41 protein-coding genes, 2 tRNA genes and 8 pseudogenes are annotated in these 46662 nt (G+C 44.0%); 17 read left to right on the top strand and 34 right to left on the bottom strand.

The features are described from left to right. Positions 1-31: 31 nt before the first annotated feature. The 9 genes and pseudogenes from B5F91_RS15440 to B5F91_RS12000 form a co-directional block, all read right to left on the bottom strand. Positions 32-149, bottom strand: a pseudogene (locus B5F91_RS15440) (IS66 family transposase); the annotation flags it as partial. A 22-nt stretch (positions 150-171) separates the two neighbouring features. Then, positions 172-828, bottom strand: a complete 657-nt coding sequence (locus tag B5F91_RS12035; protein ID WP_087429319.1) for a DUF3226 domain-containing protein — start codon at positions 826-828, stop codon at positions 172-174. Next, the gene (locus B5F91_RS12030) at positions 825-1886 is read right to left on the bottom strand and encodes an ATP-binding protein (protein WP_144025113.1); all 1062 of its coding nucleotides are present in this window, start codon (positions 1884-1886) and stop codon (positions 825-827) included. Before B5F91_RS12030 ends, B5F91_RS12035 begins: the two co-directional genes overlap by 4 nt. Before the next feature lie 136 nt (positions 1887-2022). Further along, positions 2023-2502: a hypothetical protein gene (locus B5F91_RS12025; RefSeq protein WP_204244691.1), complete on the bottom strand. Its 480-nt coding sequence runs from the start codon at positions 2500-2502 to the stop codon at positions 2023-2025. A 132-nt stretch (positions 2503-2634) separates the two neighbouring features. Further along, entirely contained in the window at positions 2635-3825 is a 1191-nt protein-coding gene (locus tag B5F91_RS12020) for an AAA family ATPase (RefSeq protein ID WP_087429317.1), read from the bottom strand. A gap of 261 nt (positions 3826-4086) precedes the next feature. Next, positions 4087-5334, bottom strand: coding sequence for a nucleotide sugar dehydrogenase (locus B5F91_RS12015; protein ID WP_087429316.1), 1248 nt, complete (start codon positions 5332-5334; stop codon positions 4087-4089). Between the two features lie 14 nt (positions 5335-5348). Continuing rightward, the gene (locus B5F91_RS12010) at positions 5349-7784 is read right to left on the bottom strand and encodes a tyrosine-protein kinase (RefSeq protein WP_087429315.1); all 2436 of its coding nucleotides are present in this window, start codon (positions 7782-7784) and stop codon (positions 5349-5351) included. 21 nt (positions 7785-7805) lie between these two features. Continuing rightward, positions 7806-8603 (bottom strand): polysaccharide biosynthesis/export family protein, encoded by a 798-nt coding sequence (locus B5F91_RS12005; protein ID WP_087429314.1) that lies wholly within the window; start codon positions 8601-8603, stop codon positions 7806-7808. A gap of 43 nt (positions 8604-8646) precedes the next feature. Beyond that, positions 8647-9081 carry a hypothetical protein gene (locus B5F91_RS12000; protein WP_087429313.1) on the bottom strand — a complete coding sequence of 145 codons (435 nt, stop codon included), beginning with the start codon at positions 9079-9081 and terminating at the stop codon, positions 8647-8649. 298 nt (positions 9082-9379) lie between these two features. On the opposite strand from B5F91_RS12000, the gene B5F91_RS11995 reads away from it, so the two are divergent. Together B5F91_RS11995 and glmM are read left to right on the top strand one after the other, a co-directional pair. Further along, a complete protein-coding gene (locus tag B5F91_RS11995) occupies positions 9380-10075 on the top strand; it encodes a DUF4827 domain-containing protein (protein WP_204244690.1) in 696 nt (231 codons plus the stop codon). 30 nt (positions 10076-10105) lie between these two features. Next, the gene (gene glmM / locus B5F91_RS11990) at positions 10106-11491 is read left to right on the top strand and encodes a phosphoglucosamine mutase (protein ID WP_087429311.1); all 1386 of its coding nucleotides are present in this window, start codon (positions 10106-10108) and stop codon (positions 11489-11491) included. Positions 11492-11591: 100 nt separating this feature from the next. Here glmM and B5F91_RS11985 read toward each other — a convergent pair whose 3' ends face one another. From B5F91_RS11985 to B5F91_RS11965, 5 genes are all read right to left on the bottom strand, one after another. After that, positions 11592-12314, bottom strand: a complete 723-nt coding sequence (locus B5F91_RS11985; RefSeq protein ID WP_087429310.1) for a lysophospholipid acyltransferase family protein — start codon at positions 12312-12314, stop codon at positions 11592-11594. A gap of 37 nt (positions 12315-12351) precedes the next feature. Beyond that, entirely contained in the window at positions 12352-13548 is a 1197-nt protein-coding gene (locus tag B5F91_RS11980; protein WP_087429309.1) for a metallophosphoesterase, read from the bottom strand. An 11-nt stretch (positions 13549-13559) separates the two neighbouring features. Then, complete coding sequence (locus tag B5F91_RS11975; protein ID WP_087429308.1) at positions 13560-14465, bottom strand: vitamin B12 dependent-methionine synthase activation domain-containing protein; 906 nt, start codon at positions 14463-14465, stop codon at positions 13560-13562. Positions 14466-14473: 8 nt separating this feature from the next. Then, on the bottom strand, positions 14474-15811 hold the full coding sequence (locus B5F91_RS11970) for a dihydroorotase (protein WP_087429307.1): 1338 nt from the start codon (positions 15809-15811) through the stop codon (positions 14474-14476). A gap of 80 nt (positions 15812-15891) precedes the next feature. Beyond that, positions 15892-16644, bottom strand: coding sequence for a polyprenol monophosphomannose synthase (locus B5F91_RS11965; RefSeq protein WP_087429306.1), 753 nt, complete (start codon positions 16642-16644; stop codon positions 15892-15894). Positions 16645-16913: 269 nt separating this feature from the next. Between B5F91_RS11965 and B5F91_RS11960 the strand changes: the two genes are divergently transcribed. The 6 genes from B5F91_RS11960 to B5F91_RS11935 all read left to right on the top strand — a co-directional run bounded on the left by B5F91_RS11960 (position 16914) and on the right by B5F91_RS11935 (position 23601). Beyond that, positions 16914-16986: transfer RNA gene (locus B5F91_RS11960), tRNA-Lys, on the top strand. A gap of 46 nt (positions 16987-17032) precedes the next feature. Further along, positions 17033-17108 (top strand) — tRNA-Lys (locus B5F91_RS11955). Between the two features lie 254 nt (positions 17109-17362). Next, a complete protein-coding gene (locus tag B5F91_RS11950) occupies positions 17363-18562 on the top strand; it encodes a hypothetical protein (protein ID WP_087429305.1) in 1200 nt (399 codons plus the stop codon). Further along, positions 18552-19109 (top strand): hypothetical protein, encoded by a 558-nt coding sequence (locus tag B5F91_RS11945; RefSeq protein ID WP_087429304.1) that lies wholly within the window; start codon positions 18552-18554, stop codon positions 19107-19109. Before B5F91_RS11950 ends, B5F91_RS11945 begins: the two co-directional genes overlap by 11 nt. Further along, entirely contained in the window at positions 19093-22743 is a 3651-nt protein-coding gene (locus B5F91_RS11940; RefSeq protein ID WP_087429303.1) for an ATP-binding protein, read from the top strand. Before B5F91_RS11945 ends, B5F91_RS11940 begins: the two co-directional genes overlap by 17 nt. Positions 22744-22755: 12 nt before the next feature. Further along, a complete protein-coding gene (locus B5F91_RS11935; protein WP_087429302.1) occupies positions 22756-23601 on the top strand; it encodes a hypothetical protein in 846 nt (281 codons plus the stop codon). A gap of 302 nt (positions 23602-23903) precedes the next feature. On the opposite strand, the gene B5F91_RS15435 is transcribed toward B5F91_RS11935, so the two are convergent. Next, positions 23904-24077: a hypothetical protein gene (locus B5F91_RS15435; RefSeq protein WP_239416424.1), complete on the bottom strand. Its 174-nt coding sequence runs from the start codon at positions 24075-24077 to the stop codon at positions 23904-23906. Next, complete coding sequence (locus B5F91_RS11930) at positions 24043-24312, bottom strand: DUF262 domain-containing protein (protein WP_239416423.1); 270 nt, start codon at positions 24310-24312, stop codon at positions 24043-24045. The genes B5F91_RS15435 and B5F91_RS11930 overlap by 35 nt, the downstream gene beginning before the upstream one ends. A gap of 187 nt (positions 24313-24499) precedes the next feature. On the opposite strand from B5F91_RS11930, the gene B5F91_RS11925 reads away from it, so the two are divergent. After that, on the top strand, positions 24500-25693 hold the full coding sequence (locus B5F91_RS11925) for an AAA family ATPase (protein WP_087429301.1): 1194 nt from the start codon (positions 24500-24502) through the stop codon (positions 25691-25693). 38 nt (positions 25694-25731) lie between these two features. Then, on the top strand, positions 25732-26832 hold the full coding sequence (locus B5F91_RS11920) for a hypothetical protein (protein ID WP_087429300.1): 1101 nt from the start codon (positions 25732-25734) through the stop codon (positions 26830-26832). A 7-nt stretch (positions 26833-26839) separates the two neighbouring features. Here the strand turns inward: B5F91_RS11920 and B5F91_RS11915 are convergent, their stop codons facing one another. From B5F91_RS11915 to B5F91_RS11905, 3 genes are read right to left on the bottom strand one after another with little or no spacing between them, the layout of a single operon-like run. Then, on the bottom strand, positions 26840-27352 hold the full coding sequence (locus B5F91_RS11915; protein ID WP_087429299.1) for a DUF6155 family protein: 513 nt from the start codon (positions 27350-27352) through the stop codon (positions 26840-26842). Positions 27353-27361: 9 nt separating this feature from the next. Then, complete coding sequence (locus B5F91_RS11910; protein ID WP_087429298.1) at positions 27362-27961, bottom strand: YqiA/YcfP family alpha/beta fold hydrolase; 600 nt, start codon at positions 27959-27961, stop codon at positions 27362-27364. A 26-nt stretch (positions 27962-27987) separates the two neighbouring features. Beyond that, the gene (locus tag B5F91_RS11905; RefSeq protein ID WP_087429297.1) at positions 27988-29901 is read right to left on the bottom strand and encodes a DUF262 domain-containing protein; all 1914 of its coding nucleotides are present in this window, start codon (positions 29899-29901) and stop codon (positions 27988-27990) included. A gap of 431 nt (positions 29902-30332) precedes the next feature. Here B5F91_RS11905 and B5F91_RS11900 point away from each other — a divergent pair, with 431 nt between their 5' ends. Beyond that, positions 30333-30653 carry a helix-turn-helix transcriptional regulator gene (locus tag B5F91_RS11900; RefSeq protein ID WP_087429296.1) on the top strand — a complete coding sequence of 107 codons (321 nt, stop codon included), beginning with the start codon at positions 30333-30335 and terminating at the stop codon, positions 30651-30653. A 3-nt stretch (positions 30654-30656) separates the two neighbouring features. Next, positions 30657-31202: pseudogene (locus B5F91_RS11895) on the top strand (HipA N-terminal domain-containing protein); the annotation flags it as partial. A gap of 33 nt (positions 31203-31235) precedes the next feature. Here the strand turns inward: B5F91_RS11895 and B5F91_RS11890 are convergent. From B5F91_RS11890 to B5F91_RS11870, 5 genes and pseudogenes are all read right to left on the bottom strand, one after another. Further along, positions 31236-31889, bottom strand: a complete 654-nt coding sequence (locus tag B5F91_RS11890) for a flavodoxin family protein (RefSeq protein ID WP_239416422.1) — start codon at positions 31887-31889, stop codon at positions 31236-31238. 12 nt (positions 31890-31901) lie between these two features. After that, positions 31902-32909: an aldo/keto reductase gene (locus tag B5F91_RS11885; RefSeq protein ID WP_087429295.1), complete on the bottom strand. Its 1008-nt coding sequence runs from the start codon at positions 32907-32909 to the stop codon at positions 31902-31904. Positions 32910-32941: 32 nt separating this feature from the next. Further along, a pseudogene (locus B5F91_RS11880) lies at positions 32942-33472 on the bottom strand (flavin reductase family protein); the annotation flags it as partial. A gap of 2 nt (positions 33473-33474) precedes the next feature. Continuing rightward, positions 33475-33687, bottom strand: a complete 213-nt coding sequence (locus B5F91_RS11875; protein ID WP_087429293.1) for a hypothetical protein — start codon at positions 33685-33687, stop codon at positions 33475-33477. Positions 33688-33975: 288 nt separating this feature from the next. After that, positions 33976-34398, bottom strand: coding sequence for a hypothetical protein (locus B5F91_RS11870; protein WP_087429292.1), 423 nt, complete (start codon positions 34396-34398; stop codon positions 33976-33978). 120 nt (positions 34399-34518) lie between these two features. On the opposite strand from B5F91_RS11870, the gene B5F91_RS11865 reads away from it, so the two are divergent. Next, positions 34519-35493 carry a helix-turn-helix domain-containing protein gene (locus B5F91_RS11865; RefSeq protein ID WP_239416421.1) on the top strand — a complete coding sequence of 325 codons (975 nt, stop codon included), beginning with the start codon at positions 34519-34521 and terminating at the stop codon, positions 35491-35493. A 9-nt stretch (positions 35494-35502) separates the two neighbouring features. Here the strand turns inward: B5F91_RS11865 and B5F91_RS11860 are convergent, their stop codons facing one another. The 10 genes and pseudogenes from B5F91_RS11860 to B5F91_RS11820 all read right to left on the bottom strand — a co-directional run bounded on the left by B5F91_RS11860 (position 35503) and on the right by B5F91_RS11820 (position 43109). Further along, positions 35503-36498 carry an amidohydrolase family protein gene (locus tag B5F91_RS11860; protein ID WP_239416425.1) on the bottom strand — a complete coding sequence of 332 codons (996 nt, stop codon included), beginning with the start codon at positions 36496-36498 and terminating at the stop codon, positions 35503-35505. Between the two features lie 26 nt (positions 36499-36524). Further along, positions 36525-36989: pseudogene (locus tag B5F91_RS11855) on the bottom strand (cupin domain-containing protein); the annotation flags it as partial. Positions 36990-37049: 60 nt separating this feature from the next. After that, positions 37050-37406 (bottom strand): annotated as a pseudogene (locus B5F91_RS11850) (antibiotic biosynthesis monooxygenase family protein); the annotation flags it as partial. Positions 37407-37987: 581 nt separating this feature from the next. Next, entirely contained in the window at positions 37988-38554 is a 567-nt protein-coding gene (locus tag B5F91_RS11845) for a YdeI/OmpD-associated family protein (protein WP_087429321.1), read from the bottom strand. 67 nt (positions 38555-38621) lie between these two features. Beyond that, positions 38622-39911: an aldo/keto reductase gene (locus tag B5F91_RS11840; RefSeq protein ID WP_087429288.1), complete on the bottom strand. Its 1290-nt coding sequence runs from the start codon at positions 39909-39911 to the stop codon at positions 38622-38624. After that, complete coding sequence (locus B5F91_RS11835) at positions 39863-40924, bottom strand: DUF6282 family protein (protein WP_087429287.1); 1062 nt, start codon at positions 40922-40924, stop codon at positions 39863-39865. Before B5F91_RS11835 ends, B5F91_RS11840 begins: the two co-directional genes overlap by 49 nt. A 760-nt stretch (positions 40925-41684) precedes the next feature. Then, positions 41685-41792: pseudogene (locus B5F91_RS15430) on the bottom strand (site-specific integrase); the annotation flags it as partial. Beyond that, positions 41792-41920 (bottom strand): annotated as a pseudogene (locus tag B5F91_RS15425) (DNA-binding protein); the annotation flags it as partial. The pseudogenes B5F91_RS15425 and B5F91_RS15430, both read right to left, overlap by 1 nt. Positions 41921-42202: 282 nt before the next feature. Then, a pseudogene (locus tag B5F91_RS11825) lies at positions 42203-42529 on the bottom strand (metallophosphoesterase); the annotation flags it as partial. A 1-nt stretch (position 42530) separates the two neighbouring features. Then, positions 42531-43109, bottom strand: coding sequence for a metallophosphoesterase (locus tag B5F91_RS11820; protein ID WP_087429286.1), 579 nt, complete (start codon positions 43107-43109; stop codon positions 42531-42533). Between the two features lie 513 nt (positions 43110-43622). On the opposite strand from B5F91_RS11820, the gene B5F91_RS11815 reads away from it, so the two are divergent. The 4 genes from B5F91_RS11815 (at position 43623) to B5F91_RS11800 (ending at position 46580) form a co-directional block, all read left to right on the top strand. Beyond that, a complete protein-coding gene (locus B5F91_RS11815; RefSeq protein WP_204244689.1) occupies positions 43623-44969 on the top strand; it encodes an AAA family ATPase in 1347 nt (448 codons plus the stop codon). Positions 44970-45023: 54 nt separating this feature from the next. Continuing rightward, positions 45024-45626: a hypothetical protein gene (locus B5F91_RS11810; RefSeq protein ID WP_087429285.1), complete on the top strand. Its 603-nt coding sequence runs from the start codon at positions 45024-45026 to the stop codon at positions 45624-45626. Positions 45627-45651: 25 nt separating this feature from the next. Beyond that, positions 45652-46266, top strand: coding sequence for a hypothetical protein (locus tag B5F91_RS11805; RefSeq protein ID WP_087429284.1), 615 nt, complete (start codon positions 45652-45654; stop codon positions 46264-46266). A gap of 101 nt (positions 46267-46367) precedes the next feature. Next, the gene (locus tag B5F91_RS11800; RefSeq protein ID WP_289575668.1) at positions 46368-46580 is read left to right on the top strand and encodes a helix-turn-helix transcriptional regulator; all 213 of its coding nucleotides are present in this window, start codon (positions 46368-46370) and stop codon (positions 46578-46580) included. Positions 46581-46662: the final 82 nt, after the last annotated feature.

Genomic DNA, 46662 nt, shown 5'->3' with positions numbered 1-46662 from the left:
ATCGAGTTATGTTAAAAATTAGTTTTGAAAATTAACACTGGCTTGCAGCCAAAGCGATTCTTGCCGGAACCATATTCACATAGTCCCTGCACCCGTTAAAGATTTTTTTTAAAAGTTCCGATGAAATCCCAAGCTGAACTGCCGCGAAGATAAGCATTCTATTTTATAGTCCTAAATTGAATGCTTACAGTTTGTAAGATATTTCTTTAGAAATTCTTTTAACGGTTGCAAATATGCTGAATCTAAATCCCAGTATTTGGGATTTTGAAATGCCCAATATCCCTTGCCGAACTTTTCATTTTCTTTTCTGGTTTTTCTTAAAGATGCAATGTAACTGAATATTTCGCCTTTTCTTCCTGAGGTTTGATAGAGTTTTTTTCCTCGATCTAGCCGTGTGACACTCTTTTCATACTTCCGGTAGCAATCTATAAGACCTCGATGTTCATGTTGGGTTATTTGCAGTAACATTGATTCAAAATCACCATCTGCGTGATTGTTGGGCCATAAGAATAGGTCGAATTCGATGTTGTAGTCTTCTTTTGCTTTGAGAATTTCAGCTTTTCTTTTGGAGAATCCGCCTTTGTTACTCGATGTATCGGCATCAAAAATTACAATATTTGTACCTCCGTCTATTGTGTTTTCAATAAACTTAAGTGCAGTATTTCCTAATTTATCTTTTCCACCAGTACCAATGATTTCAAAATCTTCTAATCTCATCTGAGGGAAATGATATAAGATAAACTTTTCTACGAAATCTTGTTCATTCGTTGTCTCTTTGCCTCTATCTAATGCCTTATTTACTCCGCTTTCTATGAAAATCCGTATCATCTTATTTCAATTTCTTGATTGATTAAGTGATTGAATTGTTTATAAGTGCTCTTAATGGCTTTTAGTGTGTCATCACTTGTTTTGCGTAAAGTGTAGACTCTTATATTTTCTTCCCACAATGAATCTTTTTTTTCTTCCACTACTTTACAGAGGGTCTGTAGAGAGTCAATGTTGTGTGTGGTGGCAAAGAGTTGTACGTTGTATTCTTTGGCGGCTTTGAGGAGGGCACGCCACATGACAGGCATTGATTTGTAATGTATGCCATTGTCTATTTCGTCAACGAGCAGGATGCCGTTGCTGCAATAGTAGATGCTGATAATGAGTGAAAGCAGTTTGCGTATGCCGTCACCTAACACCTGAATGGGAATGCGTTTGTCAAACCCCATGTCTACAAGCAATTCTCCGTCTGCAAGTACAATGTCTTTCAGATTAGGTTCTATTTCTTTTAATATATCTATGACAAACTTTTCTTGTTTGTTTTTCAAGATAACGGAATAAAGTTGGGAATTGTCATGATAGGGATCTGAAGCAGTCTGGTAGATGCAGTGCAATGTTTCTTTGTAGGTTTTAGGCGCATCTTTGACTACTGTATTTTCTGGATGTGAGCTTGACGCCTGGATTGCTGTTTCGTATGTTTCTGTAGATTTATCCGTATGTTCTATTGTGGTCTTCATGCTTAAAGTATAAATTTTGTCATTTCCGGCAGAGACATTATTTCGCGGGACTTGCAGGGTAGGCGAAAGCTCTTCGTGGTATTTAATTGCCACACTGCGTTTGGTTTCGTTGTCATAAATGCCGTTCAGGTGTATAGTGGCGTCCGGATTCAGTTGATAGAAATTTAAAATCATGTTATCCGGACCATTATGCATATATCTCCGTACCCAGTTGATAGTCATTGCGAAGCGGGGATTTGTAGAGCTGGTATAGAGGAACAAAGCATCGAGAACAGACGACTTTCCACAATTATTGTAGCCTAAAAGAAGATTGATTCGTTTTAGGTCATCTATTGTACAGTCTTTGATGCCTCTAAAGTTTTGTATATGAATGTTGTTTATCATATTTTGCTCTTTTTTGTATGTATTTACTTCCCGTCCGGGCACGCTTCGCGGTTACCAGTCCCATTGTGCTTTAGGGAGAGGTAAACCCTTATCTTGGTATTTCCGGTGGCGAAGGTAATGAATTAAATTGAAAATTTCAAAAATTGGAAATTGAAAACGGAATTGAAAGTTGAAAATTAGGGCTGAAAATACATTGTGATTTCATTTTACACATAAAAAGTTCTTTCAATTTCTCTTCTTCTGCATCATATTTATGCGATTTTAGATAAGCTAATACATTACCTAAGGCAATCATTTCTTTTGTATGTTGAAGCTGTTTGAATAGTTTTTTGAATCTGGTGTCATTCTTAGATTCTACTTCTTTTGTTATTCGTGTAAATGATTTTAGGTCGTAGGTTAATCCGTATTCTTCTAATTGGATGTTTGCTTCTTTTACGCAGGATAGTATAAAGGTATCCATAGCTGGGGATATACGAAGAAAATAGTGATTATCTTTACCGTGTTTGAGCAAGGTGATATGTTCGGTTCGGGCGATGACGGCGCATGCTTCTACATACGAAGGTTGTCGTTTGTCAGCATCTACTATGCCTAAAGCAAATTCATTTTTTAGGGTCATTCATGGTTTTAACTACCGTGTTGCATCCCTTTTGATGGTTGACTCCTTCTGTGTAACAACCTTTTGTGTTGAGTATTGTCTCAATCAGGTTGGTGTCTATATAGCATTCCGGGATGATATCTAAATCTTTCATTATTTTGCAAAAGTTTCAAGGTTAAAGAATGCATCCACACCATAATCATAGATTTCTTGCATATCGACTTCTGTTGCGGTTTTAACACTTAATTTCCCTTCTTTTATTCCGGTAAAGAATAGTCCTAAGTCGATATCCTGTTTTTCTAATAACGAGGTAAGGACATAAGGACTATGGGTCGCAATGGATAAATTGCTGGCATGAGGTCCTTCGGTAATTTCAAGTAACCAGTTGATGAGTTGCGTCTGAGTAGGAGGAAAGAGGTTTTCTTCCGGCTCTTCCAGAAAGATGTCGCAGAAATGGTTGCTTGTATAATTAGAGAGTATTTCCTTACACCGATTTGTAGATGCTTGGTTAGCAAATAGAATGCCAACCTGTTCAGAAGAATTGTTTGTTAAATTGAAGTATACTCGTTCCGGGGATTTTCCAGATGCTATAACTTTCTTAGTCTCTTGTTCGAAAAGTTCTTTATATATTATTGTGAGCAAAAGCAGGTTTTCTAATCCACTTTTTACACTTTCGTTTTTTTCTTGTTCATACTGTAACTTATTCAAATAGTTGAGATGTACATATAACGGGATAAGCGATTGCAATCCGCTTGACGTATTGGTAAAATCCAGTTCTTCGCCGTTTTCGATTCTTACTTTATCAGCATGGGATGATTCTTCGTAATGATATGCAATGCCCAAATTAAGTACATCCAATTGGTTTAGGGTAGCCTTGCGTGCTGTTTCCCAATCGGACATAAAATCACGGATGTTGTCATCAGCCAATTTAACATCGAACCAATTGGGGATAACAGCAACCATGTTCCGCTCTGCCGGAATATAAGTTACTTTAGAACGTGTATATTCCCAGCGGGCATCTTTCCAGTTGAATTGGAATTTCTGATTTGAATGATCGTATGAAAAATGCATGTAGTCTGACTCATATTCCACGTATGTGTCGGGTTTGATATAGCCTTTTAGTTTGTGGAAGCGGACCAATTCGTTGATAAATACATTTTCTTTTTGGAAATACTCTGGTTTTTGGGTCAATTCGATACGTTTCTCTACCCATGTGCAATAACATGCCAATTTGAGAACACAGCTTTTTCCCGAACTTTGCGGACCGATAATGACGTTGACTTTTTTCAATTCGATGTCAATTTGGTCTAATGGTCCGATATGCTTGACTATCAGATGTTTCATTTTGTTTCTGCTTTTATTATTTTTCAGAAATGAATTGCGAAAATCATTTTCTAATTGCGAAGGTAATGAATTAAATTGAAAACTTCAAAATTTGAAAATTGAAAGTTGAGAGTTGGAATTATATATGCAACAAAAAACGCATTAGGGTTCGTTGCTTGATGAATCCTAATGCGTGGGCTGATGAAGCAGGCTTCGTCGGGCGATGAAGCCGTATGCATTTTTGTCAGTACTTTACTGACTGATTGACAGGAGGAGTGTGGGTCAGTCTCTGCGGAATATGTCGCGGGTGTAGACTTTTTCTTTTACATCGTCCAAAGATGCATCATACCGGTTGGCTATGATTGCCTGGCTTTGGCGTTTGAATGTGTCTAAATCGTTGACTACCTTGCTTCCGAAGAACGTGCTTCCATCCTCTAAGGTCGGTTCGTAGATGATGACAATGGCGCCTTTTGCCTTGATGCGTTTCATGACACCTTGGATGCTGCTTTGGCGGAAATTGTCGGAGTTTGATTTCATGGTCAGCCGGTACACGCCGATAGTGCATTGGCGTTCTTCGTTGGGATTGTAGTCTCCCCGGTTGTAATAGTCGTAATATCCGGCTTTGTGCAAGACGCGGTCGGCTATGAAATCTTTTCGGGTACGATTGCTTTCCACGATAGCCTGAATCAGGTTTTCGGGGACATCGGCATAGTTGGCAAGAAGCTGTTTCGTGTCTTTAGGCAGGCAGTAGCCTCCATAGCCGAACGAAGGGTTGTTGTAATGCGTTCCGATGCGGGGGTCGAGGCAGACTCCGTTGATAATGGCTTGCGTGTCAAGCCCTTTCATTTCGGCGTATGTGTCCAGTTCGTTGAAATAGCTCACCCGCAAGGCAAGGTAGGTATTGGCAAAAAGCTTTACGGCTTCTGCCTCGGTCAGTCCCATAAACAGGGTGTCGATATTTTCTTTGATAGCTCCTTCCTGAAGGAGAGCTGCAAAGGTATGAGCCGCTTCGTCTAGCCGTTGGTCGCCTTCGGGACGTCCTACGATGATACGGCTGGGGTAGAGGTTATCATACAAAGCCTTGCTTTCGCGAAGGAATTCCGGAGAAAAGATGATGTTGTCGCTTTGCATCTTTTTGCGGATATTTTCGGTATAGCCCACCGGAATTGTGCTTTTGATGACCATAATGGCATTCGGGTTGACCCGCTTAACCAGTTCAATCACCTCTTCTACGTGGCTGGTGTCGAAATAATTCTTTACCGGGTCGTAGTTGGTAGGGGCAGCGATAACGACAAAATCCGCATCGCTGTATGCCTTGGTTCCATCGAGGGTTGCTGTCAGGTTCAGTTCCTTTTCAGCAAGGTATTTTTCGATGTATTCATCCTGAATGGGAGACTTGCGTTGGTTTATCAAGTCTACTTTTTCAGGAATAACGTCAACTGCTGTTACCTGATGGCGTTGGCTCAGCAGGGTGGCGATACTCAAACCGACGTAGCCTGTGCCGGCTACGGCTATCTTTAAGTCTTTCATTTTAGGTGGTTTATTTATCTTTTGTTTTTCTTTTCGTCGCTATATCCATATCCGTAGCCATAGCTTCCGTAGCTGTAATATTTGCTTCCGTATCCGTATTTGGCTCCGTAACCGTAGTAACTGTTCTTACGTTTGTTCATGTCAATGTCGTTGATGACTGTTGCCAGTTTCGGGAATTTCTTTTCGTCGCGCAACAGGTTGATGTAGCGGAATCCGGCTTTTGGAGTCACATCGGCACGGCAAATATATACACACAAATCGGCAATCCGGCTGATAATAGCCGTATCGGTCACCATGCCAATCGGCGCTGTATCCAGGATGATGTAGTCATAACGTTGCTTCAACTGTTCCATGGTGCGGTCGAGAATTTCGCGTGCCACCAGTTCGGTCGGGTTGGGCGGTATGGCTCCACCTACCATGATGTCAAGATTCGGACTGATTCCCGAAGGCTGAATCACATCGGCAAGGTCTACGTGTTCCGGGTCGGAAAGGTAATTGGTGATGCCTTTGGCATGGTGCTGGAGGTTGAACACACGGCTCAACCGGGGCTTGCGGATATCCAGACCGACAATTAGGGTTTTCTTGCCCAAGAAAGCAAGGCTGACTGCGGTATTGGCTGCAACGAAAGATTTTCCTTCACTGGGTTGTGTAGAAGTGAAAAGAATCACTTTCTGATTGTTTTCCAACATGAAAATCAAGTTGGTGCGCAACCGCCGGAACGCTTCTTCCATGATTTCGTTCTTGTTTTCCCGTATCACGATAGAACCGGTTTCCGGCATTTTGCAATGGGGTAGTTCGGCAAGAAGCGGAACCGAGGTAATGCTTTCCACGTCTTCACGGTTCTCGATTTTATATTTTAGCAAACTGCGCAAGTAGATAATGGCAACGGGAATTGCCAAACCGATGACCAGGGCAGCCAGCAGGATGATTTTTTTGTTGGGTGATACCGGAGCACTGTCTGCCAAAGGCTCTTCGACGATGCGTCCGTTGTTTGCTGTGGCTGCAAGCGTAATGGCGTTTTCTTCCCGTTTTTGCAGCAACATTGTATAGAGGGCAGCCTTGATTTCTTGTTGGCGGGCAATGCTTAGGAATTCTTTTTCTTGCAAAGGGGCATTGCTGATACGTCCTTCGTATTTACGGGCTTGACGCTCGATGTCTGTCTTGGCGATGTTCAATCCTTTCAATACGCTGGCTACCGTAGTCTGTACACTGTGGCGCATGGCTTCGATTCCCGTATTCATGTTGATGACAGCGGGGTTGTTTTCAGAAGAAGTGCGCAACAAGCGGTTCCGCTCGATAATCATCGTATTGTATTGGTCGATGGCGGAAGTCAGGTTCTGGTCTTGCAATCCGACATTGGAAGGGATAACTTCATCGTTGTTTTTCGGGTCGAAGATGTAATTGCGCAAAAACTCTACCAACTGGATTTGCGTGGCATTTTCCATGCGTTGTTGTTCGTATCTGGAGCTTTCCGATAGAGCCAATTGGGCGTCGCTGGTTAAGTCAGTCAGTCCCGAACGTTGCTTAAAATCAGCCAGTTCGGTTTCGGCTGTACCCAATTCGCGGTTGATGATGCCGATACGCTCTTCGATGAACTCGGCAGTTTTCTGTGCCACTTCGTTTTTTTCGTCGTTGGCATCGCGGTTATAGAAAGCCACTAAGCAATTGATGAAATCGACTCCTCGTTGCTTATTGGTATTCTGCACATTGATTTGGGCAATGGTTGTTGTTTTTGAAGTTGCTTCTACAGACGTGCTTCCCATATAGCCTTGTGCGGTAGCTGTAGGCGAACTGATAGAGGCAGTCAGTGTGACGTCTTCTTTCGGCAACCCTTGAATCGAGTCGTTCGGAGTGAAGTTAATGACTCCTACCGGAGTGGGCAAGGCTGCAGGCAGTTTCAAAAACGTCTTGTCTAATTCTTCGATTTCTGTATCTACCATGTATTCAGCGTGGACTGTCAGTTTGCCGGTAGGGGTATAAGTCATTTTCAAAGTAACCGGCATTTTCAGCTTGTCGGCTTGTTCGGGTGTCATAAACACGTCTACCGGAGAATTTTTGTAAAGCGGAATGTCGTATCCGGTTACACGGTTTTCTACAATATTGGTATAAAGGTGCAATTCGTTGACCGCTTTCTTTATTAAGGTACGCGAATGGAGGATTTCCACTTCATTGTCGAAATTGCTGGTCATAGAGAGCATACCCAAATCCTGAATGGCAGCCAGCGGGGAGGCGGCAGAGTTGCCTCCTTTTTGTTCTTCTTCCTTAATTAATACGGCAGCTGTGACGTTGTATACCGGTGCCTGATAGCGTAAATAGAGAAATGCTAATATGACGCATACTATTACACTTACGATAAACCAGGGCCAATAGGCGAGGTATTTGAACAAGATTGCATACAGATTGATGCTTTCTTCGTTGTTCAGTTCGTCGATGTTTTGTTCTTCAATCATACGTTATCTATGTGTTAATTATCATTTTAAAATGGTTACCAACAGACTGGCGAGGGAGACTAAGACCGATGTGGCAGATAAGAGGACTGTCGTCGTATTGCCCACATCCGAGTTTTTCGCTTTGGTCTTATTGGGAGTCACATAAAGCACATCGTTTTGGCGCAGGTAGAAATAAGGAGAGAGCACGATGTCGCTTTTGGTCAGGTCGAGTTCGATAATTTCTTGTTTCCCTTGGGCACTTTCGCGGATTAGCTTGACATTGGTACGGACACCGTAGACCGTCATGTCGCCTGCCATGGCAAGTGCTTCGAGGACATTTACTTTTTCGTTGCTGACGGTGAAAGTTCCGGGGTGTGCCACTTCGCCCAATACGGATATTTTGTAGTTTACCATGCGGACAGTAACAATCGGAGTTTCTTTCAGGTAGGGCTTAAGCCGTTCACGAATCATGTCTTCAGCTTCGTTTTTAGTCATTCCGCCCACGTGCAGACGTCCTAATACCGGAAAATCAATGTCTCCTTCGTTGCTTACCAAGTATTGTTGAAGGGTTGGTTGTGAGGTGACGTAGCTATTGGGTTGTGACAAGTTTATAGCCGTTTGCATCGTTAAATTGAATGGTGCAGCAGCCTGTGGGTCGGATGTATTGACTGTGATGCTCAGCAAGTCTTTCGGCATGATTTGTGCATCGTAAAGCGGAATTTCTTTTCCAAGTTCATTCACCAACTGCGGATATTGCAGATAAGGCACATCTTTATAAGATGTACATCCTGTAAAAAAAGCTGAAACAGCTATAGCGAAAAGGAGTAGTTTTAGTTTCATGTGAAAGTTAAATCTCTATTTATTACAGTTTTACAATTTCGGTCTATTTGAAGAGACTGGCAAAGAATCCTTTTTTCTTTTTGTTGTTTGTCTGTTCCTGTCTCTCGTAGAGGGCAAGCAAATCTGCATAAGTGAGTTGCTTGTTGATCATTTCATAAATAACGCCCCAGTCGGGCAGTCCTCCCAAATTGCGGTCGTCAATAAAGAGGTCAACCTTAAGTTTCCGCGAATAATATCTGTTCTGTTCCTTTTCTTCTTCGGGATATTCCCGGTTGACTGCAAAAAATTCCAATCCTCGTTTCCGGCAAAAGTCTACGGCTTCATCCAGCAGCTTGCCTTCTCTTACGGTCCAAAGTACCAGCTTATGCCGTTCGGCTGCCAGCCTTTTTAATGTTTCGATGGCAAATGGGATTTCCGGTCCAATTGCCGGATACTTGTGTTCGACGATGGTTCCGTCAAAATCAACGGCTATCAGCATAGTTGCAAATTGTTATGTTCATTACTTTATCTAACCTTTCATTTACTTGTGTATTTGCCGTTAGTTGAAAATAAGAACAGCAAACGGCACGTATTGTTCATGAAAGCCACGCAAAAATACAACTATTTCGTGAATGCGCAAAAAATGCGGCTGCTTTCTTTTTCCTTTTTATATTAAGCATTCATTGGCTCTGCTTTCTGTATCTATCTTTTGTAGCAAATACTAAAAAACTCGAAAACTGTTGGTGTATGTGCAGGCATTTTATTATTTTTGCCGTCACAAATTCTTAAAAGCGATTATGAAACGAATAAAAGAAGGAATTGCAGCGTTGTTTTTGGCTGCCTTATTTTTATCAAGCTGTGATGACGGCAAGACGTATGCTGAATACCGGGACGATGAAATAGATGCAATAGAATCATGGATTTATACGCATAATTATCAGATAATCAGTGAAAGTGACTTCTATGCACAAGACACGATGACCGCCGAGAATCAGTTTGTCCTGTTCGAAGAAAGCGGAATCTATATGAATATTATCGAAAAAGGAAAGGGCGAATCTGTTTTGCCGGATGGTTCGTATGCCATTCTTTCGCGTTATTTCGAGATAGCCATGCAGGAACGGGACGAAATGTTTCATTTGGGAGATACGCTGACAGGAAACATGAATTTGCTTAATTATCCGGGTTATATTGTGGATAGTTCTTGGTCATTGCCCATGTATATGTTGCATCCCGAAGAATATAAGGTGACCATCAATGGAACTTCTTATTCGGCAGCTTTTACAAGCAGTTATATAATGTATCCTGTTTATGGAACAACTTCGGTGCCAACGGGCTGGTTGTTGCCTTTGCATTATATAAAACCTTCACGTACAGCTTCTTCGGATGATGTGGCGCGGGTGAGGTTGCTTATTCCTCATGCAGAGGGTACCGCGAATGCTGTGAAGTATGTTTATCCGTGCTATTATGAAATTACGTATAGTTTAGGAAAATAAGATTTCCGTAAATCCACAAACACAAAAGTTATGGCTTTAATAAAATCAATTTCCGGTATTCGGGGAACAATCGGAGGCAAAGCGGGAGAAGGGCTGACTCCGTTGGATATGGTAAAATTCACTTCTGCCTATGCGACACTGATTCGTCGTATTTCTACGGTAAAAAGCAATCGGATTGTAGTAGGGCGTGATGCACGCATGTCGGGCGAAATGGTTCGTCGGGTCGTATGCGGAACGTTAATGGGAATGGGATTTGATGTCATTGATATTGGTTTGGCTTCTACGCCGACTACAGAACTGGCAGTAACAATGGCAGAAGCTTGCGGCGGCATTATTTTGACTGCAAGCCATAACCCGAAGCAATGGAATGCGCTGAAATTATTGAACGAACACGGCGAATTTCTGAATGCAGAAGAAGGACAAGAAGTATTGCGCATTGTTGAAGCCGAGTCTTTTGATTATGCTGATGTTGAGCATATAGGCAGTTATACAGAAGATTTAAGTTACAACGAGAAGCATATCGAACGGGTCCTGGCATTGGATTTAGTTGATGTGGAAGCAATTCGTAAGGCTGATTTTCATGTAGCCATTGATTGCGTCAATTCGGTGGGTGGTGTAATTTTGCCTCAATTGTTGGAGCGTTTGGGCGTGAAGCATGTAGAAAAACTGTATTGCGAACCAACCGGTAATTTCCAGCATAATCCGGAACCTTTGGAAAAGAACTTAGGGGATATCATGAGTCTGATGAAAAAAGGCGGGAATGATGTGGCATTTGTTGTAGACCCAGATGTAGACCGTCTGGCAATGATTTGTGAAGACGGTACGATGTATGGCGAAGAATATACATTGGTCAGTGTGGCTGATTATGTGTTGAAACATACACCGGGCAATACTGTCTCGAATTTAAGTTCGACCCGTGCCCTGCGTGACGTGACCTGTGGTTATGGTATGCATTATTTTGCATCTGCCGTGGGAGAAGTGAATGTTGTGGCTAAAATGAAGGAAGTAAATGCCGTAATTGGCGGTGAAGGCAATGGCGGAGTGATTTATCCGGCTGCTCATTATGGACGTGATGCTTTGGTAGGCATTGCTTTGTTTTTAAGCCATTTGGCACATGAAGGAAAGAAAGTAAGTGAACTTCGGGCTACTTATCCGATGTATTATATGGCAAAGAACCGTATTGATTTGACACCTGAAACTGATGTGGACGCAATATTGGAAAAGGTAAAAGAAGCGTATCATAACGAGGAAGTGAATGATATAGACGGTGTGAAGATTGATTTTGCAAACGGTTGGGTTCATTTGCGCAAAAGCAATACCGAGCCGATTATCCGTATTTATTCGGAAGCAGGCACAGTGGAAGAAGCCAATGGGTTAGCTAAGAAAGTGGCTGGCTTAGTTGAAGGCAGATTGTAATTTACACAATAGAATACAGAAGCACAAAGGCACAGAGAAAATAGTTCTCGTAAGTTTTAGGAACTAATACTCTGTGCCTTTGTGCTTCTGTTTTTGATTCTTATTTTATGAGGTCTTTTTCGATTTCCCGATACGATTCAGTCATCAGCATCTGCAAGTTTTCTTCCCCTTTCTTGCCTAACGGATAAATCGGGGCATGGATAGTCAGTGTTAGCGGATGCCAGGATAAGATTTTTCCGGTGCGTGGCAGAATCTTGAAAGAACCGTTGATAGTCAATGGGACAACCGGCATTTGGAGTTGGTCGGCTATGAAAAATGCTCCTTTCTTAAAAGCATTCATTTGTCCGGTATAAGTGCGTGCCCCTTCGGGGAAAACAACCAGCGAAGTTCCTCCCTGCAATACTTTTTCTGCATCTTTAATGGTCTTGTATATTTTGCGCGGGCTTGTCTTATCGACAAAAATAAAGCCGGCAGATTCACACGCTTTTCCGACGAAAGGGATTTCCCGAAGGCTTTTTTTCATCATCCATTTGAAGTTGCGCCCCAAGAATCCATAAATAAGGAAAATGTCGAAAGCACCTTGGTGATTGGCTACAAATACATAAGAGGTTTGTTGGTCAATCAATTCTTTCCCTTTTACTTTGACAGGCAATAAAAATAAGTAGCAAGTCAGTTGTGACCATAATTTCCCGGGATAATATCCCCAAAAATGTCCGTTTCCCAGCCAGCATCCCAGCATGGTAGTGAGTGCAGTAAGAAGAGTGGCTGCTAGAAAAATGGGCAACCCAATGCAAATTTGATAAATAATGTAGATAAATTTCATATTCAATCCTCAATTTTTTATTTTTAATTCTTCATTTTCAATTCTTTGTTTTCAAAGTGATTACCGTAATTTCGGGCCAGGCTCCTAAACGCATGGGAAACATGACATAGCCTAATCCTATATTGACATAGAGTCCTCTTCCGGCTTCCAGATACATCCCCCGGTGTTCGGGATAAACGAATTTAGAAAAAGAGAAGCCGAATAAGTTGACTTGCATGTCGTGGGTATGTCCTGCTAGCATCAGTTGGATGTCTGTACGGGGCAAAACTTCCCGGCGCCAATGTGTAGGGTCATGGCTTAGTAAAACCTTAAACATGTTTTCTGTTCCTTTTTGTGCCTTAGGCAGATTTCCTCGGTCGGGAAAAGGAGGATTCCCGCTGTTTTCAACTCCGATGATAGCAATGGAATCATTGCCTCGATGCAGAATGCGATGTTCGTTCATCAGCATGTCCCAACCCATTTGTTTTTCACGGGATATTAATGTGTCGATATTGGCAAGCCGCTCAGCTTCGGTATTCCAATGTACGTATGTACCGTAATCGTGGTTGCCCAAAACCGAATAAATTCCGTCTGTAGCCCGTAGCTGTGATAGAATGGGCATAAAAGGCTTTAACTCATCAGCCCGGCTATTGACTAAATCGCCTGTAAATACAATCAAGTCGGGGTGTTGTGCGTTGCAGAGGGATACGGCACGCTGTAAAGCATTTCCTTGGTCGGTCCAACTGCCGGTATGCATATCGGATAATTGCAAAATGCGGTAACCGTCAAATGCCGGGGGCAAATCTGCAGATATGAAAGTCACTTCTTTTACCTGAAAATATTCTTTCCCGAAAATGGCTCCGAATACGATGTAAGCACATGTGGCAAGAGATGCCAATAGCGGAAGACACACTTTAAATAAGGTGTATAAACGGGCTACAGGCAGCGATACAGAGAGCTTGAATATGCTTTGCACCAGTTTTTTACAAAGATAAAGAAAGGTATCGCATATCATGAAAACCATTTTAGGCACTGCAATACAGAGTGCTATAATCAGGTAGATACTAAAAGCGTGTTGTAAGGAATGGGAGGCGGCTAAGAACACAAGGAGTGCCAAAAGCAATCCGATAGTGGGCACCCACCATAAACGGCGTTTCCATTTTTTTGCACTTTGCCGTATATAGAACCGGTAAATATACCAGTCGGGCAGTAGCAGTAATATCAGAAAAAACAAAGAAATGCGTAGTAAAACCATATCTTAACCTGTCAATATTGTAAATTCGTTATTAAATAGTTCCGAAGGTATGCCACATCTTTCCCGCGGCGGGCTGCATAATCGGCGAGTTGGAGCTCGTCGATTTTCCCTACGGAAAAATAATGGGCTTGCGGGTGGGCAAACATGAATCCGCATACAGAAGCGTGAGGCTGCATCATGCCGTTTTCAGTCAAACGGATACCGATGCGTTTCATGTCTATCAGTTCGTCTAACAGAAAGCTGATGGATAAATCGGGCAGGGAAGGGTAGCCTATTGCCGGACGGATGCCTTGGTATTCCTCATTCAGTAATTGTTTCCGGGTGAGGCGTTCGTCCTTGGCATATCCCCAAACCTCTTTCCGAATGGTTTCGTGTAATTTATCAGCAGCTGCTTCTGCCAATCGTTCATTCAATGTCTGAACCAGCAAATGCCGGTAAGGGTCATGTATAAACTCTTTTTCTACACTTTCGTCAGCAGTTGTGGCAAAAGCCCCTACAGTGTCAGCTATGCCTTGTGATAAGGGTCGGACAAAATCGCTCAGACACAGATAGGGGTCATCTGTATGGATATGGGTTTGCTGACGTAATAAAGGAATACGTTTTCCGTTTAAAATTAAGTCATCACCGTCTCCGTAAGCATCCATGAGTCGGTAAACGGCTTTTACTTGGCAAACCTCATCCAGTTGGCGTAGCATACGCATGGCTTCTTTATGCAATTGCATCGCCTCGGAGGCTTTGGGAATATCGGATGCTGGAAAACTTGCCAGCCATTGGGCGCGGCAGGCATCACATCCATGGATATCGGCAATTGACGCAAACCGTGGCTGAAAGTCCCATGCATGGAAAAAATAAATCCAATTGATGTAATCAGCCAAATCGTGGATAGCGTATGTGATAACGTTAATTTCTGTTCTCATATAAAGGCTTATCGGTTGAAAAAGAGTACTTCTCCACGATGGGATGTATTTACCGTGCCGTCTGAATAGACCAAATCGCCATTAACAAATGTTTTTTCCACTTTTGAATGGAATGTCTTGCCTTCGTATGGACTCCAGCCACATTTGCTTAGAATGCAGTCGGGGGTGACAGTCCATTCGCAATTCGGATTGACAAGTACCAGGTCGGCTTTATATCCCGGACGGATATAGCCTCGTTTGTCTATCTGGAATAAATCGGCTGGTGCATGACACATTTTTTGAATGACTTGCTCGATTGTCAATACTCCGTCCCGTACCAATTCCAGCATACAAACCAATGAAAATTGGATGGATGGCATTCCGGATACGGCTTTCAGTGCCCCACCTTGTTTTTCGGAGAGCAGATGTGGAGCATGGTCTGTAGCTATGACGTCAATCGTATCGGAATTTAGCGCACATCGTAAGATTTCCCGGTCTACTGCTGTTTTGATGCTTGGATTGCATTTGACACGGGCACCCAGTGTAGCATAATCTTTGTCGCAGAACACTAAATGCGGAACACAGACTTCTGCCGTGATACGTTTTTCTGCAAGTGGCTTATCTTCGAATAATTCCAATTCGCGGGCTGTACTGATGTGGAGTACATGCAGACGTGCTCCGGTTTCTTTGGCTAGTTGTACGGCTAAAGCGGATGATTGCCAACAGGCTTCTTCACTGCGTATTTTTGAATGAAATGCAATATCCGGGTCATCTCCGTATTTCATTTGAACCAGGTCCGAATTCCATTGGATGATACTCGGCTCTTCACAATGGGCAGCAATTAGCATATCGGCTTTGCTGAATATTTGTCTTAAAGCTTCTGGTTTTTCTACCAACATATTGCCTGTACTGGCACCCATGAATAATTTGATGCCACAAACATGTTTCTTGTCCAGTTGGGAAAACAAGGCTGCATTGTCATTGGTTGCACCGAAATAGAACGAGTAATTGACGATGCTTTTTTCGGAAGCCAAGTTGAATTTATTTTCCAAAGCCTCAAGTGTGATAGTTTGTGGATTGCAGTTGGGCATGTCCATAAAAGAAGTAACACCTCCTGCAGCAGCTGCTGCGCTTTCGCTGAGTATGTCTGCTTTGTGGGTCAGTCCAGGGTCCCTGAAATGCACATGGTCATCAATCACCCCTGGTATGAGGTAACATTGTTGTGCATCAATCACATTGTCGCATGACGTGCCTGATTCTGCTTCATTTGTCTGTATAGCACTAATGATGCCATTCTCAATAATGACAGAACCAAGTGTCTTTTTTCCTTCGTTTACGATAATTGCATTTTTAATACATGTTGTCATAGAGTGAGAAAATTATTGAGTCTTGGATTGAAACAATTTGCATTAATTCTTTCGTTATAAAAACTTATCCTTCTTATTTCCTAATTGGATTTAGGTATTTGTGGATAAGTTTTAAATAAACTATCCCATTTTAGCCGGATAACTCCGAAAACGGCTTCACCGAAAATACTGCTGTTCATTTTCGAAGTGCCCAACACTCTGTTGACGAAAACAACCGGAACCTCTTTAATTTTGCAGCCGCATTTATATGCTGTAAACTTCATTTCGATTTGGAACGCATATCCCTTGAAACGGATTTTGTCAAGAGGTATGGTTTCCAAAGCACAGCGGCGGTAGCATTTGAATCCGGCAGTCGTATCGTGAATGGGAAGCCCTGTTATCATTCGTACATATTTAGAAGCAAAGTAAGACATTAATACTCTTCCCATGGGCCAGTTGACTACATTTACTCCACTGATGTAGCGTGACCCGATTGCAATATCAAAACCTTCGTCATGACAAGCCTCGTATAGACGGGGCAGGTCGTTAGGACTATGGCTGAAATCTGCATCCATTTCAAATATATAGTCGTATTGATGTTCGATAGCCCATTTGAATCCGGTAATGTATGCTGTTCCTAAACCTAATTTTCCTTTCCGCTCAACCAGAAACAGGCGTTCGGGAAATTCAGCCTGCAACTGTTGTACAGTTCGAGCGGTACCATCGGGGGAGTTGTCATCAATAATTAGAATATGGAAACATTTTTCTAGTCTGAACACTGCCCGGATGATATTTTCTATATTTTCTTGTTCGTTGTAAGTCGGTATGATTACAATACTGTCACTTGCCTGCATAATACATTCTATTTTTTTGCAAAGATACAGAATGAGGTTGATTATACAAAGCATAAAATTGGTTTTCATAGAGAGTGTGTCCTAGTTTTTTTAGGACCTTCTGTTTTAATACGAAAATTCATACGCCAGAGAGTAAAATAGTGCTTTAAGAAGCCTTTAAAAACATTCCTAAATCGTGCCTAAATAAATTTCTTGTAAGATTTGTGTCGAAATATTTGGCTATGTCAAATAAAGGTTATACATTTGCACCCGCAAACGAAAAAGAAGTTGCACTCTTAGCTCAGTTGGTAGAGCAACTGACTCTTAATCAGTGGGTCCAGGGTTCGAGTCCCTGAGGGTGTACTTTAGAGGGTTTGCACGGGAAATTTGACAATTTATAGTTATGGATGCACTCTTAGCTCAGTTGGTAGAGCAACTGACTCTTAATCAGTGGGTCCAGGGTTCGAGTCCCTGAGGGTGTACCAAGCCGTGAGGTTGTAGAGAAAAAAGAGGAGGCTGTCTCATTTTTGAGACAGCTTTTTTTGTATCTGCAAAATTGTTTCTTATTTTTGTAATCTAATGAAAAATACTTAATCCACTGAGTAAAAAGTAATAGCATATATAAGCGAGCAGAATATCAAGTAATTACAGATAGAATGAAAGAACCTCGTAGTTGTTACTGCAGTTTTTTAGAAATGAAAGTTTATGGCAAAAGTAAAAATCACAGAGTTTTGAGCAAATGGATGTCCTGACGCATTTTAGGAGTATAGAAGAACTTACCAAAACACTTTCGCGTGAGCAAAAGTTGCTGAGTGAGATGTTTGAGAAACGGAAACTCATGAAGTTTCCGCTGGGGCTTGCCATTGACCTTGTCGGAGGAAATGAAGTTAGGTTGAGAAAGTTGATAGAATATGGCGTACTGGTGGAGTCTGGCAATATGGTTGAAATAGAGAGTGATTATTTGAATTTCTTTGAGGAAGTGCTGAATGTCAACGAGGAAATTAGCGTATTGAGCGTACAGGAGTGCATCAACACTTTGAAAGAGTATATCGGATATTTCCTGCAAGAGACGAACTCTAACCGTAAGGCCGGATATCAGGATAATGTACGGCAACTTTTAAAGAAGACCGGATTCAGGACCTTGAAGAATGTGGTAGACTTGAAGCGTAATATGGATAATGCCTATAAACAAGAACCCAATTATATCATTAAAAAGAAGAAACTGCAGAATCTGGATGAAAAGAGTCATAGCATTCGTGCCATGATACGTGAATGTGAAAAGTTGATGGATAATGAGCATGCATTTTTTATCATGGCTAACGATCCGCACATGGCAAAGACCTGTAGCGATGTGAAACATGATTTTGTTGAAGCTTATCATGCGTTAATGGAGATTGACAGACAGATTATTTTCTACATCAATCAGATTGACCAGCAAAATCAACTTTACAAAAAGATCCGGAAATTGAAATATCTGCAAGATCAGCTGCTTATCAAGACTGATACAAACCTTGTGCAGGTGCTGGAAGAAAGGAATCCTCTTTGGATGGAATCACGCCAATATAACAAGGTTCGTCTGTCTTTAGAAATGCTGAGAGAAAATGAACAGGTTGTTAAGTTGCTGAGACGGATTGCTGAGCGTAATGGCACACAGAAAACCATAAGGACAGAAGCCGGTCCGTTGACAGAAGAGGATTTGCAAGAGCATATTCAACAGCTGAAGGAGGTGGATGCCGCGGAAGTATGGAATGCGTTTTTAGCATCAAGCTATGATTTGTTTAAATTCATCTTGAGGTATGACTATAAAGAAAAGCGTAGTATTGAAGATTATGCGGCTCTCTTCTGCCAGTTGGTTATCTTGCATCCTGATGAATGCCGGATGACGGGAGAATATGCGATTTATCAAGACATTGAATATCCTATAATTTATGCGGAATAATACACAAAGAATATACGAGCGTTTAAGTCGGGGCGAATTCCTTTCGGTAGACAGCACAGATACCGCTGTTCGTCATTTGTATGAGGACATCGAGGAGAATGTGGAGGATTATACCGATTATTTCCGGGAAATCGGCCTGCAACTGGAATCTGGGGATGGTTATTTCTATTTCTCACGGATAGGAGAGAGCAAGCAGACGATAGAGCAGAAATTGGACAGTTTTTCAAAATGGCTTGACTATCTGGACTTCCTGAAATGTTATAATCAGTCATGTACTGCCGGATACCAGTTTCGTAAGAGTCATTTGATGGAACAGATAAGTTTGGATATCGAATTGAAGGAGAAGGCAAACCATTTGTTCAAGAAATACGGAGCGGGGTCTCGTATCGAGATAGTCAACAAGCTGCTTCAGGAAATGCAAAATATGGGCTTTGCAGAATGTGTAAGCGAACTTGATGAGACTTTTAAGATTACTTCGGCATTCCGTTATGCCGAGGAATTGGTTGAAATCATTCAAATAGCAAACGAAGATGAAGTGCCTGAATAAGATTATTTTTATAAATAGCGCCAACATTCCATACGCGGAGATTTCCGTAGATGGCAATGTGCATTTCACAGGAACGCAGGGTGTGGGTAAAAGTACCGTATTGAGAGCATTGCTGTTTTTCTATAATGCCGACAAGCAGCGTCTGGGCATCCAGCAGGGACAGAAGCCGTTTGATGAATTCTATTTCCGCCAGTCAAACTCCTACATCCTTTATGAGGTGATGCGTGACAATGGCGCATATACCATATTGGTCAGCAGGTATCAGGGACGTGCTTCATGGCGGTTCATAGATGCGCCCTATCAGCGTGAGTGGCTTATTACCGACGATAATCAGGTATTGAGTGACTGGGTGAAGATTCGGGAACGCATAGACCGGAATATCGCTGTTTCCACGAGAGTGGAATCGGGTGTGATGTTCAAGGACATTATTTTCGGCAATACGCATGACCATAAATATACACGTTATGCATTGGTGCAGAGTTCGCATTATCAGAACATTCCACGAAGCATCCAGAATGTTTTCCTGAATACGAAATTAGACGCGGACTTTGTAAAGAACACGATTATACAGTCTATGACGGATGAAGAACTGCCGATTGATTTGCAAACCTACAGGCGGCTTGTAACGGACTTCGAACGGGAATATGACGAGATAGACTGTTGGTTCCGTCAGACACGTGACGGGATTTATCCGGTGCGGCAACAGGCATTGAATATAGCGGAACAAGGCCGTAAAATTGTTGCGCTCGACCAGCAATTGCAGGATGTATGGCGTATGCTGAATCATGCTGTAGCTTATAGTGAACAGCGCCTGCCGCTTTTAGAGGTTGAAGCGGAGAAAGTGAAAGCCGACATTGAGAAAGAACGTAAACGTGAGAAAGAACTTACGGAAGAATATGAAAAAGAAAAAGACTCGCTCAATCAAGAACTTGGTGCTAATCGAAGCAAACTGAAAGAAATAGCACAGGCAAGAAAGGATTTCGAGGCAAACGGCATTGAGGCTATACTCGCTCTTGCCGAACGAGAGACTGCTATCAAGCAGGAAGCGGCAGAGAAACAAACATTGTTGGATGATTTATTGAAAACCCATGCATCGATAGAGGAAAAGTACAACATCGCAAGGGGTAAACTGGAGAATGCACGTCAAGCATTCGAGAACATTCAAAAGGAGGCATATTATCAGAAACAGGCAGAACTTCAGATAAAACGCAACAGGCTGGAAGAGGAACGCGCAAAGAATAGGAATCAGGTTATGGATGCTTTTAACAGCTGGCGGCATGAATCTGACGAACGCCTGCAAATGTTGTTGGCTGAACAGAACAGAGCCGACAATGCGCTGAAGGAACTCCGCCAGTGGCATCCTTTGGCTGATGAAATAAAGCGGATAGATGAACGGCTTTTGCAGTTGGATTGGACTGAGAAAGAAAATACTGCCCGGCAGACTGCCGTAAAAAGCCAGATTGCTCAGATTACTGCCGAGTATGAGATGAAAGAGTCGGAAATGAAACAGGCCTCTCAGCATGAGCAAGAACGTCTTGAGGCTGACCGTACGCAAATTCGTGAACAAATTGCGAAGATTGATGAGTTGCTTGCCCGTTTGGACGGCTCTTTTTACAAATGGCTCTGCGAGAATAAGGAAGGCTGGGAAAACACGATAGGCAAAGTGGTTGACGAGGAACGGATTCTGTATGCGCAAGGGATTGAACCTCAGTTGGACGTAGCGTCCGGCAGCCTGTATGGCGTAAAGTTGGACTTGGATAATATCGCATCCGTGCACCGCACGCCTGACGAGTATAGATTGGAGAAAAAGGATTTGGAAGAACGGGTACGGCAGATTAACCGCCGGCTCATGCAATTGCCCATAACCCTTCAGGAAGAAATAGCTAAACTTGGCAAGAAATATGCGGCTCGACTCAACCCTCTTCGTCAGCAAGCTACATTATTAAAGGTCGAAGAAGAACAGATTCCTGTCAAACGGCAGGATCTGCAAAACCGTCGACATCAGCTGGAAATGGAAGAGCAGGAGCGGATTGCTCAGGAAAAAGAGATTCGTGAACGTCTTTTCAACGAAGCATTGCTGAAAGTGCAATCGGAGAAGGATGCTCGTGAGAAAAGTGAATCAAAGAATAAGAAAGACCTTAAAGAACTCGATTCGTCATTCAACAAGGCTTTTAAGGCACTTGATGAGGAGTTGCGCATTTTTAAAGAAGCACAACAGTCAGAAGCGGAAAGGCGTGGAAAAGAGTTTGCGGCTCAAAAGAGACAGCTTGATGAACAACAGAAAGCGGAACTTGCGGGTAAAGGTGTTGATACCATTTTGCTCGAACAATATCGCAGGGCTTTGGAAGGTCTGATGGAACAATTGAAAAGAATTGATAGAGAGCGTCCGATAGTTATCAGATACCGTGATGCGGAAAAGAACCTTTTCGCCAGGGAACCGGAAATCAAAAAGGCAATCAAGGCTATTGAGCAGCGGCTATTCATGTTGCGCCAGCGTTATGAAGACAGGCGGACACGTATCGGGAAAAAGTGTAAGGAAATGGAAGAGCGTCAGAAAACACTTCTTAAGGAACTGACATATAGGAGAGAAGGATTGGAACTTTACCGCCAGATGGTAGAGAATGAACATTTGGTGCCTGATACGTTCCTCGCTGACGGCAACACGATGAATACAGAATTGTCTTGCCAGCAACTATTGAGTCAGCTTAGAGGTACTGTTAATCAAAAGCGCGAATCAATCGACAAGCTGAAAGACATCGTCGTCAGCTTCAACCGTAATTTCAAGCCTCAGAATGCGTTCCATTTTAATACAATGCCTGTAACAGACAATGATTATCTGCAGATTGCTGTGGATTTGCAGGACTTCATGGACAACAATAAAATCGAGGAGTTCCGCAGACGCACCAGCGAACATTATAAAGATATCTTGGGACGTATTTCGACAGAAATTGGCTCACTGATGAAGCGCAGGTCGGACGTAGACGGGGTGATACTTGATATAAACCGGGATTTCGTGGAAAAGAATTTTGCGGGAGTAATCAAGAGTATTGAACTCAGAGCGAATGAATCATCCGACAAGCTCATGCAACTGCTCATATCTATCCACGATTATGCGGTGGAAAATGCGCTCTCCATTGGCGAACTGAATCTTTTCTCCAGTGATAACCGGGATGAGGTGAACCGTAAGGTTGTGGATTACCTGAAGAGCCTGTCTCATCAGTTGCAAAATGAACCCAATCGCCCGGCAGTATCCTTAGGCGATGCCTTCCGTTTGCAGTTCCGTGTGAAGGAGAACGACAACGATACAAACTGGGTTGAGCGTATCAACAATGTAGGTTCGGATGGGACAGACATCCTTGTAAAGGCAATGGTCAATATCATGCTCATCAATGTCTTTAAGAAAAAGGCAGCCCGGAAGAGCGGTGATTTCATCGTACACTGCATGATGGATGAGATAGGACGCTTGCATCCTAACAATATCAAAGGAATTCTGCAATTTGCCAATTCACGGAATATCTATCTCATCAACAGTTCGCCGACGTCATACAATCCTTACGACTACCGGTATACCTATCTCTTGAGCAAACATGGAGTGAAGACGAGAGTAGAAAAATTGTTGAAACGAATAAAATAAGTTGGAGATCGTATGGTCGTAAGTGCATCTATACAGGCGTTAATAGCGGGAGAACAAGTTGCGGGCTCAAAGCTAAACAGCAAGTTGCGTGACGAACTGCTGGCTGAAGGCATGCTGCTGGTTACTTCCCGTGGCTCAAGAAAATCATATCGTGCCCGTGACACCGAGGCTTTAAAAAGATTTCTTATAGATAAGGATGAGAACTATCGCATGCTTGAAGTAAATGCTTCGGATTCCCGTGCTTCAATGGCGGCGGAAACAGGGAACTCCAAACTTGTTATGGTTCGTTCCTGTCCAGGATTCCCCGTAAACAGCTATGAACCGATTGAGTGTCTTCTTGATGGAAAGCCTTTTGTGGTAAATCCGCAGGAAGGAAGTTTCCTTTTTGTCTCAGACTGGGAGAAGTTTGCCATTCCGGAAGACGTGGTTGTGACGGGCATTGAGAATATGGAAAATTTTAGGATGATTCGTAAGCAAAGAGTATTCTTTGAGGAATATCTTCAAGCGCATAAGCTTTCTGATAGGGTGCTCTTCGTGTCTCGGTACCCACAATCCACTGATCTTAGAAGATGGCTCTGTACGATTTCCAACCACTATCTTCACTTCGGTGATTTTGATTTGGCTGGAATACACATCTTTCTTTTTGATTTTCAACAATATTTGGGTAAAGAACGTGCTTCGTTTTTAATTCCGGGCGATATTGAATCTCGCTTGAAGTCAGGCTCCAGCAAAAGATACGATGAGCAGTATTGCCGTTTTAAGGATATTAAATCGGATGTGTGCGAAATACAGCAATTAATAGATTTAATTCATCGTGAGCGAAAAGCGTATGATCAAGAAGGTTATATAGGGTTGTAGTTAATGGATGGCTTTTTGTCAAACAGGCAATATGCGGCAATGGCGGAAACGAGGTTCATTCGCTTTCCATATCTCCTTTTCAATGCCGATATCTACCGTATTTGTTTTTTAGCCATATTTTTATTCTTGTTTTACAGAATACGAATTAATGCATGATTGAATGGGTCAAATTCTGTTTTAAGCAATCTTTCTTTTACGTTTTCCGTTCCAAAACCGTACGTTCTCCGTCCCAAAACCGTACGGTTTCCGAACCAAAAACATACGGTTTTGGGACGGAAACCATAAAAGGATGCTATCTGAACCTACAATATAAATCCGGCAGACTTGATAGCAAGCACAAAATTGGTAAAAGTATATTCGTTCATGAAATCGATAACTCCATCGGTGAGCAATCTGAATGAATCTTCGGCTATAGATTCTTTGTATTCGCGGGTCTCAAAATCACGTCCACCTAGCAAACTGACCAAGTCTTTCATTTATGATTTTCTTACCTTCTGCTAAAGTCCCGTCTTTTAATTTAATGTTAGGGCTTTGTGAGATGATGAGGTATCCTGTTGGATATCCCGTATAAAGTGAGTCGATAAGATCTCTCACTTGTCGAGGTTTCCATACGAAGGGGCGTTGAATCTCTGGTATGGCGATTTCGCCAGACTTGATATAGTTTAAAATCTGTTCTAATGCAATATTGGATGCGTTGTATTTTTCAGCCATTTTGCGAAATGTCCTCTCCCATGCACAAGGCATTAATTGGCAAAGGCTTTCTCCGCAGATGTTACAGAACGCTTGTATGTGTGCAAAGATATAATTTTTCTTTGTAAATCCATGATAATTACTCGAATATATTTGTTACCTTTGCATTGAGCAAAAATACTTAGTCCACTGAGTAAAATGTAATAGTATGTATAAACGAGCGGAATATCAGGTAATTATAGATAGGATGAAAGAGCCACGGAAATTCATACAAGTGGTGATGGGTGCCCGTCAGATAGGCAAATCCACTGTGGTCAAGCAAGTGCTTCAGGATTTGGATATGCCTTATCAGTTCTTTTCTGCCGACAATGTTCCGGCTACGAACAGTGCTTGGATTTCCGATTGCTGGGCGGCTGTGCGCAGCTTGAAGGCAAGTCGGGGATGGGAGAGCGTTATCCTTGTGATTGATGAGATACAGAAGATAGCCAACTGGAGCGAGGTGGTGAAAAAGGAATGGGACGATGATACGTTCCATGACCGCGACATCAAGGTCTTGCTTTTGGGAAGCAGCCGTGTATTGTTGGAAAAAGGCTTGTCCGAATCCCTTGCCGGACGATTCGAGGAGATACGCATGAGCCATTGGAGTTATCGGGAAATGCAGGAATGTTTCGGCTTTTCGCTTGATCAATACTTGTTCTATGGAGGCTATCCCGGTGCGGCTACCTTGATTGGTGATGAAGACCGATTCAGCCAATATATCCAGTCGGCCATTATCGAGGCTACCATCAATAAAGACATTCTGATGGATACACCGATAAGCAAGCCTGCCTTGCTCCGCCAGACCTTTGAATTGGGTGCAGCCTATTCGGGAGAGTTGCTTTCGTTGAATAAGATGTTGGGGGCTCTTCAAGATGCCGGAAACACGGTGACCTTGGCAGGATATATCAACCTGTTGGATGAAAGCGGATTGCTGTGTGGACTCCAGAAGTTCAGTGTGGATATGGCTCGGAGACGTGCCAGTATTCCCAAGTTGCAAGTTTATAACAATGCGTTGAAGATGGCGTATAGCCCGTTGACCTTTGAACAGGCCATTCTCAACCGCAAGGCATGGGGACGCATCTTTGAGTCAGGCATCGGCGCCTATTTAGTAAGCCAAGCCTTTGTGCATCGCTTTGAAGTGTTCTATTGGCGCGAACGGGACGATGAAGTGGATTTCATCTTGCGCAAGAAAAGTTCGGTGGTAGCCATCGAAGTGAAAAGCAATGCAGAGAAGCGTACGGACGGATTGGATAAGTTCCGCAAACTTTTCAATCCGCAATCGGCGTTCATCGTGGGAGACGGCGGAATCAGTGCGGAGGATTTCCTTTCGATGGATTTGAGGAAGTTGTTCTTTGTCTATTAAAGAATTGATAAGTAAACTCAAAGTGAAAGTTGCGAGCTATGGATTATCAAGAAGCATTCTCATGGGCAGAAGATAAGAGAGGCAAGATGGTTTATGTAGATGATGTTCCAAGAGGGGTAGCATGCAATTGCATTTGTCCTTATTGTCGTGAAAACTTAATTGCTCGTCATGGCGCAGAGAGGGCGCATGGTTTTGCTCATGCAAGCAAAGAACGTGGTGCCAATCTGAAGATTTGTCTAAAGGTAATAGTTTTTAAGCTTGCAGAGCAAATAATTAAAAGCGAAAAACGAATCTACATGCCTTCTTATTATGGAATATTCAAACCGAAATCTGTTGAGTTTAAAACAGTTGAAATCAATGGTGACTTTGAACGTGAAGATAGGCAGCCAGATATTATTGCTACAACAAAAGATAATCAGAAATATCTAATTGAATTTTGTTTCAAAGATTATGTGAGACATAAGCAGAGGATTGATTTCGAAAATCTGAATTGCCTTGAGATTGATTTGGTTGGGCAGAAAATAGATGACCGTGATTCGTTGAAGAAATTCCTTTTGGATTGTGACGGAAATAGAAGATGGCTAAACAATGACATTTATTTCAATTTAATAGAAAAGAAATACGAAAATGCGGGGAAGTCAATCCGGATTGTATCGGATGAGGAGTGCGCAAAATGCCTTTTGAAACATGAATGCTGTACAGTCATGGATAAAGATAACTATTGGCGTTCCTTGACAATCTTTCAAAATGGAAAAGAATTCCATCTTTGCAAGGCTGAAGAATATACTGCTAAAATGGATGTTTATCGCAAACGACAAAAAGAATACGATAGGTGTCGAGAAGAAAATCAGAGGAGATACCATGACATTTTACACAATCGTAGAAGAATGGATAGAGAAAAGCCCGTTGCAGTTTTTTCTAAACCTGAGACGAAACAAGTTCTCCAACCAGAACATTTGCAATCAGATATGAATGATAACGCCGTTGAAAAAACTTGTTTCGATTGTAAAAAGAATCTCCAATGGGCAAATAGGGATGGATGGGCAAATTGTGGTTGTTATGGAAGTTTAAAATTACCTCAACAAAGGGTAAACCCTGAGCATGCAAAAGTTTGTCCAGCTTTTGAAAGGAAAGGTTGACGCACTCTTATCTGTACTGATGATAAATATCCGAAAGCGTATTATAAAATCCCCAACCACAATTGCTGGCATTATCAAGCAAATTCTCTATCCGTTCATAATAAGTGGCTAACAAGCCATGCATGAAAATAAACTTCATGGCTTTGTCGAAATTGTTTTCCAAAGTTGTGTAATATTGCTCCCACATGTCGCCGAAAGTTACGGTATATTCGCACCCCTGTTCAATGTAGAATAGCATTAGGTCAGCGACACAGACGGGGTCTGGTTTCAACTTTTGGAAATCGGAAATGACTTTCCGACACTTGGTGAATGACGGCTTTTCAGAAAAGCCACGGGTAGGGAAGAACTCCTGACGGATAGCTTTCTTGCATTTCTCCAATTCGGCATTGCTGTCAGGAGTCAGATAGAACTCCAGATATTCCTTGGCTTCTTTTCGTGCGTCATAAAGTTCAAGCATCACTTCTATGACTTGTTCTTTGGACAGCGTTTGCAGGTATTTCTTTAGTTTTGCTTTTGACATATTCGTTTGTTATAGGATTGTTGTATATAGTCTTTCTACCAACGGCACATAATACTCCCGTACCTCTTCTGCCGTAGGTGTATGGGCACCGGGAAAGTGATAAGCATGGGTATAGTGTTGTAGGAACAACGGTTCAAAGTGTGCCAAATGGTCATTCTCTCCGAATAGTCCCCAGATGCGGTTATCCAGTTCCGGTCGGTAGGCATCCCATTGTTGGACTTGTATGTCGGCAAACTCGTCTATCAGCAGTTGGTCAATCACGAAATGTTGCCGTCCGTCGGCTCGTGGTGATTTGTACTCATGCGCCCCAATGCGTTCGGAGAGGAAACAAGTCATTTCAAAATGGGGATTTCCCAACAGGGCAGGTATTCCCAAACGTGATGCCACTATCTGTCCCAAGAAAGAGCCGTTGCTATTGCCCACCAATACATTGGGATGCTCGCGTTCGCAAAGTTTTGTAATAAAAGCCAACGCTTCGCGAGGGTGAAGCGGGAGGTCGGGCGTGAGGACTTCCGCTTTACCAGCAAATGCTTGCTTCAATGCTTGGGCAGGTATGCAGCTGCCCGAAGCAAAGAAACCGTGGAGGAAAAGGATTTTTGTAGTTCTCATTGTATATACGTTGTTGTACCATGATTCTATTCTGTTAGTTTTGAAATTCTTGACCTGATTGCTCCTTCGTTTCTTCCAAAGATTTCCATAAGTTCATATAAGTTTTTCCCTTGTGAATAAAGAAACAATAATTGCTGGTCATCGTCTTGTGTCCAAGGTTGATATGCATTTGGGTATATTGCTTTTTGCTGATCCATGTACGAAATCTTTGTACTATTTGGATATGTGGATGATTTTACGGGTTCTGAAGATGTATAGTTTTTAATACCGAATATTTCTTTTATGTCGTTTATAACCCTTTGTTGGTTCTCTTCAACTGTTGCTGGTGTCCATTCGGTTGGATACGTCTTGTAAATCTTTTGAGTATGTGCGAATGATCCGATATTCTTTTCAAAGTATTTTTTCAACTTTTCTTGGTAGTCAAGATTGCCTAAAGATGAGTTCTTTCTACGGCCAATAAGGCATAGATTTCCAATCCGATGAGTATAATAGTTTCTTTGTTCTTCATCAAAATCTATAATCCATTTGCTGTTTGCTTTGGGATTCTGTGGTAATATGTGTTCTATTGATATTGTACCGAATTCTTTCCATTCAGATTTGTCTTTATATTTATATTCCAACATCATTAGCAAGGCATAAGTATATCTACGTCCATATACCTCTGCTTGTATATTTGCCATAAAGATATTTTCGTTGAAAGAATAGTAATCTTTGGCATTTAGTACTGTCTGATAATCGATGGATTCGTTTATTAGGTTAATGATGTTGTTGAGGTTGTCAATGCGATAAGATGGAGTTTTTCCACATACAGCATCTGCAATATTTTTGCATGCGACTTTCTGTGTGAATGTTAAAAGCCCATTATTTCCGTACTTTCTCCCATAAGACAGCACAACAGGAATCCAATCCGTTGAAGGCATGCAGTTAATGAGTATGCGAATTAAAGTGCAATATTCCACATCATCATTATCATTTAAGTTAATCAGTCTATTATAGTCTCGGTATACATTAAATACATAATTGAAGAACTCTTTGCCTTGCTTTATCAGTCCTGCTTTGAATATCTGTTTGTCATATTCATCAAGCAGGTTCATCTTCTGACGTTTTTTGAGGAGCATGGTTCTTACGTATGCCAAGAAACGGTCGAAATCGTTTCCTAGGTCTTCTTGCATATTCTCCCATTCACGAGCATAGTTGTTCATGTCTTTATCGTCATCAATCTTTTCAAGATTAGATGATTTTAGAATGTCGGCATTGCTCAACTTCTGACCACGGTCATTCATTACAGAAAACAGCCTGAAAGCATCTTCCAATGAGTCTGCAGAGATGTATATCATCACGACATTGTTAAGTATGAATCCTAAAAAAGCATCTAAATTGATGTCCGGATGTTCCATAAAGAATGTGTTATAACAAATGAGTGCATTACACATCCGTTGGATAGATGTGCTTTCTGTTTTATCGTTGGCTTTCTTTTCTATTTCTGACCAATGGTTGGTTATGCTTCCAGGAGTCATCAAGTATTCCTCGATAAACTTCTTTACGTTGCCTCTGATTTCATACGACAATCGAATGCGCTCTTCTATATGTCTTATCTTGTTTGCTTTCTGAAAGATGAGTGCTTCGCAATTTTCCTTAACATCTTCCGATGACTTACTATAGTCTCTTAAAAATGCAAAAAGCAAGAAGAGGGTTGTGATACGTTGTTGTCCGTCTAACAAATCGTTGTTTTTGTCTTTGCTTTGAATAATATACGAACCAAGAAAATACTCTTCGTTATCATGCTCTATATAGTTCGCAGAAAAATCTTCCAACATATCATTGACATTGTCACTTTCCCAGACATAGTGTCTTTGATAAGATGGGACTGTATACCATTCTTCAAATACTTTGGCGATAGTTTGCTTGCCAAAGCCTATTTCCTTATAGCCAGATTTCATAATCCTTCTATGGTTATTGATTTTATTTTATTTTCACCAACACATCTCCAAACCTCCCATAATTGCCGTTCGTTAATTTCTTTTGTTACTCATATCATATCGGGTAACAGAATTGTAACACAAAAGTAGCATATTTTGGCATACGCACAGCATCGAAACGGAAAAATCTTATTTTTATTTGTATTGTTAAATCATTGTTAAATCATTGATAGTAGTGCATTTGTTCGTTTCTTAATTCTCTTCCTCCTTCCTGCCTTAACTTGACTTTATTATTCGCATATATATGTGCGGCTTTAAAGTCAAGTAGCAGGAATGGACGAATATGTTTCTTTTGGCCAGCAAGTATTCTCGGGAGTAAACCATTATTTTTTGATGTAAACCTATCATTAAATAAATAAAAAGCATTATTTTTACATATTATATGATTGGTTATGACTAAGAATACAATGGGCACCAAGTTGCCACGGAAATTGGAACAAAAGATGCAAGTGGTGGGAGAGCAGATAAAGTTGGCTCGGTTGCGCAGGAATCTGAGCGTGGCTCAGGTGGCGGAACGGGCAACCTGTTCTCCACTAACCGTGTCACGCATAGAAAAAGGTGTTCCTACGGTGGCAATAGGCATTTATCTCCGGGTGCTTTACGCCCTGCAATTAGATGATGATATTCTGTGGCTGGCCAAGGAAGACAAGTTGGGAAAGGCTTTGCAAGATTTGAGCCTGAAGACAAGGGAACGGGCATCTAAAAAGGAATAGGCGATGAAGAAACTTTATGTATATGCCGATTTTGACTGGCTCAAGGAAATAGAGTTTGTCGGAGAGTTGGGGTATGAATCGCTTCGTGGTTCCGACAGCTATAGCTTCTCGTTCCATGATGAGTGGTTGAGGAAGCACGGCGATTTGTTTCTGAGTGAAGACTTGAACAATTATCCCGGGATACAATATACGCAGCCGGGAAAAGACATATTCGGGTGCTTTTCGGATGCCTTGCCAGACCGTTGGGGGCGTACCTTGCTTTTGCGACGGGAGCAGATAGCCGCATTGGAAGAAGGCAGGCCGGTACGTCGGTTGTCATCGTTTGACTTTCTGACGGGCATAGACGATTTCTCACGTATGGGAGGTTTCCGTTTCAAGGAAGAGAAGGAGGGGGATTTCATCAACGTGGACGAATCCTTGAAGATTCCCCCTTTGGCGGATGTGTGAGAACTGATAGCGGCCAGCATGGAGATTGAGAAAAGCGAGGAAGAAAACCTGCTGCCAGCCAAGAAATGGATAAACCAGCTTGTGATTTCATCTAACACACTTTTCCGCCTCTTAAATTCATCGAATTCACGTTACTTATAAACTTCTCCCTAATTGATAGGCTTGCTGCGGATAATCCGTATTCCTGACGCTACCTGCCGTCCATACGCCTGAAGCCACCACTTCGCTTACACTTGTCCAGCCGAGGTAATCCATCAGCGTATGGTAATGCACCAGCATCGGCTCCGCTTCCTTCTTGGCGGTATCAGCGTAGGTCATCAGGAAAGCGGCCTTCTTCGACGCTCCCTTTATCTGCCCGTTGATGGCATAGAAACGGTCGATAACCCGTTTCATCTGTGCCGAGATGCTGAAATAATACATCGGCGTAGCGAACACCACCATGTCCGCTTCTATCAGGTGCGGACGGAGTTCCTGAAAGTCGTCGTTGAAAATACATGGCCCGTCCATGCCGCAACGGTTGCAGGCGCGGCACGGCTCCACCTGCTTGAAAGCACAGTCGAAACGGAACACGTCGTGCCCTTTTTCTTCCGCGCCTTTGATGAACTGTTCCGCCAAATAAGCAGAATTTCCGTTCTTACGGGGACTGCCCGTCAATACTACTATCTTCATTTTTTCTGTCTTTGATTCATTATCGTTTACGAGGTTGAAAGCCTGCACAATCCCTGTTCCGGCTACGGCTGTACCCAAAGCAGCGAGTGCAGACTTCTTCAGAAATTCTCGTTGTTCCATAGGTGTCCGAGATTAAAGTCCTGTCATCTTCTCCTGGTCTTCGGGATAACGTCCTCCGATTATCTCTATGTTGTCCAAATGGCGGCGAATGTCCGCCAATTCTTCGGGCGTGAATTGTATGTCCGCACCACCTATGTTCTCCTCGATACGCTCAATGCGCTTGGTTCCCGGAATGGGGACTATCCACGTTCTCTGCGCCAGCAGCCAGCCGAGGGCGATGCGGGCAGGAGTGGTTTCTTTCTTCTTGGCAAGCTCTTCCACATATTCTACCAATTCCATGTTGTGCTTCAGGTTCTCACCTTGGAAGCGGGGAATGGCGGAGCGGAAATCGGTCTTGTCAAACTTCGTGTCCTTGTTGAAACGCCCAGTCAGCATCGCCTTGCCCAGCGGACTGAACGGCACGAAGCCGATGCCCAATTCCTCCAACGTGGACAGCAGTTCCGCTTCGGGTTTCCTGTACCACAAGGAGTATTCGCTCTGCACGGCAGTCAGCGGACATACGGCATGGGCACGGCGCACGGTGGAGGCGGCAGCTTCGGACAAGCCCCAATGCAATACTTTGCCGTCCTTTATCAGTTCGCCTACGGTCTCGGCTACTGTTTCGATAGGCACATTCGGGTCAACCCTGTGTTGATAGTAAAGGTCGATGTGGTCGGTACGCAGACGGCGCAGTGAGCCTTCCACTGCCTTGCGGATGGTTTCCGGACGGCTGGAGAGCGAAACGGGACGTGCCGATGTCGTCAAGTCTGGCGTTTCGGACAGGTCGTAACCGAACTTGGTGGCAATGACCACCCGGTCGCGCACAGGCTGCAACGCTTCACCTATCAAGTCCTCGTTTTGGCCGTAGCTGTACACTTCGGCAGTGTCGAAGAAAGTAACGCCCAAATCCACCGCCTTGCGTATGGTCTCTATCGCATCCTTACGGTCGGGATACGGGGGATAGCTTTGCGTGAAGCCCATGCAACCCAATCCAATGGCAGATACTTTTAGCCCGTCTTTTCCTAATATTCTTGTTTTCATTGTTGTTCCTCCTTTCTGTATGCCTCCCCGAAACTGGTGCACTTACCGATGGTCTCGCCAGTGCGCAGATAGGTGTAGTTCGGCATCTCGAAGAGCACGGGCTTCAGCTTGTCATAGTCGGGCTTGCCCTTTTCGTTCAGGCAGTCCTCGTCCACATAGGTGTTCGTTATCTTGCAGATGAAGTTGTCGAAGGTGTCCGTCTCGTAGTTGTCCACCACCTCGCACTCCATCACCAGCGGACTTTCGTCAATGACGGGTGTTCCGGCTTCGCCCTTGTGATAGATAAATACATCCGACTTGTCTGCCTTTGCTCCGCCCACGCAGCCTACATAGTCAGCTCGCACAAGCATCGCCTCGTTCACCATATTGACGGACACCTTGCCCGTCTGCTTTACTCCTTCGTTAGAGTAATGTTTCTTGAATAAGCTCAACATGATTTGGTCATGCCCGATGATGCCCACGTGGGCGACCAGCAGCCAGTTTACCTTTCCGTTCACTTCCGTACCCACGACAACTGCGGGCGTGGGGTACAATGCCAATACATTTCCGATGTTCTTCTTCATTGTTATCTTGTTTTTATGTTCGCAATTCTATCATCTTTGACCAGTTCAGATAGTCCTTTCAGTATTTCGACTTCGTTATCCTCCAAGGGTATGGATGTATCCCCACAAAGGAAATGGCGCAAGAGTTGTTGCGGTGTGACGTGGTGACGGTATGCGATGAAGCACACCGCCTCGTCCGCGCACAATTCTTCAGGTAATTCTGTTTTCTGTTTCATTGTATTCTTGTTTTTATCTGATGCAAAATTACACCGGAACAAGGAGGAACACCGTAACCATAAGTGGGGGAAGCGTACCATTTTTACGGAAATTGGGAAGGGAGCTGCATCGGGAAATAAAAAAGGTGTGCCATGTATCTGTTACGGCACACCCTGCATGTAGGCTTTTCTTTCGGTAATCCCGCAGAATTTGCCCCGAAAATGCCTAGGACAGAACCAATCCGTCCCGATTGATGCTGTCGGAGGCTCGGATGATGCCAATCCTGCAGGATATATGAAAAGGGATGATTAATAAGTCCTTTTCAAGACAAGCACTTGTTTATACGCATTCTCTTCACCCGTTGATTGCTCCAATTCCATAGCGTCCTTATTGAAACTTTTCAGAAACCAATAGCCGTCAAGCCAATCGGATTTATCTACCGTAAAGGTTATCAGATTATCAGTGATGCTGTACGTAAAATAACTTTTAGTGTGATAACCATTTTCATCCGTTGTACTGGTTATTCCTGAATCATCGGTCAGGAATGAAATGCCGTAACTGTTTTCTCCTGTTACTTCTCCATTAGAATAAAAGTACATTGTCCCACTCCATTGGGTTTGCTCCAAAGATTCGCCATTGAATGCGATGTCGTTTGAATCATCACTACAGCTTACAAAACCAGCTATGCACAGGCATAGCAAAAACATTTTCAGTACCATTTCTTTTTTCATATTTCTATCTATTTGTTGATTTCAAAGCCAAAAGTAAAAATAACAATGCGATGATAAGACAGGTTAAGAAAGCAGACTGTCTTCTATCTGGCCATTTCTGCTTTTTGCTTTGCGAAGATAGTGAAAATCAGGGAGCGGGGCAATGGGAATGGGAAAGAGAAACGTTATCTTTGTACAGGTTTAACGGAAAGAACTATGAGCAAGATACTGAAAGTAAGGAACGTCAACGACTACAGTCGCTACGTTGGATGCAAAGAGCAGCACCCGCTGGTCAGCGTCATCGACTATGCCGAAGTGTCGCCCGTGCGCCACAGCCTGAACGATTACGGCGTGTACGGCATCTTCTTCCACGATGAGGCGGAGATAGACCTGGCATACGGCTGCGGCAAGTATGATTACAAGAAGGGTACGGTCATCTGTGTGGCCCCCGGGCAGATAGGCGGCAAGAAGGACAACGGCGAGGAGGTGATGCTGACGGGCTGGGCACTCTTGTTCCATCCCGACCTGCTGCACGGTTTCCCGCTGGAAAGGCGTATCAAGGAGTATTCTTTCTTTGATTACCGTATCAACGAAGCCCTGCACATGACCGATGAGGAGCACGACATTCTGTCTTCCCTGATGCGTCAGATTCGCGAGGAACTGGGAAAGAAACCGGACGAATTTCAACGAGCCATCCTCGTGGGCTACATCGAACTTACGCTCAATTTCTGCCAGCGGTTCTACAACCGCCAGTTCGTCACCCGAAAGATAGAGAACTCCGACATCCTTGTCCGCTTCGACCGCCTGCTCCGTGAGTATTTCGAGGACAAGCTCCAACTGACCCTCGGTCTGCCCACCGTGCAGTATTGCGCCGACAAACTGTGCATGTCCGCCAATTACTTCGGCGATGTCATCAAGAAGACCACCGGAGACACGGCGAGCAACCACATCCGCCAGTTCGTCATCCAGCTTGCCAAGAACGGGCTGGCGGCAGGGGGAACCGTCTCCCAAGTGTCCGACCGCCTCGGCTTCGAATATCCCCAGCATTTCAGCCGGATGTTCAAGAAGCAGGAGGGGGTTACGCCGTCGGAATACGTCGGGAAGATGCGGCTGTGATGTCTTGTGTCATCTTTCATCAATAGCGTTTCCCTCAAACAGCCGCTCCGCATTCTTCCACAGTATATCCTCCCTGTAAGGAGCCAATTCCTCATCCGCAGCCAGCATCTGTTTCAGCCTTTGCAGATTGGCTTTCAGTACGGCATCGGGTAGATAGGGGTAATCCGAACCGTAGAGGATGTGGTCGGGCGTGGTGATGGTGAGCAGCGAATGCAGGACTTCGGGGGTAGGATTGCCTGCCAAGTCGAAGTAGAGGCGCGACAGGTTGGCTTCCCAGTCTATCGGTTGCATATAGTCCTGCGCGACCATTGCCGGGAGGATGGATTTCATTCTCGGCAACGCCAACGGCAGGAACGAGCCGCAATGAGGCACGACCACTTTCAGGTTCGGGTAGCGCACTAGTATATTCCTTGCCAACATATTCACCACGGCGCGGGTGGTCTCCGCCGGATATTCGTACATCGCCAGCGGTGTGGTGGATATGATTTTCTCCGGGTAAGGCGTGGGGCGGTGCGGATGGATGATGATGACGGCGTGACGCTCGTTCAGTACCTCCATCAGCGGGTCCAACGCCTCATCGCCCAAGTATTGCCCCCGGCTGTTGGTCGCCAGCTTCACGCCGTCCGCTCCCAAGGTATCAAGCGCGTAAATGACTTCCCGGATGGCGGCATCCACATCTGGCAGAGGCAGGGCGGCGCAGAACTTGAACCTGCCAGGATAGTCCTGCTTCACCCTTGCCGAAACCTCGTTCACCCGGCGGATGCACTCGGCACTTTCCTCCGCATCACCGTAATACGGCTGCGGGGCGGGCATCGTCAGCACGGCGGTACGGATGTCGGCGCTGTCCATAAAGGCGATATGCCGCCCGGCATCCCATTCGGGCAACGGGAAGGTCTCTTCCAATTCCGCCCCGTGCGCTCGCAGCACCTCCACGTATTCGGGGATGATGATGTGGGTGTGGACATCGACCGTCTGCCCGCAAAGAGGTACGGAACCAAGAGACATTCCCGCAAACAATAAAGTGAGCAATCTCATTTCCCCAACCGGTTATATTCTTCGTCGGTCACAGGCTCCAGCCATTCGTTGGACGTGTTTTCTCCGGGCACCTCAAAGGCGAGATGCGCAAACCAACTATCCGCCGCCGCTCCATGCCAGTGCTTCACATTCGCCGGAATGTGGATGACATCACCCGGAAGCATCTGCACGGCAGGCTTGCCTTCCTCCTGATACCAGCCCTTTCCGGCTACGCAGACCAGCATCTGCCCGCCGCCTTTGGTGGCATGGTGAATGTGCCAGTTGTTGCGGCAGCCCGGCTCGAAAGTGACATTGTTGAACGGTATCTGTTCCTTGGATATGGGAGCCAGATAGCTGTTGCCGATGAAGTACTTGGCGTATGCGGTGTTCGGTTCGCCGATAGGGAATATCATTTCCCGCTGGAAAGCGGCCTTTCCGTCCGCTACGGTTTCTGTAATCTTTTCCTGTGCCATAATTCCTTGAATATTAGTCATTGTTGCTACGAATAATAAAAACAGTATCTTTTTCATGTGTCGAACATTTTATTTTATAAAGTTGTTGATTCGGTTGTCGGGATTGAGCGGTGTCTGGTCAGTCAGTTCCAACGATTTGACCATGTGCAGCGTCCCTTGCTTGTATTTCTGGAAATGTGCGGAAGCGATGTGCTTGTCGTATGCCTCCCGGCTCGCGTATGTTTCAAGGATGGTTATTTGGCAGGGATTCTCCTTTTCAGCAACGGCATACATAGTCAGCACGCCCGGTTCGGTACGCAGGGAGATTTCGCCCACCTCGGTCACATATTTTATGTATTCATCAACGAACTGCGGATAGACCTCGACTTTCGAAAGGCGCACGATGCCGTCGACAGCCATTTCTTCCTTGGCGCACATGCCCGGCTGCGTTTTCCTCTCTGCCCCGTCGCACGACAGCAATCCGAACAAGAGCAATGCGGTTAATAGATTCCGTATCATATCAATTCTGTTTTAGTTGACCATTCACTTTGCAAAGATACGGCGGCACAAGCCGAAACAGAATAGACATATCCTCTGCGTTTGTACCAATTTCACTGAAAATGCAAATGGTTTCAGAATACCGTTCAGCAAAGGTCAGACCTTAGGGTATCTCAAGACCGACCTGAGGTAGTCTCATGTCCGGGATGAGATAGCCTCCCCTCGAACAGGAGCAATCCTGCGGGATAAGCATCGTCCGAGACCTCCGACAGCACTAATCCTACAGGATAAGCTCTGTCCGAGCCGTCGCCAATGCAAATCCTGACGGATAAGCGGAAAACAGAGCGGGGACAGCCCTTATCCGCGCCGATTGGCATCGTCCCCGCCGGGGAAAGTGCTTATCCTGTAGGATTGATACTGTCCCCGCCGGGAATAGTGCTTCTCCGTCAGGATTCGCGCTGTCCCCGCTGGGGACGGCGGTTGTCGGGGCGGATTGGACGATTTTTTGACGTGGCAAGGGATTTACCGCTTTATAGCAATCTGCCATTATCATTCCACTCACCATACATCACGCCGAGGCGGGTGTTGTCAATGAACTTTTTCAGACGGTTTTCAAAGAGAGGACGTTGTTTTTTCTTGATTTGTATCGTGTCAATGCGCACACGCCGGTATAAGGGTGGGAAGTTTTGGAAGTTCCGCCACACAATGGGGTCTTGCCGGAGGGCTGACAGGATTTCCTCGTCGATGGTGAAACCTCCGGGCGACATGTCGGGCAGCACGTCGCGCCCCGCATCCGTCATGCGCCCCAACCGCTCCATGCGGCGGCATCGTTCCTTGTTCAGTTCCGACCACAGGCTGCCTTTCGCGCGTGGCGCAAACCGTTGGTATGCCTCGCCGTCCAGCCGTTTCAAAGTGCTGTCAATCCAGCCGAAACACATCGCTTCCTCTACTGCGTCGATGTACCAGAATGTCCCGTCGTCCATAGGACGCCCGCGCTTGACCTTCACCCAACACTCCCTTTCGGTGGCATGATGCGTCATAAGCCATTGGCGAAATTCATCGCGGTTTTGTATGGATAATATGTTTTGCGGTTTAATGGTACTCATACTTTTTGCTGGTTGTTTCGTTTGCGAAGATAAGGAAAATCGGGGAGCGAGGCAAGGATTATTTTCCCATTGTTTCCTTCACCCTTGCCAGCAGAGTGGGAATATCCAAATGCTGCGGGCATTTCGCCAGGCATTCGCCGCAGGCGACGCACGAAGATGCCGGGTCGCCACGCTGGACGGGCGACATCGAAACGGTATAGTCCGCCATTGCCCGCTCCTTGTTCCGGTGCAGGATATAGTTGTTGTACACGTAGGCGAAGATGTAGCCGATTGCGACATTGTGCGGGCAGGGGATGCACTGATAGCAGCCCGTGCAGTCGATGTGTCCCGGCGCGTGGCGGTAGGCATAGATGGCAGCTCCCAACGCCTCGCGCTCGGCAGGGGTGAGCATGTTGGGACGGGCTTTGGCGGCGTATTTCAGATTTTCCTCTACATCTTCCATACTTCCCATGCCGCTCACCGCCACGCTGACTTCGGGAATGTCCCACAGGTAGTTCAACGCCCACTCCGTGTCGGGCTTGCGGATGCCCGTGGAGGCAAGCGCGTCACGCATCGTCTGCGGCAGGTTGGCAAGGAATCCCGTGCGGACGGGCTTCATCACCGCCAGTCCCATGCCGTTGGCGGCGGCATATTTCGGGCCGAGCACACCCGCCTCGTATTCGTAGTCCAAGTAGTTGTGCTGGATGAGGCAGAAGTCCCATGCAGGGGTATATTCCACCACCCGCTTGAAGAGTTGCAGGCTGTCGTGGAAAGAGAAGCCCATGAAGCGGATTTTGCCCTGCGCTTTCAGCCGCTCCATCTTCTCGATGAGCTTGTAGGGCAGCACGTAGTCCTTCCACGCACGGTGCATAATCATGTGGATGTGGTAGAAGTCGATGACATCCGTGCCGATGGCGCGGCGTGACTGGTCAAAGAACTTCTCAAAGTCGTCCGCTGACCGCATCTCCCACCACGGCATCTTGGACGTGACATACACCCGGTCGCGCCAGCCTCCTGCAAGGGCTTTGCCTACCGCCTGTTCGCTTTCTCCGCCGAGATAGACACGCCCCGTGTCGATGTAGTTCACCCCGCCCTCGATGGCACGGCGCACCATCGGCGTGGTCCGGTCGAAATCCACGTGCCCGTCCTTCATCGGCAGGCGCAACATGCCGAAGCCCAACGCCGACACGTTCACGCCCGTGCGCCCCATCGGGCGGTATTGCATCTGCGGATTGTAATTCAGAATATCCTTGACAAGCTGTTCCCGCACCGCCTGCTTCTCGGCTTCCTGCGCAATGGCTTTCGGGCCGTTCATGGCTCCTACGGCTGCGGCAAGAAGTCCGCTTTTGATAAAATCCCGTCTGTCCATATTCTTTTTTTATTTATCCAACCTATCAGCCATACCGGATTGCGACGGACAAGCAGGTCTATGTCGCTTTGGGAAATTCCGACGGCTTGCAGTTTCACGATGCAATCTCTCATGCCCTCAATGGGACGCGGCATCACCGCCTGTCCCAAGTCCGTAGAGATGAAACTCCGTGTTGGATCGATGCGGACGAACGAAGCGAAATCTTCGATGCTTTGCCGTTGGTATTGGGGCATCTTCGTTCCCTCTCCCCAAAGGCAAGGCAGGTAACAGTATTCAATGTATGCACCAAGGTCGATGCACCGCTTGATTTGGTCGGGTGTCATTGTCCAGATATACGAATTGGCATGGGTAACGACAATACGTTTCACGCCGACTTCCTTCGCCTTGCGGACAAGCGTAATGCTCTCTTTCGGCGAGGAATGTCCTGTCGCAAAGATGATGTCCGCCTCGGCGCATATTTCCATTACCCTGACCACTTCCGGCAAGACTTGTCCGTTATCGTCCAGCACCGGAATGCCTTTCTCCTTTCGTCCTTCACTTTGATATTGGTAGGCGGCATCCAAAGTCGGCATCCAAATGCAGCGGCACAGCCCGCCGCTCGTTTCGACCGCCTTTTGCGCTGCAAACACATTCACCCTGTCGCCATGCACCCGGTTCATGCAGAAACTGCCGAAGCACTCCGCACCCGGCAATGCCTGACGGATGATGTACGCCCGGTCGTGGCAACTGAAATCGTTGGACTTGAACATCACGGCACGGTAGCCTGCCGCCATTGCATCTTTTATAAAGCCGTATTCATCCACCGACCGCTCCCGCGAATCCGGGCGGCAATGCAGATGGATGTCGCACACGCCTTTCAATAACTCATCATTGGTAAACTTGTTATCGTTCTTCTGTTCCTGCAATAGATTCATCGCCTGCCCCGGTATCGCCGTGGAAACAAACAATGCTCCTCCTGTCAGGGCGGAAGTCCTGATAAAATCCCTTCTGCTTATTTTATTATCTATATTCATAACGCTTCTTCTTTGGGTGCAAAAATAGCGGTATATGCTGCAAAAGGACGTAACAATTCCACGGAGGATTGTGACGGTTTTACTGATTATGACTTAAATAGGAATGCCATAGGCTTCCACATCAACGCCAAATGCTTCCACGAAAGCACAAGGTGATTGACTTTCGCCAGCCTTGCCTTTACTTTGCATTGCCAAGCGGAAGGATATCTAAAAGTGAGTCGCCGTAGCTTGCTGCTTGCACTGGCACTCCCATTCGGCCTTTAGGTCAGATGGGTTATTAGGCTACCCCAATATAAAATGTGGTGGGCAATGGGCAAGCCCATGCGTAAGCTGCGTTTGGTTTTTTATATTGGCTTAATCTGCAAAAACATAAGAACTTCCGTCTACATCTCCGATAGGAACTACGGAAAATTATGAGTGCTGTCCGAAGCTTCGGACGGCACTTGCGGAAAATTTTTAGCACTGTCCGAGGCACAGATGATGCTTGTAGAAGTTTTTAAGTACTGTCTGAGGCTTCAGACGATACTTGCAGGAAAAAAGAAGCTTTGGTCTTGCCACGGACAGGGCTTCCAGAAGTTTTTTAATTAAATAAGGTAATATTTTTGATATTTACAGAGGGGATTTTGTATTGTTAAATGCAATATAGTATATTGTGGACGTGAATATTGTATATTGAGGCGGTCAATATAGTATATTGCGAAAGGTTATATTTTATAAAAGGCGGAGGAAGCGTCGCAAATAGAAAAAGGTAAATGTAAACCTTGTCCAAGAAGTCGTAGCGGTCGTTCACAATGGATTCATACCGTCGGCATCTTATGGCTTCGGCCTTTTCTGTCATGGAGTCATTGAAGGTTCGCTCCCGTGTATTGAGTAGTAGATTTGTCCATGTTCTTTCTTTGAGGGGATATTGTTGCAGTACACTTGCGAACGGATGGTGACACAGGTCATGCCGTATTTTTCCTGTATTTCTTCGGGTGTGTACCATTCGTTTAGGTTGCCGCCTACGTTCTCTCATCCGTTCTTTGTAGCTTAAGTTTGCGCAATGATGGCTACAATAGAGAGTGGTTGTGTCAACACACGTCAACTACTGCCTCGGTGTGACATCGGGGCTTTCCCTCGAAATGTTCCGCGGTAGAAATACGATACAAAAATAGGGCGATTATTTCCTGCTACCAAAAAGCGACTGGAATGTGTTAAAAAGAAAAAGCCGCTGACTATCAGCGACTTTGTGATGGTCGGTTATAAATGGTTATGGTTGTTTATAAGCCGTCATTTCCTCATGATAAAGTCGGTGTCATCAATCCTCACTACCTGATTTTGATAGTATCCTATATTGTTCTTGAACATCCAATTCCATTGCAATCCATTATCCATTACATCGCAATAATTGTAATACTCATGGTTCCCGGGTACAATGAGCACCTGACGATAATTCGCGGAAGCCCATTTCCAAAAGTTGTTCAAAGGTGCGATCCTGTTTTTCAGATAGAATATATCTCCGGCAAGTACCAGAATATCGCCTGTTACCGGCAATTCATTATGTTTCAGCCACCTGCTATTATCACAGAATTCCAAATGCAGATCGCTCATATATTGTATCTTCATTCTACTGTCCTCCTTTTTCAATTTGTTTGGTTATTATTCTCTTAACTTGCTCAAATGATACCGGTGTAAAGTTATTGTTGTCAACTCCGATATCGTACTGTGTCGGGTAGAGGTATTGAAGCCGGGCAGCATCAATTCCTGTGTTGTTCTTTCTCGTGTGAACGTGTCCGAACAGTTGCCACACATCTTTATATCCGCCATCAAAACATAGAAAAGGGTAATGGTTCAAATATATCTTCTGTTTGCCTACCTCTATGTGCATCTGCATTGCTACATGCTCAAATCTGCCAATGTACCCTTGACGTATATTTTTCAAATCGTGATTGCCCATAATCAGATATATCTTGCCGTTCAATCTGTCAAGTATTTTATTCCACTCTGCTGAACCGCCAAGACAAAAATCACCTAAATGAAACACGATATCATCTTGCCCGACTGTATTATTCCAGTTGGATATGATGGTTTCATTCATCATTTCCACACTTTTGAATGGTCTGTTACAGAAACGAATGATATTCCCATGATAAAAATGTGTGTCAGATGTAAAGAACAGGTTGCTGCCATCAAATTTATAGTTCATCTTTTCTCAATTTTTGTGCATCACTGCACGTTAATAATTTAGTTACCAATAACCCATCAGACGGAAATGACAGAAGAGCATCACAAAGGCGACTGTCACAAATGGGCATAAAACAAAATAGTTGGAAAGTTTGCAAAGACCCTCCAACTATTCGGCTTATATTCTCATTCAAAGTACAAAGTGTACTTATGATGTTCGTTGGAAAGTATTTACTATACGAGGTTCAATGCGTGAAACATGAACACACGATACAGATTCAGTGCGTTTATTGCTCTGAATTGCGGTTGCTATTGATAATATGTTCATTCTGTATCTACGCATTGTTAGTGTTTATATTGTCTTTAAATCGATGCAAAATTAGCAAATAAATCGCATTTCAATCAAATATTTTGAGAATTTAGTGCTGATTGACTGGTAGAGTGGAAAAGATTTGGTGGATATTGACATTTTATGCGTTTGGAATTTGGTGGAGATATTTATAAAACGTATATTCGCACATAAATTTGAAGATAAATGGAAGATAATGTAATCTATTTCAAACGAAAGATTTACGATACAATGCTCAAGTGGAAGACTGAACGCAACGGAGATACGGCATTACTGATACAAGGTGCCAGACGTATCGGGAAATCAACCATCGCGGAGGAATTCGCACGTCATGAGTATAAGTCATACATATTGATTGATTTTTCGAAGGTGTCAAGAGAGGTGAGCGATTTGTTCAATGATATTTCAGACTTGAATTACCTGTTTATCAGGTTGCAGTTCATATATCAGGTACAACTGTATGAAAGAGAGTCGGTGATTATTTTTGATGAAGTCCAGTTGCAACCTCTTGCGAGGCAGTCCATCAAGCATCTGGTAAAGGATCATCGTTACGATTATATCGAGACTGGTTCATTGATTTCGGTTCGTTCTAAGAGCCGCAATATCCTTGTTCCGAGCGAAGAAACAAAAGTAGACATGTATCCGATGGACTATGAAGAATTCAGATGGGCTCTTGGAGATACTGCAACCATTCCGTTGTTGCGTACTGCATTTGAAAAGAAAATGCCCTTGGGCGACGCCGTTCATCGCAAACTCATGAGGGATTTCCGCCTGTATATGCTTGTAGGAGGGATGCCGCAGGCTGTTTCAGCGTATATCAAGACGAACAATTTTACAGCCGTTGACCAGGCAAAACGGGACATAATCGCTCTTTATGAAGAAGATTTCGGAAAGATTGACGATTCAGGAAGGGCCAAAGCATTATACGATGCCATTCCGGCACAACTCAGCAGAAACGCGATGCGTTATCAAGTAAGTAAGGCTATTTCGGATGAAAGGGCGGAAAGGATTGTGAATATCGTGAAAGAAATGGAGGACTCCATGACGGTGAACGTGGTGTATCATTCTGATGACCCGAATGCAGGATTGGCCTTGACAAAGAATGAAGAATATTTCAAGATGTATGCGTCTGATACGGGCTTGTTTGTCACACTTGCATTCAAGGATGCCGACATTACAGAGAATGTAATTTATGACAAGTTGTTGAATGATAAGCTTAGTACCAACATGGGATATGTATATGAGAATGTCATAGCCCAAATGTTGAAGGCTACGGGAAAGAACCTGTTCTATCATACCATCCCATACGCTGAAGGGAAGAAATACTACGAGATAGACTTTGTTATTCCGGATAAGCATAAGATTTCGCCAATAGAAGTGAAGTCATCAGGCTACAAGACGCATAAGTCATTAGACGAGTTCTGCTCCAAATTCTCGGATCGGATAATTAACAAATACCTGATTTATACCAAGGATTACAGGAGGGAAAATGGGATAGAGTATATTCCGGTGTATATGACGATGTTTTTGTAATTTGGATGAGCAGTATAGGATAAATAAATTGTATAAACATCAGAATGATATATTATGAGCGGAGGATATTTTGATTACCAGGAATACGTAATAGGAGATATCGAACGGAGTATTGAGCATGATATCGCAAGAGCATTGCAGCCGAAACCAGTCAAAGTGCATGAAGATTACTGGACTATTGAGGAGAGAGATCAACCTCATTCCTATCATAGTTATAGGGGTTATTTGATGTTTGCAACTTATAAAGAAGCGGAATCATTTCTGTTGAGTAATGAAGAGGTAGTAAAAGCTGACTCCCAATATGCTGACGGGCGTTTTTTCAATGGCGGTGTGATTTTTCAATCTACCAGATTATGTATGACCGGGACTTCCAATGATGAGCAAATTCCGGTTTTATATTCAATCCGTCATTGCATATACGACCATTATCCGAATGATGCAGATGTGTTGGAGTTATCAGACAGCACGGTAGAAACCTTGAAAGAAGCTTATAAACAAATTCGAATAGCTGAAATTTATGCAACACGTGTGGACCGAATGATGAGTGGTGATGACGGTGAGGATACTTTTCATGAACGGCTTAAAGATGAATTGGAAACTTTTGAAAAAGAACTTAAAACTAAGAACCGGACTGAACTTAATGATGATGAAGATTAATAGTTACTATTGATATTTACTGATTATGGCAAAACAGATTTTGATTGGCATTAAGGAAAAGAAATTGAGTGAGGTTGCGCATTATCTTATGATATATTTCCCATATAACGAGGAAATGTGCAGCTATATGGATGCATGGATGGGTGAACTGTATGAAAACAAATATCCGCTGGTTGCTAAGGGTATGTGGTCAGGAATAATCAATTTGAAGACGCATAAACTACTGAATTGGAAGCCTGAATATGGGGATCTGTATCTGCAGGCCAAGATATGCGACAGCGGCACATATTTCCTGCTCGATAAAGACAAAAAGGCGATATGTAAGATTGCCGATTATGTGCCAAACGGTCTGGTTCCGGAGTCGGAGGACTGCGGGGACTATATCCGTTTAAGGATCAATAATGATGGTACGATAGAAAATTGGCCAGAGAATCCGGACTATTCCGATTTCATCGAAGGCTCTGAGTCCGTAGAAAGGATTGACAAGGATATCGAAGAAGAACCGATACTAGATACCAAGGTTGAGTTCACTTACAGCCAACTTATGGCAAAGTTGCTTCGGTTGCCTAAATTCTTGCAGCTGGAAATCGGAAAAGCGTTGGTGGCAAATGTTTCGGAAGGATTTGAAGAAGACGAATGAGTAATTGGGAAAATAGACATGACAGGTTAATTTTTATGCTATATTGCTATTTTATCGGTTATAGATGTCTGAGGTTGAATATTTTTCAATACATTTGCAAAATGTCAAATATTACTAGTGCATATATGAAGGATGTTAATAGATTAAAGCTGGTTCTGGTTGAGCAGAAAAGAACAGGAAAATGGTTGGCGGAACAATTAGGTAAAGATCCATCTACTATTTCAAAATGGTGCTCCAATGTTACACAGCCGACACTAGATACATTGGTCAATATAGCCAAAGTATTAAGAAGCTGTTTTGATTTCATTCGATAAATTTGTTAAGCATGATTTGGATGAATGCAATCTGTACCATAGCTTCTGCGGTTTCAGCAAGGAATTCGTAATCGATGGTCAG

Source organism: Bacteroides sp. An322 (assembly GCF_002161765.1).
GTDB lineage: Bacteria > Bacteroidota > Bacteroidia > Bacteroidales > Bacteroidaceae > Phocaeicola > Phocaeicola merdavium.
Note: the sequence above shows the minus strand (reverse complement) of the source record. Positions and strands in the feature narration are given on the sequence as shown.

Excerpts from the sequence above, each read along its gene's own strand:
- B5F91_RS12035 (WP_087429319.1), bottom strand. The coding sequence starts at position 828 with ATGATACGGATTTTCATAGAAAGCGGAGTAAATAAGGCATTAGATAGA.
- B5F91_RS12030 (WP_144025113.1), bottom strand. The coding sequence starts at position 1,886 with ATGATAAACAACATTCATATACAAAACTTTAGAGGCATCAAAGACTGT.
- B5F91_RS12025 (WP_204244691.1), bottom strand. The coding sequence starts at position 2,502 with ATGACCCTAAAAAATGAATTTGCTTTAGGCATAGTAGATGCTGACAAA.
- B5F91_RS12020 (WP_087429317.1), bottom strand. The coding sequence starts at position 3,825 with ATGAAACATCTGATAGTCAAGCATATCGGACCATTAGACCAAATTGAC.
- B5F91_RS12015 (WP_087429316.1), bottom strand. The coding sequence starts at position 5,334 with ATGAAAGACTTAAAGATAGCCGTAGCCGGCACAGGCTACGTCGGTTTG.
- B5F91_RS12010 (WP_087429315.1), bottom strand. The coding sequence starts at position 7,784 with ATGATTGAAGAACAAAACATCGACGAACTGAACAACGAAGAAAGCATC.
- B5F91_RS12005 (WP_087429314.1), bottom strand. The coding sequence starts at position 8,603 with ATGAAACTAAAACTACTCCTTTTCGCTATAGCTGTTTCAGCTTTTTTT.
- B5F91_RS12000 (WP_087429313.1), bottom strand. The coding sequence starts at position 9,081 with ATGCTGATAGCCGTTGATTTTGACGGAACCATCGTCGAACACAAGTAT.
- B5F91_RS11995 (WP_204244690.1), top strand. The coding sequence starts at position 9,380 with ATGAAACGAATAAAAGAAGGAATTGCAGCGTTGTTTTTGGCTGCCTTA.
- glmM (WP_087429311.1), top strand. The coding sequence starts at position 10,106 with ATGGCTTTAATAAAATCAATTTCCGGTATTCGGGGAACAATCGGAGGC.
- B5F91_RS11985 (WP_087429310.1), bottom strand. The coding sequence starts at position 12,314 with ATGAAATTTATCTACATTATTTATCAAATTTGCATTGGGTTGCCCATT.
- B5F91_RS11980 (WP_087429309.1), bottom strand. The coding sequence starts at position 13,548 with ATGGTTTTACTACGCATTTCTTTGTTTTTTCTGATATTACTGCTACTG.
- B5F91_RS11975 (WP_087429308.1), bottom strand. The coding sequence starts at position 14,465 with ATGAGAACAGAAATTAACGTTATCACATACGCTATCCACGATTTGGCT.
- B5F91_RS11970 (WP_087429307.1), bottom strand. The coding sequence starts at position 15,811 with ATGACAACATGTATTAAAAATGCAATTATCGTAAACGAAGGAAAAAAG.
- B5F91_RS11965 (WP_087429306.1), bottom strand. The coding sequence starts at position 16,644 with ATGCAGGCAAGTGACAGTATTGTAATCATACCGACTTACAACGAACAA.
- B5F91_RS11950 (WP_087429305.1), top strand. The coding sequence starts at position 17,363 with ATGGATGTCCTGACGCATTTTAGGAGTATAGAAGAACTTACCAAAACA.
- B5F91_RS11945 (WP_087429304.1), top strand. The coding sequence starts at position 18,552 with ATGCGGAATAATACACAAAGAATATACGAGCGTTTAAGTCGGGGCGAA.
- B5F91_RS11940 (WP_087429303.1), top strand. The coding sequence starts at position 19,093 with ATGAAGTGCCTGAATAAGATTATTTTTATAAATAGCGCCAACATTCCA.
- B5F91_RS11935 (WP_087429302.1), top strand. The coding sequence starts at position 22,756 with ATGGTCGTAAGTGCATCTATACAGGCGTTAATAGCGGGAGAACAAGTT.
- B5F91_RS15435 (WP_239416424.1), bottom strand. The coding sequence starts at position 24,077 with ATGAAAGACTTGGTCAGTTTGCTAGGTGGACGTGATTTTGAGACCCGC.
- B5F91_RS11930 (WP_239416423.1), bottom strand. The coding sequence starts at position 24,312 with ATGGCTGAAAAATACAACGCATCCAATATTGCATTAGAACAGATTTTA.
- B5F91_RS11925 (WP_087429301.1), top strand. The coding sequence starts at position 24,500 with ATGTATAAACGAGCGGAATATCAGGTAATTATAGATAGGATGAAAGAG.
- B5F91_RS11920 (WP_087429300.1), top strand. The coding sequence starts at position 25,732 with ATGGATTATCAAGAAGCATTCTCATGGGCAGAAGATAAGAGAGGCAAG.
- B5F91_RS11915 (WP_087429299.1), bottom strand. The coding sequence starts at position 27,352 with ATGTCAAAAGCAAAACTAAAGAAATACCTGCAAACGCTGTCCAAAGAA.
- B5F91_RS11910 (WP_087429298.1), bottom strand. The coding sequence starts at position 27,961 with ATGAGAACTACAAAAATCCTTTTCCTCCACGGTTTCTTTGCTTCGGGC.
- B5F91_RS11905 (WP_087429297.1), bottom strand. The coding sequence starts at position 29,901 with ATGAAATCTGGCTATAAGGAAATAGGCTTTGGCAAGCAAACTATCGCC.
- B5F91_RS11900 (WP_087429296.1), top strand. The coding sequence starts at position 30,333 with ATGACTAAGAATACAATGGGCACCAAGTTGCCACGGAAATTGGAACAA.
- B5F91_RS11890 (WP_239416422.1), bottom strand. The coding sequence starts at position 31,889 with ATGGAACAACGAGAATTTCTGAAGAAGTCTGCACTCGCTGCTTTGGGT.
- B5F91_RS11885 (WP_087429295.1), bottom strand. The coding sequence starts at position 32,909 with ATGAAAACAAGAATATTAGGAAAAGACGGGCTAAAAGTATCTGCCATT.
- B5F91_RS11875 (WP_087429293.1), bottom strand. The coding sequence starts at position 33,687 with ATGAAACAGAAAACAGAATTACCTGAAGAATTGTGCGCGGACGAGGCG.
- B5F91_RS11870 (WP_087429292.1), bottom strand. The coding sequence starts at position 34,398 with ATGAAAAAAGAAATGGTACTGAAAATGTTTTTGCTATGCCTGTGCATA.
- B5F91_RS11860 (WP_239416425.1), bottom strand. The coding sequence starts at position 36,498 with ATGTCTCTTGGTTCCGTACCTCTTTGCGGGCAGACGGTCGATGTCCAC.
- B5F91_RS11840 (WP_087429288.1), bottom strand. The coding sequence starts at position 39,911 with ATGGACAGACGGGATTTTATCAAAAGCGGACTTCTTGCCGCAGCCGTA.
- B5F91_RS11835 (WP_087429287.1), bottom strand. The coding sequence starts at position 40,924 with ATGAATATAGATAATAAAATAAGCAGAAGGGATTTTATCAGGACTTCC.
- B5F91_RS11820 (WP_087429286.1), bottom strand. The coding sequence starts at position 43,109 with ATGAACTATAAATTTGATGGCAGCAACCTGTTCTTTACATCTGACACA.
- B5F91_RS11815 (WP_204244689.1), top strand. The coding sequence starts at position 43,623 with ATGGAAGATAATGTAATCTATTTCAAACGAAAGATTTACGATACAATG.
- B5F91_RS11810 (WP_087429285.1), top strand. The coding sequence starts at position 45,024 with ATGAGCGGAGGATATTTTGATTACCAGGAATACGTAATAGGAGATATC.
- B5F91_RS11805 (WP_087429284.1), top strand. The coding sequence starts at position 45,652 with ATGGCAAAACAGATTTTGATTGGCATTAAGGAAAAGAAATTGAGTGAG.
- B5F91_RS11800 (WP_289575668.1), top strand. The coding sequence starts at position 46,368 with ATGTCAAATATTACTAGTGCATATATGAAGGATGTTAATAGATTAAAG.